Genomic DNA, 55,357 nt, shown 5'->3' with positions numbered 1-55,357 from the left:
GCCCTCGGCAGCGGCGTTCCGCTGGTTACCGCCGTCGAGGTGGTGGCCGGCCACAGTGGCCCGGTGGTGGCTGGGCAGCTGCGGCAGGTGGTCGCCGCCTTGCGCTGGGGAGTCGCCGAATCGCGTGCCTGGGACGGTTTGCCGAAGATCTGGCGGCCCGCGGGCCAGGCGGTGGCGTTGGCAGGGACAGCAGGCGTGCCACCGGCCGGTCTGCTGAAGCGAGCAGCTGCCGACATGCGTCGCTCCGAGCAGCGGCGCATCGAGGAAGCCACCGGCCGACTGTCCGTGCTGGTCGTCATACCGCTCGGGCTCTGCTTCCTTCCCGCATTCGCCCTCCTCACGGTGGTGCCGGTCATCGCGGCCCTCGCCGGAGACCTGCTGGCGGGCACCGCATGAGTGATTCGTCCGCGAGACCCGCGCCCGCGACCTGAGACCCGCGCCACTCCCGGCGCGCGGAAATGCTCTCGCGAAGAGCAATCCATCAACAGGAGGAGAGATCACATGTCACGAAGCACACTCCGGCTCGGAGCGCGGCTACAAGCGCGCTGGCTGCAGTTGGCCGGCACCGGCCGTCGCGAGGCCGGCATGACGACCGCCGAATACGCCGTCGGCACGCTGGCAGCGGTGGCGTTCGCCGTCGTGTTGATGGCGGTGGTGAAGTCCGGTGCGGTCAAGACAGCCCTGACCGGCATCATCCAGTCAGCGCTGAGCGTCGCGTCCTGATGCCGGACCGGTGGCCGCGATGTAGGCGGCATGGTGGGGCACGGGCCGCCCGCCGTTGCGAAGGCGGCATGGTCACCGCCGAACTCGCGGCCACCCTTCCGGCGCTCATCTTCGTGCTGCTCATCGCCGTCAACGCCGTGATGATCGGCATCAACCAGGTCCGATGCGTGGATGCTGCCCGCGCCGCGGCACGGGCAGCCGCGCGGGGCGACAGTCCGGCCGCCGTCCAACAGGCCGGCGCACGCGCGGGGCCGTCCGGCAGCATCGTGAAGGTGACCGGGGCCGGCGGCGAGATCACCGTCAGGGTGACCGCACCGGTTCCGGGCCCGTTCGGCTGGCTGGTGGGCGGCGAGCCGCTGCGGGCGACGGCGGCGACGCCCGTCGAGACCGCCGACCCGCAGCGATGAGCGTCGGCGAAGGCCCCGGCCGCGACCGGGGTTCGGCCACCGTGCTGGTCGTCATGGGGATCGGCGTCGTCCTGCTGTGTCTGTGCGGCGCGCTGGCGTTGCTGTCGGCGGTGCAGGCGAGCCACCGGGCACGGGCGGCGGCCGACCTGGCGGCCTTGGCCGGTGCCCGGGTGCTGGTCGGCGGTGCTGCAGGCACGCCGTGTGAGACCGCCCGCGTGGTGGCTGCCCGCAACGGTGGCTCGTTGGCGGAGTGCTCGATCGCCGGAGACGACATCACCGTGAGCGTTGCGGTTCGCGCGCGGTGGCCAGGGCTGGGTCCGGCACGTGCACGCGCACGGGCTGGTCCGGACCCCCAGCCGGAGCCACCGGCCGACCGGGCCTACTCCCAGATCCCGCCGCGCTTGCCGCGCCACCAGGTCGCCCAGTCGCTGTCGGCGTCGGTGCTGTAGAGGTCCGGGTGGTGGGTGATGCCCGCCGCGTAAATGGCCGAGTAACGAAGGTCCTTGTCCTTCATGTACTTCCGCAGGTCGTCCTGCTCGGTGATCACCCCGGCGTGCGTCATCGCGGTCAGCGTGTTGACCAGCAGACTCCGACGGTCGCTGTTCTTCAGGAGCAGTCGCAGTCGCTCGTCGTTGTCCGGAGTCGCCAGCCGGGAGACCAGGTAGGTCGCCAGTTGACGGGTCAGTGCATCCGGGCTGCTGGTCGACAGGTCCGCGGCCACGTCGCAGACAGCAGCCGCGAACGGGCTGCAGTGGATCAGTGTCGCGGCGTGATACCGGATCCCCGACTGCTCGCTGCTGAGCAGGATTCGCAGCAGCTCCGGCAGCACGCTCCCATGGGGATGGCCCGGCCAGGTGCTGTCCATCGCCGCCTTGGTGTAGCTCGCAACCTCCGCCGTGACGTCACGGTTCGAGCGACGGCCGGTCAGCCGGGACAACGGATGCACGTTGTCGATGCGCTGCAGGATCGGCGCACCGATCGTGCGCGGCAGTTCGGCGGCCAACGTCGCGATCGGTTCGTAGGATCCGAGCGACCAGTGCTCCAGCCGGCGCTCCAGTTCGGCGGCGATCGCGCGCGTCTGCCGGGCGTTCAGGACATTGGCACAGGCCGGCATCGACAGGGCGATCGAGTAATACATCAACCGGTGATCGGGCACGGACGGCAGTTCGGCGATCAGCGAGTCGATCACCTCCGCGCTGCGGATGTCGCCGAGGAAGCTCCACGCATCCGGCGCACCGGAGACGCCCGGCACCGCAGTCAGCTCGCGCGTCGCCTCCAGCAGGAAGGCGCCGTACCGCGGGTGCGCCGCCACCGTCGACAAGGCCTCGGCCCGGCTGAAATAGGCCGGATTGACCGAGCGCATGCACTCGTCGAGCAACATGCGGATCCACTGTGCCGCCAGCGCATCCGGCAGCAGTGACTGCTCGTCACCGGTGATGGCGTCGACGAGCATCAGCCAGTCGGCGCCGCTGAACTGATCGCCGTCGACATACCGCTGATAGAAGGCATTGACGACTCCGCGTCGCGCGTCGGTGGACGGGGGCACCGACCGCAGCAGGCTGAGTCGACGGCCGCCCGGTGACGACAGCGCGAGCCGGGCAGCGGAGCGCAGTGGCGCGCTGAGCGTGCCCGGTGACATACCGAGCATGCGTTCGTACTTGCCGATCGCGGTCACCGCGACATCGGTCTCGCCGTTCTCCGCACGCGACACCTCGGTCTCCGAGAGCGGCACACCCTGTTCCCGTGCCGCAGCGGCGAACGTCTTGCCCGTCATACCGCCGAACTGCGACGTCATCCGGTGCGACCACAACAGCCACCCCGTCACCGCGTTCATGTCCTCGAAGGTCTGCCATGGTCCCGAGACCTTGGGTCCCAGGCCCACATGCCCCCGCCTCCTCGTGACCTCCCACACCATGCGCGCATTGTGCATCGCCGGGCCCTCGGGCGCGGAGATCTTGCAAAATCCACAGGTTCGCGCAATACGGCGCCGTGCCGCGACGGATTGAGCGGCCGGCCACCCGCCTCAGCGCTGCCAGATGTATGGCGTCGTCGTGGTGACCCGACGGAAACCGTAACGCTCCAGGATGGGCCGGGAGAACTCGGTGGAGTCGGAGTTGATCAGGCTCTTCCCGACCCGCAGGGCCGCTTGGGCACGCTTGGCGGTGAGCGCCCGGTAGATGCCGCGACCACGCCACTGCGGCAGCGTCGCGCCACCCCAGATGCCCGCGAAATCCGTGCCGGGCACCGGTTCGATCCGTCCGGCGCTGACCACGTCCCCGTCGACCTCGGCGACCCAGAGTTCGACGCCGTCGGCATCGGCCTCGTGCAGTTTGCGCAGTGTGGAGTCCACCCGCTCGGTGATGGTCTCCGGGTCGTCCTCGAAGACGGACGCCTGCATCGTGACCATCGCCGTGACATCATCGCGCGAGGTGATGGAGCGCAAGGAAACGCCTGCCGGCACAGGCACATCAGCCGCGATCGAGGTGGCCTCGCCGATCATCACCGACTCGACCTCGTCGGCGACCAGACCATGCTTCTGCAACAACGCCGGCAGGGCGGGCACCCGGTCGTGGCCACGCGATTTCCACTCGAACTCGGTCACCTCCGGGTCGGCGGCGTAGTGCGCGACGGTGTCCGCGATGAGCCGTTCGAGCTCCGCGTCGGTCGGCGTACCCAGCGTGCGGTAGCTGACGAACCCCCGGCCGCTGTGGAACTTGCCCCACAGCAGCGGACCGTGTCGTGCCACCTCGGCCATCGACCGCATCTCGGCCTCGGTGCGCAGTTGGTCGTCGTATGCCGCGAGCAGGCCCGCATCGTCCATCACAGGCGAGACCCTGCCGGTGCGGACGCCGGTCGGCAACCGAATTACCGCGGGCCGTCGGCTGATCTCAGCGACGGTCCCGCAACACTCGGTCGAGCACGACGATCGCACCGGCCTTGTCGAGCGGGTTGTTGCCGTTGCCGCACTTGGGCGACTGCACACAGGCCGGGCAGCCGTCCTGGCAGGCACACGCCTCGATCGCCGCGCGAGTGGCCATCAGCCAGGTGGCTGCCTCGGCATACGCACGCTCGGCGAAACCGGCGCCGCCGGAATAACCGTCATAGACGACCACCGTCGGCAACCCGGTGTCCGGGTGCAGCGCGGTCGACACACCGCCGACGTCCCACCGGTCGGACTGGGCGACCAGCGGCAGCATCGCGATCGAGGCGTGCTCGGCGGCGTGCAACGCGCCCGGCAGCTCATCCGCGGTCAGCCCCACGGCGAGCAGGTCGTCCTCGTCGATGGTCCACCAGACACCGCGGGTCACCAGCTCGCGTTCGGGGAGGTCCAGCGGATGCTGACCGATCACCTCTCCCGTCGGCAGCACCCGCTGGAACGATGTGACCTGGGTGCGCACCCGGATCGTCCCGAAGTACAAACTCACGCTGCCCCAACGGCTTTCACGCTCGACCTGTTGTATGTCGAACGCGGACACGGACTGGGCGAAGGTCGACCAGCCCGGGTCGCCCACGACGACGTGCGCGGTGGTGGCCGCCAGGTCGAGCTCGGTCACCACATGTGGGGTGCCCTGGTGCAGGTAGACCGCGCCGGTGTGCACCGCGGCATGCGCGCGTGCCGCATCGACGGTGCCGAGCACTCGCGCAGTCCGGGTCTCGACGATCCGCACGTCGTCGTCCCCGCCGCCGCGCAGCGAGAAGTGGTCCGCGGGCCGGTCCTCCCTCGCCCAGAACCAGCCACGCGGCCGCCGGCGCAGGATGCCGCCGGTGACCAGCGACTGCAACACTCCGGGCAACGACGGACCGAAGAGCTCGGCGTCGGCCTCGGTGACCGGCAACTCGTGCGCCGCCGCCGCGACGTGCGGCGCCAGCACGAACGGGTTCGACGGGTCGAGCGTGGTCGCCTCGACGGAGCGGTCGAAGATCGCCTCCGGATGCTGCACCAGGAAGGCGTCCAACGGGTCGTCCTCGGCGACCAGCACGACCAGCGACGTCCGGCCGCTGCGGCCGGCCCGGCCGGCGCGCTGCCAGAGGGAGGCGAGCGTGCCGGGCCAACCGGCGAGCACCACCGCGTCCAGCCCGCTGACGTCGATGCCGAGCTCGAGTGCGGAGGTCGCCGCCAGACCGCGGAGCCGACCGGTGCGCAGGTCGTCCTCCAGCGCCCGGCGCTCCTCGGGCAGATAGCCGCCGCGGTATGCCGCGACGGTGCGTTGATCTCGATACGGGCTCGTTGCTCGCCCTACTCGATCGGCGGAGTTGCGCACCATCTCCGCGACCACTTCGACGCCCACCCGGGACCGCGCGAAGGTCAGCGTCTGCACACCGCGGTCGATGAGCGCTCCCATCAGGTCCGCGGACTCCGCCACGGCACTGCGCTGCGCCGTGTCCGGTCCGGCACCCGGCTTGCTCCCCGGTTGCCACAGGCCCACGACCATCGGCGCCCGCGGTGACCCGTCCTCGGTGATCTCGTGCACCGGGAGTCCGGTGAGTTCGCCGGCATGCAGGCCCGGCGTCGCCACGGTCGCGGAGGCCAGGACGAAGGTCGGCGCGGCGTGGTACCGCGCGGCGATTCGGCGCAGGCGGCGGAGCACACCGGCCACGTGTGAGCCGAAAACGCCTCGGTAGACATGACATTCGTCGACAACGACATACTGCAACGCACGGAAGAACGACGCCCAGCGCTCGTGGCCGGGCAGCAGGGTGTGGTGCAGCAGGTCGGGGTTGGTCAACAGCAGCGACGCGTGCTCGCGGATCCACCGGCGCTCGTCCAGGGGGGTGTCACCGTCGAGCGTCGCGGCCCGCACACCGGGTATGGCGAAGCTGCGGATGCGTGACTCCTGGTCGGCCGCAAGGGCTTTGGTCGGAGCGAGATAGATGGCTGTCGCGCCGCGACCGGTCGGTGCTCCGGAGCCGTCGGCCACCGCCGAGAGCATCGGCAGCAGGTAGCCCAGGCTCTTGCCCGAGGCGGTGCCGGTCGACAGCACCACGTGCTCGCCCGACCGGGCGAGGTCGGCCGCCCGGCGCTGGTGCGACCAGAGCCCGTCGATCCCGGTGCCGTGCACCGCCGCGGCCACCTGCGGGTTGACCCAATCGGGCCAGCCGGCGTCGACCGCGTCGCGGCCCGGCAGCCGGCGGGTGTGCAGCAAGCGGCCGGTGCCGACCCCGGCCAACGCGGCCAGAGCCGCCTCGGCGTCGAAATCGCCGTGCCGCGGCGGGGCAGCGGGCGGCGCCTCCAAGCCATGCGGCGGAGCGGTCGTGGCAGCGATATCGGTCATTCCACCGTCAACGGTAGGTCCGATCCCCGACATCCGCGCGACCGGCTGACGGATCCGATGAAAGACTGGCCGTCGGCAAGCGGCACTTCGACCCGGAAAGGCAACTTCGTGACCGACCTGGACATCAGCGGCAGCGACGAGGGCGACTTCACCGTCATTCGGCTGGCCGGTGACGTGGACGTCTCGGCCGCCGCGCGCCTGCGGGACGCTCTGGCGCGGCTCATCACCGATCCCGCCGAGAAGGTGCTGGTCGATCTGACCGACGTGCCGTTCCTGGACTCCACCGGCCTCGGGGTGCTGGTCGCCCGGCTGAAGCAGCAGCGCCTGGGCGGCGGCGAACTCGCGCTCGTCATACCGTCCGAGCGACTGTTGCGGAACTTCCGGATCACCGGCCTCGACCGGGTCTTCCACATCCATCCCACGGTCTCTGCCGCGGTGGCCGCGGACACGGCCGATTCGGAACGGACCGACTGACCCTCTTCGTCGAGCGGACACGATCGATGTCCAGTGGACAGGGAAAATGGGGCGTTTCGAAGCCGGCTTTCCTGTCCGTTGGGTGCGTTTGGTGTCCTGTCGGTGCAGTGGACGGGCAGAGCGGTGCGCGAGGATTGCCCGTATGCCGAACACCGCGCCACCGCTGGCCGACGACCCCGCCGCGCTGCGGCGCGCCCTGATCGCCGCTCGGTTCACCCTCGACGGAGTCGCCGACTGTCTGGGGCCGATGGCCGGCAGCGCTCTGCATCGAGAACAGCGGCTGCCCGCCGATCTGGCCACCCGCGACGACGGCTCACCGGTGGCCGTCCTCGTCCGGTTGTTCGCGCTGGGCCTGCCCGTCGGCGTGCGCCACCTCGACCGTGCACTGCCCGGCTGGGACACCGCGCGGCTGCGCGCGGCCGGTCTGGTCACCGTGGACGGCTCGCGGGTGCGCGCGGCATACGACCTGCGCCCCTACGGCGACGACGACCACCAGTGGTGGGTCGCGTCCGACCTGTCCGAGGTGATGACCGGTGAACCGCTGCCGGTCGATCATGTGCTGGGCATCGGCGGCGCCTCGACGACACTCGCCTCCTGGACGCCGCGGCGGCCTGCGGCCCGGGCGCTCGACCTCGGCACCGGTTGCGGTGTGCAGGCGCTGCACCTGTCCGCGCACGCCGACCGGATCGTGGCGACCGACACGTCCGAGCGCGCATTGCAGATCGCTGCCTGGAACGCGGCGCTCAACGGCTGCGAGTGGAACCTGCGCCGTGGAGACCTCTTCAAACCCGTTGCGGCAGAACGATTCGATCTGATCGTCAGCAATCCGCCCTTCGTCATCACGCCACGGGCCGACGGGGTGCCGACCTACGAATACCGCGACGGCGGACGGGTCGGTGACGGCATCGTGCGGTCCCTCATCCGCGAGCTGCCGCGGCAGCTCAATCCCGGCGGTGTCGCCCAACTGCTGGCCAACTGGGAGGTACCGGAGGGCAAGGACTGGAAGGACGTCGTCGCCGCATGGTTCGACCGCACCGGGCTGGACGCCTGGGTCGTGCAACGTGACACGCAGGACCCCGCCGAGTACGCCGAACTCTGGTCCGGTGACGGCGGACTGCGTTCGGGCGCGAGCGGTTTCGAGCAGATGTATGCCGCCTGGCTGCGTGACTTCGAGTCGCGCGGCGTCGGCGAGATCGGCTTCGGCGTGATCACGGTGCAGCTGCCGGAGACCCGGCGTCGGCCGTGGCTGGATCTCGTCGAGGTCACCGGGCCGGTGCAGTCGCCGATGGGTCCGGCGATCGACGCGGGTCTGCGGGCACGGACCTGGCTGGCGGAGGCGGGCGATCAGGGCGTGCTGGATGCCCATCTGACGGTGGCCGCCGACGTGACCGAGGAACGACACGGCCGCCCCGGCGCCGACGATCCGTCGGTGATCGTGATCCGGCAGGGCGGCGGCCTGCGTCGGGCCTTCCGGGTCGACACCGCGGTCGCGGCGTTCGTCTCGGTCTGCGACGGTGAGCTGTCGACCGGCCAGGCACTCGACGCGATCGCCTCGTTGCTGCAGGTGCCGGCCGCGGAAGTAGTGCGCGATGCGCTGCCCGCCATCCGGGAAATGGTCGCCGACGGTCTGCTGGTGGCCGGCTCGTAGGCTCGGGGTCATGCAACTGCGCATCTTCACCGAACCGCAGCAGGGCGCGTCGTACGAGGACCTGGTGGCTGTCGCGAGGCGTGCCGAGAGTCTGGGTTTCGACGCCTTCTTCCGGTCCGACCACTACCTGGCGATGGGGGACGGCACAGGGCTGCCCGGGCCGAGCGACGCGTGGATCACCCTGGCCGGCATCGCCCGCGAGACCGCCACCATTCGACTCGGGACGCTGGTGACGAGCGCGACCTTCCGGCATCCCGGTGTGTTGGCCATCGAGGTCGCGAACGTCGATGCGATGTCCGGCGGCAGGGTCGAACTCGGCCTGGGTGCAGGATGGTTCGAGCGTGAGCACGCGGCATACGGCATCCCGTTCCCGGGCACCGGAGAACGCTTCGACCGCTTGGAGGAGCAGCTCGAGATCATCACCGGCCTGTGGTCGGCGACCGGCGAGTTCTCGTATGACGGCGGCCACTACCAGCTCACGGACAGTCCGGCGCTGCCGAAACCGGTGCAGCACCACGGTTTCCGCGGCGGGATACCGGTGGTGATCGGCGGCCACGGCACGAAGCGCACCCCTGCGCTCGCGGCGCGCTACGCCGACGAGTTCAACATCGCCTTCTCGTCGGTCGAGGACAGCCGGGCGCAGTTGCGCCGCGTCCGAGCAGCGGTCGACGCGGCGGGGCGACCGGCCGAGTCCATGACCTACTCGGCGGCTCAGGTCGTCTGTGTCGGCGGCAGCGAGGCCGAGTTGCAACGGCGCGCTGCGGCGATCGGCCGGGAGGTCGCCGAGCTCAGGCAGAACGGCGTTGCCGGCACGCCCTCGGAGGCGATCGACCGGCTGGGCGCGCTCGCCGACGCGGGTGTCACGCGGGTCTACCTGCAGGTGCTCGACCTGAACGACCTGGAGCACCTCGATCTGATCGCCGCCGAGGTCATGCCCCACATGCACTGATCGAGTGTGGGGCTCGTTCCTCGCTCACTCGACCAGCGACAGCGGTCACGCGGCGGGGATGTCCAACTGCCACGAGCGCTTGGACAGACCGTGCCAGAACCCGTCGATGACGGTGTGGGAGCCGGAGCCGTCGGCGGAGGCGGCACCGAGGGCGACATACAGCGGCGCCCAGTGCTCGGTGCGCGGGTGCGCCAGCTGTGCAGCGGGTGCGGTGTGGCCGAAGTCCAGCAGCGCGTCCAGGTCGCCGGCCGCCATCGTCTCGGCGGCCCAGTGGTCGAACTCGGTCATGAACGACGTGGGCGCCGCGTCGGCGCTCGGCTGCATGCAGCTCAGGTTGTGCGTGGTGAAGCCCGACCCGACGATCAACGTGCCGTCGTCGCGCAGCGGTGCGAGTTTGCGACCCAGGGCGTACAGCTGCTGCGGGTCCAGTGTCGGCATCGACAACTGCAGCACCGGCACGTCGGCCGCCGGGAACAGCTCGGCCAGCGGCACGTAGGCACCATGGTCCAGGCCGCGGCCCTCGTCCCGCACCAGCGACTGGCCGGGCGTCGCGATCAGCTTGGCGACGTCGTCGGCCAGCCCGGGTGCCGTGGGCGCGTCGTACCTGGCGTCGTAGTACTTCTGCGGGAACCCCCAGAAGTCGTACACGAGGGGAGCGCCGGTCGTCGAGCTGACCGCGATGGGCGCGGACTCCCAGTGCGCGGAAACCACCAGGATCCGCTCCGGCCGGGGCAGGTCCTTGCCCCAGGCGCCGAGCTCGGCGGTCCAGCGGGCGTCGTCGGCCAGGGGCGGCGCGCCGTGGCTGAGGAAGAGAACGGGCTGGCGATCGGCGGTCATACGGTCCATGATGACAACAACAAATTAAACATTCAACTAATTCCCCGGGCAGGGTGGACGGACCTCGTCGACGTGCCGTCGCAGCCACCGCGGTAGGGGTCTCTCGCCCGGCGTGCTTAGACTCAGCCCCGTTCGCACGTCGAAGCAGTGACGAATCCACTGCACGTCGGACAGGAAGCGAGAAGAACGAGAGTGGCGCGCAAGCTTGTCATCGTCGAGTCGCCCGCGAAGGCGAAGAAGATCGGCGGTTATCTGGGGGACGAGTACGTCGTCGACGCGAGCGTGGGGCACATCCGTGACCTGCCCAACCCGTCGGAGCTGCCCGCGGAGATGAAGAAAGGCCCCTACGGCAAGTTCGCGGTCAACGTGGACGAGGGGTTCGACCCCTACTACGTCGTGGCGGCGGCCAAGAAGAAGAAGGTCGCCGAGCTCAAGCGGCTGCTCAAGGACAGCGACGAGCTCTACCTCGCCACCGATGAGGACCGTGAGGGCGAGGCCATCGCGTGGCACCTGCTGGAGGTGCTCAAGCCCAAGGTGCCGGTCAAGCGGATGGTGTTCCACGAGATCACCCGTGATGCGATCCAGCACGCCGCCAACACGACCCGTGACCTGGACGACAACCTGGTCGACGCGCAGGAGACCCGCCGCGTCCTGGACCGGCTCTACGGCTACGAGGTCAGTCCGGTCCTGTGGCGCAAGATCCGCCGGGGGCTGTCCGCCGGTCGCGTGCAGTCGGTCACCACGCGCATGGTCGTCGAGCGGGAGCGCGAGCGTATGGCGTTCCGCTCGGCCTCCTACTGGGACGTCGAGGGTGAGTTCGCGCCCTCCGGCAGCTCCGCGCAGGCGTTCACCGCCAAGCTGACCGCCCTGGACGGCGCCCGCGTCGCCACCGGCCGCGACTTCGATGACCGGGGAAATCTCAAGAGCGACAAGGTGTTCCACCTGGACGCCAAGCAGGCCAACTCGGTTGCCGAGTCGGTCGCCGCGGGTGTCGCTGCGGTCAGCTCGGTGCAGGAGAAGCCCTACACCCGCCGTCCGAGTGCGCCCTTCACGACCAGCACGCTGCAGCAGGAAGCCGGCCGCAAACTACGGATGAGCAGCAAGGCGGCCATGAGCGTCGCCCAGCGGCTCTACGAGAACGGCTACATCACCTACATGCGCACCGACTCGATCACGTTGTCGGAGTCGGCAATCCGCGCCGCGCGCTCGCAGGCCCGCGATCTGTACGGCGCCGACTACGTGCCCGACCAGCCCCGCCGCTACCAGGGCAAGGTCAAGAACGCCCAGGAGGCGCACGAGGCCATCCGCCCCGCGGGCGACACCTTCCGCACCCCGGCGCAGGTCGCCGGTGAGCTGCGCGGCGAGGAGTTCGCGCTCTACGAGCTGATCTGGAAGCGCACCGTCGCTTCGCAGATGGCCGACGCGCGCGGTAGCACCGCCACGGTGAAACTCACTGTGCCGATTGATGATTCCGGTGTCGCCAAGCAGTCGGAGTTCACGGCGTCCGGCACGGTGATCACCTTCCGCGGCTTCCTGGCGGCATACGAAGAAGGGCGCGACGTTGAGCGCAACGCGACCGGCGACGACACGGGCACCCGGTTGCCCAAGCTGGCCGAGGGTGTGGCGCTGGACGTGCTGCGAGCCGAAGCGGAGGGGCACCAGACCAGTCCGCCGCCGCGTTACACCGAGGCCACCCTGGTCAAGGCGATGGAGGAGATGGGCATCGGTCGCCCGTCGACATACGCCTCGATCGTCGGCACGATCCAGGACCGCGGTTACGTCGGCAAGCGCGGCACCGCGCTGATCCCCACCTGGACCGCCTTCGCGGTGATCCGGCTGCTCGAGGTGCACTTCCCGTCGCTGGTCGACTACGACTTCACCGCCTCGATGGAGGAGGGGCTGGACCGCATCGCCGCCGGCGACGTCGGCCGGGTGGACTGGCTGACCCGCTTCTACTTCGGCGACGGCAACGACCGCACACCGGGCCTGCCCACCAGTGGCCCGGACGGCAACGAGGGCCTGCAGGAGATGGTCGAGCACCTGCCCGAGATCGACGCGCGCGGCATCTCCACCATCGAGATCGGCGACGGCGTCGTGGTCCGGGTCGGCCGCTACGGTCCGTACGTCGAGGAGGTCGTGCCCGAGGGCGTTGACGCGAAAACCGGTGAGGTCATGACGGATTCGGCGGAGGCGCCGAAATCGCGTCGCGCGACGATCAACGACGACATCGCGCCGGACGAGATGACCCCGCAGAAGGCGCGCGAACTGCTGGCCGCCGCCGACGACGACGGGCGCGTGCTGGGACAGGACCCGGCCACCGGACACGACATCGTCGCCAAGGCGGGCCGGTACGGGCCCTATGTGACCGAGGTGCTGCCGGCGCCGCCGGAGCCGGCGGCGCCCGCCGATGGCGCCAAGCCCAAGCGTGCCAAGAAGGCGGCCGGTCCGAAGCCGCGGACTGCCAGTCTCTTCAAGGACATGGATCTGGCCACCATCGACCTGGACACGGCGCTGAAACTGCTCAGCCTGCCGCGCGTGGTCGGCACGGTGACCGAGGGCGAGGGTGCGGACGCCACGCAGGTCGAGATCACCGCGCAGAACGGCCGCTACGGTCCCTACCTGAAGAAGGGCACCGACTCGCGGTCGCTCGCCGACGAGCAGCAACTCTTCGACATCACCCTGGAAGAGGCGCTGGCCATCTACGCCGAACCCAAGCGGCGCGGCCGGGCGGCGCAGCCGCCGTTGAAGGAACTGGGCAACGACCCGGTGTCCGAGAAGCAGGTGGTGGTCAAGGACGGTCGCTTCGGTCCGTACGTCACGGACGGTGAGACCAACGCGACGCTGCGCCGCGGCGACGACCCGGCGTCGATCACACCCGAACGCGGCTTCGAGCTGCTCGCCGAGAAGCGGGCCAAGGGCCCGACGACGCGCAAGCGGACAGCCAAGAAGACCACCAAGAAGGCTGCGAAGAAGACCACCGCCAAGAAGACGACCGCCAAGAAAGCGACGACGAAGAAGGCGGCGGCGAGCAAGTCCGTGGACTGACTCCGACCGCCATACGGTCGTCCGATTCGTGTGTTCTGCGAGAACTTGTACGATGCCCCGGAACCAACAGGGGACCGTCACCGTCACAGGTTCGAATTTCACGTAGGACATCAACGGAGGAAAGTCATGTCCAGCAACATGTTTCGTCGCACCCTGGTCGGTGCTGTCGCCATCGCCGGTGCTATGGGACTGGCTGCCTGCAACGGCGACACCGCAAGTGTGACCACGCCGACCGGTTCGGCGCCGGTTGCCACCTCGACGGCGGCCGCGCCGACCCAGGCGTCACCGAACACGTCGGAGTCCGCGCCGTCGGAGTCGACCACGTCCAGCTCCGCCACCAGTGAGGAGTCCAGCCCGAGCGAGACCTCGTCGAGTTCTGCGGCGGCAGGCGGCGCCAAGGACACCACCACCAAGGTGACCCCGGACGGCACCAAGCTGAAGTTCGGCCAGGCCGCGGTCATCGACGACGAGTCGGACGGCAAGTACAAGCTGACGGTGAAGTCGATCGAGGCGGCGCCGAAGTCGGCATACGCCGCCGCCAACCTCAACGAGACCAACGGCAAGATGTACTACGTCAAGTTCGACGTGACGAACCTCGGCGGTGCGAAGTACGGCTTCCGGGCGACCGCCCCGAACCAGTTCTTCCTGAAGCCGGTCTTCGACTCCTCCGAGAAGGGCCGCGCCGGCGGCTCGCCGTTCCAGGACCTGCCCGGCGGCTGCAACAAGGCGTCCTACGACGAGATCGCGGTCGGCAAGAGCGCCTCGGCCTGCTACTACTACCAGGTCACTGGTGCCGCTCCCACGAAGGTCATGTGGGACACGTACAAGATCGAGATCGTCTGGTCCAAGTGACGCAGTGATCGTGCGAAGGCCCCGGCGGAGCATCTCCGCCGGGGCCTTCTCGCATGACCCGTCCGACCCTGGACTCAGGGTGTCGGCTGACCGAAGCCGAGCGGCTCACGCGTGAACCGGTAGGTGGCCCAGTTGCATTGCTTCACCGAGCCGTCGTCGCGGCGTCGTACGACGAGGCGCTCGCCGCGTTCGCGACCACTCACGGTGCGGTAGACGTCCTCGCCCTCCGCTTCGAAGACCGAGACCGGGGAGTCCGCGGGCGCGCCGGCCAGCCGGGCAGTGAGCTTGCCCTCCCTGATCGCGAAGGTGAACTCGGCGCCTTCGGAGAACCATTGGCCGACAAGGGGTTTGAGTGCGGCCGGTTCGACAGTGCCCGGGACCCACGGCTCGGGCAGCTCCGGGTCGTGGGTGAGCGCGTAGGCGCCCAGCTTGATCGCGGTGCCGGCCGGGTCCTTGGAGATCGAGTTGTTCATCAGCACCGCGCCGGTGGTGCCGGACTCCGGCTCGGAGAAGAAGCCGGTGATGCCACCCGGCATACCACCGGTGTGCCCGAACCAGATACGACCGTCGCGACGTTCGAGCTCCAGGCCGAGACCCCACGCAGTGTTCCAACCCGGGTCCGCCGCGATCTGGGGTTGCCGCATCTCCTCGACCGTGTCGGGGGAGAGAATGTCCTCGTCCGGGTCGAGCAGGAACCCGTGCCAGCGCACCATGTCGGCCAGCGTGCTGGCGAGGACGCCGGCCGAGTCGGTGGTGTTCTTGGCCAGCACCGGCTCCTCGACGGGTACGTCGGTGAATGGCGGCACGTAGTAGAGACCCGCCCGCGGCGCGATGAGGCTGGTCGTCGTGCGGCGCAGCTCCAACGGGTCGAGCAGGCGCCGCTGCAGCGACTGCTCCCAGCTGCCGCCGTCGAGTCGGGCGACGACCTCGCCGAGCAGCGCGTAACAGAGATTGGAGTAGTGCCAGCGGTGGTGCGGGCGCAGCACGCGCTCCGCCTCGTTCCAGCCGGAGATCAGGCCCTCGTGGTCGGGGAACTCCAGGGTGTCCCAGACGTCACCGACCGGTTCGCGCTGCATGCCGCTGACGTGGGCCAGCATCTGCCGGATGGTCACCTGCCCGTGGGTGGTGCCGGGCACCAGCTGGTCGACCGTGTCGTCCAGGCTGAGCCTGCCCTCGTCGCGCAACTGCATGATCAGCACCGCGGTGAACGTCTTGGTGTTGGAGGCGACGAGGAACTGCGTGTCGTCGCCGAGCGGCACGCTCGGGTCGGAGAGATCGGCCTGCCCGACGGCGGTCGACCACACCAGCCGACCGTGCCGGGCGACGCCGGCCACCAGAGCCGGCGTCCGACTCGCACGCTGGGCGTCGATGGCGGAGGCGGTCAGCGCGCGGGTGGTGGATTCGCGCAGGCGAGAGGAGCTTTGCGTCATACGACCAACCTAGGGGAGAGCCGCGCGGTCGGCGCTCGCGCACCTGTCGGGCGGTTCGCCTCCGTCACCCCACGAAGTTCTCCTCCGCTGCACACCCCCGATACTTCGCGGGGGCCCCGACTACGCTTCGGATCGTGTTCATAGCGTTCGAGGGCGGCGACGGAGCGGGCAAGACCACCCAGATCGAGTTGTTGCGCGAGCGGCTGGCCGCCGTCGGGTATGACGTGGTGGTGACCCGCGAACCCGGCGGCACCGAGCTGGGCGCCGACATCCGCCAGGTGCTGCTGCACGGCGGTGACGTCGCCCCGCGGGCGGAGGCGCTGCTGTTCGCGGCCGACCGGGCGCACCACATCGCGACGGTCGTGCGTCCCGCCCTGCGGCGCGGCGCCGTTGTGCTGCAGGATCGCTACATCGACTCCTCGGTCGCCTATCAGGGTGCCGGTCGAGAGCTCGATCCGCTTGAGATCAAACGGCTTTCGCTGTGGGCCACCCAGGACCTCGTGCCTGATCTGACCGTGCTGCTGGACGTGACCCCGCAGGACGGGCGCCGGCGGCGGGGACAGGTGCACGACCGTCTGGAGTCCGAGCAGGACGACTTCCACGCGCGGGTCCGCGAGCACTACTTGCAACTGGCCGCTGCGGAGCCGGGGCGTTACCTCGTGGTGGATGCCAGCCTGCCTCGTGAGGAGATCGCCGCGATCGTCGCCGAGCGGGTGGGCCGGCCATGACGGTGTGGCGGGACGTCATCGGTCAGGACCAGCCGGTCGCGACCCTGCAGGCGGCGGTCGCCGATCCCGCCCGGATGACGCACGCCTGGCTGTTGACCGGACCCCCCGGTTCCGGTCGGTCCACCGCCGCACGGGCGTTCGCCGCCGCGCTGGAGTGTCCGCGCGGTGGATGTGGCGAGTGCCACGAGTGCCGCACGGTGCTCGACCGCAGCCACGCCGACGTCACCGTGATGGCGACGGAGGGTCTGTCGATCCAGGTCAAGGACGCACGCGAGCTCGCCGGCCTCGCGCAGCGCCGGCCGAGCGTCGGGCGGTGGCGGGTCATCATCATCGAGGATGCCGACCGGCTCACCGAACGCGCCGCGGATGCGTTGCTCAAGGCGCTGGAGGAGCCGGTCGCACGCACGGTGTGGCTGTTGTGCGCGCCGTCGCTGGAGGACGTCATCATCACCATCCGTTCGCGCACCCGGCATGTCCGGCTGCGCACGCCGCCGGTGGAGGCCGTCGCGCGATTGCTGACCGATCGGGACGGGATCGACCCGCGCATCGCGGTGGACGCCGCCCGCGCGGCGCAATCGCACGTCGGCCTGGCGAAGCGACTCGCGACGGACGAGTCGGCGCGTGCCCGACGGCGCAAGACCCTGCTGCTCGCCGGGCGCATCCACGGTCTCGGTGACGCCATGTCCGCAGCCGCCGACCTCGCCGCGATCGCGGGTGAGGAGTCGACCGCCTCGTCCGCCGAGCGTGACGCCGCCGAGAAGGAGCGGCTGATGGCGCAGCTGGGCGCCGACCCGGCGGCGCGCACCCAGCCACCGCACGTGCGCTCCCAGCTGTCGGCGCTGGAGAAGGAGCAGAAGACCAGGGCCACCCGCTTCAGCCGGGATGTGATCGACCGGTCGTTGGTGGACCTGCTGTCGATCTACCGTGACGGGCTGGTGGTGCGCGCCGGATCCACCGTGCCGCTCATCAATGCCGATCTCGCCGACGAGGTGCAGCGCCTGGCCGACGGTCGCAGCAGCGAGCAACTGTTGCAGGCGATGGACACCATCGGCACCGCCCGGGAGCGCATCGAGGCCAATGTGCCGCCGTTGCTCGCGCTGGAGGCCATGATGATCGGTCTGCGCGCGCCGTCCTCGGGCCTCGGCTGAGCGTCCTCGCGCCGGTGACTCAGAGCAGTGTGCGGTAGCCGGCGAACGTCTTCTGCGATCCGTCCGGGGCGTGCGCGGCACCCAGCGGGGTGAAGCCGCAGTGCTCCAGAACCCGACGCGACGCCGGGTTCGTGATGGCGACCCGGGCATCCACCGTCCTGACGCCACGTTGCGCCGCCAGCTCGAGGGCCTCGCGCACACCCCAGGTTGCGACGCCACGGCCCTGTGCCGCCTCCGCGACCCGGTAACCGAGTTCCGTCTCGCCAGGTTGGTCGATGTCCGTCACGTTGATCCGGGCCACGATGCTGCCGCCGGCATCGACGACGACGCAGAGCAGCGACCGCCCGTCGTCGTTCTCCGCCACCCGGTCCGCCAGCCGGTCGTCGAACTGCTCGAAGAACTCATCGCCGCGGTCACCGATCCGTGCCGCGAAGAACGCGCGGTTGTCCCGTTCGAAGGCCTCCAGCGCGGCAGCGTGGTCCCTGCTGAGCAGCTCGAGCCGGAGCCGCGCCTTCGATCCGGTCATCACACCAGCGTTCGGCAGCCGGCGGCGGCGAGCAACCGAATTCCGCCGACTTCCTGGCGCTGGACGCTCGTGGGTGAGGCCGCGGAGCAGCACGTCCACACCGTGGTTGCGGCGGTATGACGTAACGTGCAGCGCATGGTGCGTCGACGGTCCATGGCCGGTCTGCTGAGTGTCGCGGTCGTGGGGCTGGCAGTGGCCGGCTGCAGCAGCGGGTCGGGCGCGAGCGCGTCGTCCGGGGCGTCGTCCGGGGCGTCATCGCCGTCGTCGGCGCCCGGTTCGGCCCAGAGCGCGGAGGGCGCCGGCCGGTCCGGCACCGCATCGGGTTCGGCCGCCGGTGTGCCGGCCGGCCTGTCGAAGTTCTACGACCAGCAGCTGAGCTGGTCCGACTGCGGCCCGGCCAAGTGTGCCGAGCTGACCGTGCCGGTGGACTACGCCCGGCCCGACGGCCCGACCATCAAGCTGGCGGTCGACAAGGTGGAGGCGTCCGGTGACCGGAAAGGCTCGCTGGTGGTCAATCCCGGGGGACCGGGTGGCTCCGGAGTCGACTACGCCGCTGCCGCGTCCTCGGGGTACGTCGTCAGCAAGGACGTCCGGTCGGCATACGACATCGTCGGTTTCGACCCGCGCGGGGTGCAGCGGTCGGCGCCGATCACCTGTTACGGCGATGTGCAGCTGGACCGCTATCTCGGTGAGGACCCCACCCCGGACACCACCGCCGAGCAGCAGCAGGTGGCCAAGGACAGCCGTGCGTTCGGAGAGGCGTGCGTGGCGAAGAACGGCAACCTGATCAAGCACGTCTCGACCGTCGAGGTCGCCAAGGACATGGATGTGCTGCGAGCCGCCCTCGGCGAGGACAAGCTCGACTACCTGGGCAAGTCCTACGGCACCTTCATCGGGTCGACCTACGCGGGGCTGTTCCCCCAGCGCGTCGGCCGCTTCGTGCTGGACGGTGTCGTGCCGCCGGACATCAGCAGCACCGAGATGAGCCTGGGGCAGGCGAAGGGTTTCGAGCAGGCCACCCGGTCCTACGTGCGCGACTGCGTCGCGCAGCGCAACTGCCCGCTCGGCGGCAGCCTCGACGAAGGCATGGCGCGGATCCGCAGCTTCCTGAAGCAGGTCGACGCCAAGCCGTTGCCGGTCACCGGTGAGGGTGACGTGACGGAGTTGACCGAGGGGTGGGCCTCGCTCGGCATCGCCGAGGCGATGTACGACAAGACGTCCTGGCCGACGTTGACCGACGCCTTCCAGGCGGCCTTCAACGGTAGCGGCGACAAGTTGATGGCATTGGCCGACCAGTACGCCGAGCGCACCAGCAACGGCACCTACGACGGCAACATCATGCAGGTGATCAATGCGGTCAACTGCCTCGACCGGGGTGGATCCGCGGACTTGGCGACCTACCGCAAGGACGCCAAGGCGTTCGCCGCGGTCGCGCCGACCTGGGGGCCGATGCTCGCCTGGGGCGGTCTGGCCTGCGGGGAGTGGCCGGTCGAGGCGACGGGCAAGCCGGAGCGGATCACCGCGAAGGGCTCGGGCCCGATCCTGGTGGTCGGCACCACCCGTGACCCGGCGACGCCCTACGAATGGGCACAACGGCTCGCCAAGGAACTCGCCAACGGCCACCTGCTGACGTATGACGGCGACGGGCACACGGCATACAAGATGGGCTCGTCGTGTGTGGACGGCGTCGTCGACGACTACCTCCTCGACGGTACCGTGCCGGCGCCCGGAAAGGCTTGCTGACATGGGTTACTCGGTGCAGGACGTGCCGGTTCGTGGCGGCGCGTTGCGCGTCGGCTGCTGGCAGGGCGACGGGCCGGTCGAACGCGTCATCCTGGCGGTGCACGGCATCACCGCCTCCCACCGCTCCTGGGGTCTGGTCGCCGACTCGGTGGCTCCCGGGACACTGATCCTCGCGCCGGACCTGCGCGGCCGCGGACGGTCCGGTGCGCTGCCCGGGCCGTCGGGTATGTCGCAGCACGCGACCGACTGCCGCACCGTGCTGCAGGAGCTGGCCGACGGGCGGTGCGACGTCGCGGTCGGTCACTCGATGGGCGGCTTCGTCGCCGCGACACTCGCCGGGCAACACCCGGACGCCGTCGGCAGCCTGTTGCTCGTCGACGGCGGTGTGCCGTTCGAGCTGCCCGACGGGGCGGACCTGGCCGCGACGATGCAGGCCGTGCTCGGACCGGCGGTCGAGCGACTCTCCCTCGAGTTCACCAGTCGCGCGGAATACCAGCGGTTCTGGCAGGAGCACCCGGCGTTCGCCGACACATGGAACGACGCCGTCGCGGACTACGTCGACTACGACCTGGGCGACGAGGGCCCGCCATACCGCAGCACGGTGGCCGGCGACCTGATCACCGAGGACTACCCGCAGATGTTCGCCGGCGGCCCCACCGAGCTGACCTGGCCGGCGGTGACCGCGCCGACGGTCTTCCTGCGCGCACCGCGCGGCCTGCTCGACCAGGAGGGCGGTCTCTATCCGCCGGCGCTGCTGGACGACTGGGCCACCGGCCGGCCGAACTTCACCTGGCGTGCGGTCCCGGGCGTCAACCACTACACCATCACGCTGGGCGAGATGGGGGCCCATGCGGTCGTGGACGCGGTCGCGGAACTGCTCGCGGACGAGGAGGCGATGTAGCTCCGCCCGCACACCGTGCTCGGTGCCACCGCCGATTCGGTGTCCGGGCCATCTCCTGCGTATACTCGTCGCGGCCTTCGGCACAGCCCGTCGGCCACGCCGCCTTAGCTCAGTCGGCCAGAGCGATTCACTCGTAATGAATAGGTCGTCGGTTCGATTCCGACAGGCGGCTCCGGCGATGCCCTCGACGTATGTCGGGGGCATTCTCGTTGCCGGGCCGGTTGCTGCTACGCCGCCGGAGAGTGCGATGGCAGCGGTCAGAGCCGGCGGATCGGCAGGGCCGTCTCCACGGCGCTGTCGCCGTCACGCACCAGGTGATAAGCGCCCGCGCCGTCCTTCTCCGACACCGCCTCCACGAAGTCGGTCCCGCGGTAGAGCACCCCGGCGCCGTCGTCCGTGCAGTAGGACTCCGGCAGCGTCCCGTCCGCCACCAGCCGCTGCATCAACGGCCGGCGGCGCTCCTCCGCGTCGTAGTGCACGCCGTTGCCGTAGGGCAGCAGGCCGAGACCGTCGGTGACCGGCTGCAGCTCGGGACCGAAGGAGTCCGTCGTACCGCCGGTGTGCCAGCAGATCGAGCCGGCGCTGACACCGGTCAGCACGACGCCCGCCTGCCACGCGGCATGCATCGCCTCGTCGAGACGGTGCACGCGCCATACGGCCAGCAGGTTGGCGACCGACCCGCCCATGATCCAGACGACGTCCTGGCCCAGCAGGTGCTCGGCCGGGTCGGCGACGTTCGGCATCCCGAAGAGCTGCAGGTGGGAGTGGTCGTAGCCGGCCGCCCTTGCCGCCTCGGCGAGCGCGTGCAGCACGTGCGGGTTGTCGCCGGTCGCTGTCGCGACGGTGCACAGCCGCGGCGCGCGACCGGTGACACCGGCGAGTTCGACTGCGAACTGGGTCAATTCGCTGAATTCGAAGTAGGTGCGTTCACCGGGGCGCAGGCCTCCGGAGGTGGCGAGGATGGTGGGTTCGGCAGGCATGCCCGGACGGTAGCGCAGCGACATACGCCCACGCACTCGCATTGATGCCCCGGTCCCGGGCAGCTGCCCGGGACCGGGGCATCAGATGCGCGCGACTACTTGACGACCGTGACCACCACCGGGTCGGAGACCGCCACGGCACCGTCCGCGTCGGTGTAGCGGGCGGTGATGCGGTGCTCACCGATCGCCGCGTTCTTCGGCAGCCGGTAGTCGGCCTTGCCGGCGCCGTTCGTGGTGCCGGTCGCCATCAGTGCTCCTTTGTCGAAGAACTCCACGGCCACCTTCTTCGCCTTGCCGTGCTCCGGCGTCACCCAGGCGGTCAGTTTGGTGCCGTTGCCCTTGCCGTAGCGCTGCGTGGTGTCCTGGGCGTCGAGGCTGACGGTGGCCGAGCTCACCGGAGGCGCTTCGACGGTCACGTTCACCTGTGCGGACGTGCCGGTCGTGTCTCCGGTGACGGTGAGCGCGGCAGTGCCGGCGGGCACGCCGTCCGGCAGGGTGACGCTCACGCTCGCCGTTCCGGTCTCGTCGTCCTTGGCCGTGCCGACCGTGCTGTCCACCGGGAACGTGCCGAGCTTCGTGTCGCCCAGGCTGACCGTCACCGAACTGTCGTGCACGGTGCCGGTCGACATCGCCAGCGACGACAGGCCGAAGGAGACCGTGTCGCCTGCCCGGTATGCCGCGGGCGCGCCCGCAGGGAAGTGCACGCCGACCGACCGCTGCGAATTGTCAACCGCGAGAGCCGAGTCCGACGCCTTCGCGGCCATGTAGTCGACCATGCCCTGCAGGTCGGTCTGCCCGGTGTCCTTCTTGTGGGCGCCGTTGGCGAGCTCGAAGAAGTTGTCACCGCCGGTCGCCAGGAACGAGTTGACCGTCACCGAGTACGACGCAGCGGCGTCGATCGGAGTGCCGTTCAGCCGCATCTGCCGGATGTGGTCACCGGCTGCGGCCGCCGGGTCGTAGGTGTAGGTGAAGCCCTTGGAGATGCCCAGTCGCAGGAACGGGCGCGACGCGCCGGCCGGCTGCCACTGCTGCTCGAGAACCTTTTTGATCTGCGCTCCGGTGAGCGTCATGTTCACCAGCGTGTTGGCGAACGGCTGGACCGTCGCGGCCTGCTTGTAGGTCAGCACCGTCGGGTAACCGGCGTCGTTGGTGCCGACCATGTCGGCTCGCAGGCCACCGGGGTTCATGAACGCGATTTGCGCCGAACCGGTCGTCGCCGACTCGGTGGCCCACCGCTGCGCCTCGGCGACCAGGTTGCCCAGCGTCGACTCGCCGCCGCGGTTCTCCACCCCGGTGGAGTCCTTGGCACGGTTGAACGGCCCGGCGATGGTGCCGAGCGGCTGTTTGCCCAGCACGTCGGCGTTCGCCACGGCCTGGGAGACGATCTGGCCGACGGTGCCGTCGGCCGCGTAGTTGGGCACCCAGACGGTCTTGGTCGGGTCCTTCGGGTCGGGCACCTGCTTGGTCAGCGCGAGGGTGTCGGACTGCACGCCGGTGACTTGGCCGGCCGCCGACACGGTGAAGTTGAGCTGGTCCAGGTTGTAGCCGTACTGACCGGCCGACACGACCGGGCGCTGGGTGACTGCCCGGCCCGCCCAGCCCGGCACGTTGACCATGCAGTTGTAGGTCAGGTGGGTGTGACCGGAGATCACCGCGTCCACGTTGTCGTCCAGCCCGGTCACCACCTTGCCGAAGTCGTTGCTCGGATCGGTGACCGAGGCGCAGTCGGTGGTGGGTGCGCCCTCGTGCACCAGCATCACGACCAGCTGCGCGCCCTCGTTCTGCTTCAGGTTGTCCGCGGCCGTGTTGACGGCTCCGGCGATGTCGGTGATGTTCAGATCGGCGATGCCGCCGGGGGAGACCAGCTCGGGCAGGTGCTCGGTCACCGCGCCGACGAAGCCGACCTTGACGCCGTTCATCTCCTTGACCCAGCTGGGTGCGAGCGCGTCGGAGCCGTCCTTGAGCTTGACGTTGGCGCCCAGGTACTTCCATTGCGCCCCGCCATACGGGTTGGTGTCCTTGTCGTACGGCGCCATCACCCGGTTGACCAGGTCGTCGTAGCCCTGGTCGAACTCGTGGTTGCCCACCGCGGAGACCTGCAGACCGGCGGCGTTCAGGGCGTCGATCGTCGGCTTGTCGTGGGCGATGAACGACTCGAACGTCGAGGCGCCGATGAGGTCGCCGGCGGCAGCGAACACGGTGTTGGGCTGCTTGGCGCGCAACTCGTGCACCGCACCGGCGAGCACGGCGGCACCGGCTTCCTGACCGTTGGCCTGGATGCGACCGTGGAAGTCGTTGATGCCCAGGATCTGCACCTGGGTGTCACCGGCGGCCGCGTTCGCATGGCTCGGTGCCGCCAGCGTCATACCGGTGGCCATCACCAGGGAGCCGACCACCGCCGTCCCCAGTCGAAATGCTCTCTTTGTCACGCCGCACTCTCCTGCCGATCCGTTGGTCCTGGGCAGCGTCGCGCATAGCACGGATCTCTGCCAGAACTCGGAAGAGTAGTTCAAGGAACGCTGTGCAGACCCGGGAATGCGGCAAGCGGTGTGCTGACACAATGACGCCGTGGGAAACGTGCTGGTCGTCGGTGGCGCCAACGTCGACATCGTCGCCCAGTCGACGGCTGCCTTCACCCCGGGCACCAGCAATCCGGGACGTGCCTACTCCAGCGCGGGCGGCGTCGGCCGCAACATCGCGGCCAACCTCGGCCGGCTGGGCGTCCCCACCACACTCGTCGCCGCCTTCGGCAACGACACCTTCGGGCAGCGCCTGCGGGCGGAGACCGCCGCGGCCCGGGTCGATCTGACGCGCTCGGTCGACCTGGAGATGCCCAGCGGCAGTTACCTGGCGATGCTCGACGTCGACGGTGAGCTCGTCGGGGCGGTCTCCGACATGGCGGCTGCCGAGTCGTTGCGTGCCGAGCACGTGCCCGCGGACGTCATCACCGCCGCGTCATACGTCGTGCTCGATGCGAACCTGTGCGTGGACGTCCTCGAGCACGTATGCCGCACCGCGGCCGCTGCCGGTGTTCCGGTCGTCATGGACCCGGTGTCGGTGCCCAAGGCCGACCGGGTCGCCAAGGCGCTGCGGGCGGGTCCGGTGCACACCCTCACCCCCACCCGCACCGAACTGATCGCGCTCACCGGCGAGGACGATCTCGAGGCAGGTGTCGCGGCGTTGCACGCGCTGGGCGTCGGCCGGGTGTGGGTGCGCGAAGGCGCGAACGGGTCAACGCTTTTCACCCCGACGTCGATCACTCAGGTCGCAGCGGTCGCCGCCGAGGTGCAGAACGTCACCGGAGCCGGCGACTCGATGGCCGCGGCATACGTGCACGCGCTGATCGCCGGCCACGACGAGGTGACCGCGGCCCGGCACGGGGCCGCCGCGGCATACCTGACCATCACCAGTGAGCACACCGTCCGGCCGGATCTGTCGTCCGCTCTCATCGACGGCATCCTCCCCGACGTGTTGACCCGAGATCTGACATCCGCACATCCGAAGGAGCAACGATGACTTGCGCGACCGGCGCTGTCCCGCACCCGCGCCTGCAGTTGACCGACGAGGTCCGCGACGCCATCACCGAAGGACGCCCGGTCCTCGCGCTGGAGAGCACGATCATCAGCCACGGGATGCCCTACCCGGACAACGTGACCATGGCCCGCGAGGTCGAGGCGCTGATCCGTGCGGAGGGTGTCGTGCCCGCGACCATCGCGGTGCTCGGTGGCGTGCCGCGCATCGGCCTCACCGACGGCGACCTCGAAATGCTCGGCGAGGCAGGAGAATCGGTCACCAAGGCCAGTGTGCGCGACCTGGCCTACATGGTGGCCAAGGGCGTTCACGGGGCGACCACGGTGGCGGCGACGATGCGGCTGGCGTCCCTGGCCGGCATCCGGGTCTTCGCCACCGGCGGACTCGGTGGGGTGCACCGCGGCGCCGAGCGGTCGATGGACCTGTCCGCCGACCTGACCGAACTGTCGCGCACCCCCGTCGCTGTCATCTCGGCCGGCGTGAAGTCGATCCTGGACATCGGTCTGACGCTGGAGGCGATGGAGACCTTGTCCATCCCGGTCATCGGCTATCAGACCGACGAATTCCCTTCGTTCTACTCACGATCCAGCGGGTATGCCGTCCCGATGCGTGCGGACAGTCCGCAGGAACTCGCGGCGATCATGGCGACACAGTGGGAGCTCGGCATCACGGCCGGCTTCGACATCGCCAATCCGATCCCGGCCGCGGACGAGATCCCCGCCGAGCAGATCTCCGGCATCATCACGCAGGCACTCGCCGACATGGCCGCGCGCGGCATCACCGGGAAGGACACCACACCGTTCCTGCTGGGCCGCGTCGTCGAGCTGACCGGTGGCGCCTCGCTGACCGCCAACATCGCGCTGGTCAAGAACAACGCGTTGCTCGGCGCCCGGCTGGCGACCGCCTACGCCGACGCGCTACAGGCACGCTGATCGAGTGGCGAGGCAGGGCAGGCACGCTGATCGAGTGGCGAGGCAGGTCAGGCACGCTGATCGAGTAGTGAGGCAGGTCAGGCACGCTGATCGAGTGGCGAGGCAGGTCAGGCACGCTGATCGAGTAGTGAGGTACGAGCGTATCGAGATCGACCGCGCCGGCGCTGGAGGAGACCGACAGCTGCGCTGCGGTGACGGCAGGGGCGTGCCCTGACCACTCAGGCACGGCGTGCACAATGGTCGGGTGATTGCCACTCTGTCCACGAAGCTCGACCAGAACAACGGGCACCCCATCGGGATGGGCGTCACCTTCTTCGGCATCTGCCTGTTCATGATCGCCCTGTTCGCGTTGATCACCTGGGTCGGCAAGCAGCGCGACAAGCGCCGCGGCGGTCCGCCGCAGGCGCCCCAGTTGCCGCTGCTGGTCAAGAAGGACGAGGAGCGTGAGCGGCGTCGTCAAGCCGGTCACTGAGGCCATCGCGGCGCTCGAAGCAGCGCGCACCATACCTGTCGCACCCGGGGCGCCCTGCATTCCCGGGGCGGTCGGTCTGCTCGCCGTCGGCGCCGACGTCCTGACGATCCACGCCACCGGCTTCGCCGTGTTGTATGACGACAGCGGCGCTGCGCTGCCGGAGGCGGCACGGACGCCGATGGCCGTCGACAGCGTCTTCGACGTCGCGTCCCTGACCAAGCTCTTCACCGCGACCGTTGCGATGCAACAGGTGGAGGCCGGTGCCCTCGACCTCGACGCGAGCGTGGCCGGCTACCTGCCCGAGTTCGGGGTCGGTGGCAAGGCCGGCATCACAGTGCGTCAACTGCTGACCCACACCAGCGGCCTGGAGTGGTGGCTGCCGCTCTGGCGCGATGGGCCGACACGTGAGGAGCGCATTCTCGCGGCGCTGACCCACCCGCCGGCGACGCCGCCCGGAGCTCGGTTCGTCTACAGCGACGTGAACCTGATCACTGCAGGTGTCCTCCTCGAACGGCTCGGCGGGGCGCCGCTGGACGTGCTCGTGCGCGATGGCATCACCGCGCCGCTCGGCATGCGGGACACCGGATTCCGCACACAGCTGGAGCACGTGTCGTGGGACCGGTTCGTGGCGACCGAGATCGAGCAGGACGCCGGCCGCGGACTGGTGCGTGGTGCGGTCCACGACGAGAACGCCTGGTCGCTCGGTGGTGTCGCCGGGCACGCCGGCATCTTCTCCACCGCCGCCGACCTGCTGCGGTTCGCGCAGGTCTTCACCGGGGACGACCCGCGGATCCTCAGCGGCGACAGCGTGCTTGCGATGACGACGGATCTCAACACCGGCATGGACGACGACGCTCACGGCATCGGCTTCGAGATCGATCAGCCGCGCTACATGGGCGAGCTCAGCGGGCCCCGGACCATCGGGCACACCGGCTTCACGGGCACCTCGCTGGTGGCCGACCTGTCGACCGGGGCGAGCGCCATACTCCTGACCAACGCGGTGCACCCCCGCCGTCCGCCGACCTCGATCAACACCTTGCGGGCGAGGTGGGCGACCGGTGCTGCGCGCTCACTGGCGTGAGTGGACCTGTCCCCGGCGGATGTCGGTCCCGATGATCAGTGCGGTCCGTGCGCTACACCGGGGTTCTGTGAGCCGGGCAGGCTGGTGGCGAGGTAGTCGAGCGCGTCAGCCGGAGCGGGCGCGGGGCTGAAGTCGAGTCCGTCCCAGGACACGTGATCGCCGAAGTCCCAGACGGCGCTGCCGATGTAGCGCGGATCGTGCACCGCTCCACTGGCGTTGATCGCGGCGACGGCCGCCCTGGAGTAGCTGACCATCGGATAACCGGTCGCGCCGGTGGCGTCGGGCAGGCACTCGCCGACGGCGTCCGGACCCGCGCTGCATGCCGTGAACTCGTGCGCGGACGCCGAGGCCGGGATGCCGAACCCGTAGCGGATGTGCAACCGGTTCGCCCACCGTGTGGTGTTTCCGGCTTCCTGGCGGGCCGCCGAGGTGTAGTCGGCCAGGCCGTTCAGCGTGCCGGCCGGTGCCTTGCTCAGGTCGTACAGCGAGTCCATCAGGTAGCCGTTGCCGTATGTCGTGAGGATGTCGCGCACGTTGGCCGCCGATTCGCTGCCCGGCCGGATCGCCTCGGCGAAGGTGAACACCGAGTAGAACCGGCCGCGCGGATGGGCGGCGTCGACGCAGCCATACGGGTCGTGCGCCGGGTCGCCGGCGTGCTGACCGGCGAAGTTCTTCGCCAGTTGCAGGTAGAAGTAGTACTGGCCGTTCTTCGTGGTCACGTCGAACGGCTCGAGGTCGAACTGTATGCCGGCCACGTGCGGGTCGGCGCACACCTGGGCCGCGACCTTGTCCGCGAACCCGGCGGCGAGGCTCGGGCTCAGCTCGTTGAAGCCCTGCAGGTAGCCGCGGGCGTCGGTGCGGCCGTCGATGATCGGCGAGATGGTGAACGCATCGGGGTCGGCGGCGGCGAACGCGTCGTAGTAGGCCGCGGTCCTGGCGGGGCCACCCCCGCCCGCGGTGTAGGTGGAGTAGAGGTCGCCGGCGGTGCAGCGGCGCCCGTCGTTGTCGGGGCAGTACATCTCCATGTCGGCGCCGTAGCTGTAGACCTGATGGAGTGCATGGCCGGCTCCGGCTCGCGCGTTGTACGACCTGATCGCGTCGATCCAGGTGCCCGGCTGTGCCGTGTCGTAGACCCACGCCGAGTTGGCCTTCGGTGGGAAGGGTTTGCTGTGCTCGGCACTGGCCGCCGCGGGGGTGCTCAGGCTCATCCCCGCGGCGAGCGCTGCCACGGCACTCAAGGCGAGCGCTCGGCTCGGGCGGATCGGCCGATGTGGACTCGCCATGTGGACTCTCCCGTTGTCGATCGTCGGAGCCAGGCTTAGCAGAGCCGATGGCGCGCCACAAGGCCTCGCGTGGTCAGGCCGTTGAGCGCACCCGCCGCAGCACGGCCTCGGCGACGTCGTCGGCGTTGACTTCGGGGAGCCAGTGGCCGGCGCCCTCGAGTTCGACGAATTCGTAAGGCGCCGAGACGTATTCGGCCGATTTCTCGGCTGCCTCACGACCCAGGGCGAAGTCCCGGGAGCCCCACACGTAGCTCATCGGGACGGTGATTTTGCCGGTGCGGGTGGACGGGTCAGGTTCCTTGCCCGACGGCAACGCCGCCCGGATCTGTCCGGCCAGCATCGAGCGGTACCAGCCCAGCGGTCCGGTCAGCGACCGTGGCGTGGAGAAGCGGTCGGCATACTTCTGGGCGTCCTCGGGCGACATGCCGGTCTTGACGTACATCTGGGGGAGTTGGCGCAGCACGCTGCGCTCGGCGATCCAGGGCAGTTGGAAGAACGCCATGTAGCTGCTCTTGCGCCACTGCGTGCTGTGTCGCATCGCCCACATCAGCGCCTCCGGGTGCGGTGTGGACAGTGTGGTCGCCGACATGAGCCGGTCGGAGTGTGCTTCGGCGAGCCGCCAGACGACCGCCCCACCCCAGTCGTGGCCGACGACGTGGGCGGTGTCGGCGCCGGCGGCGTCGAGCAGGGCGATGACGTCCTTGGCCAGCTCCGAGAGCGGGTATGCCGTGCGGGCGCGGGGCGCGGCGCCGGGGGAGTAGCCGCGCTGGTCGGGCGCGAGCACCCGATACCCGGCCGCCACCAGCCGGGGCGTGAGCTTGTCCCACGCGTGGCGGTCCTGCGGGAACCCGTGCAGCAGCACGATGACCGGTGCGTCCTGGGAACCGGAGTCGGAGACGTCGAAGACCAGGTCGCCGCGGGTGTAGGTGTCCATGAATCGACGGTAGTCCAGGCGCCGATCGCCGCCCTATGCCGCTCGTGGCGCACTTCACGTCCGGCCGCTGAGACGTCGGTTGATGACACCGCGGTGTTGCATCTATGTTGGATACAACATGAGTGCAAGTGACAAGGCGTATGAGTTCGTCAAGACCGGCATCCTTGCCGGCGACCTGGCCCCGAGCACCTTCCTGACCGAAGGGCAGCTTGCCGAGGAGATCGGGATCTCCCGCACCCCGGTCCGTGAGGCACTCCTGCGACTGCAGGCGGAGGGCATGGTCGAGCTGTTCCCGAAGAAGGGTGCGCTGGTCGTTCCGGCGACGCCCCAGGAGGCACGTGAGACGTTCGAGGCGCGTTCGCTCATCGAGGAGTGGGCCGCCGGTCGGGTGTGGCCGCGACGGGCCGAGACGATCCCCACGCTGCAGGAGAAGCTCGAGGAGATGGTGGCGGCCATGAGGGCCGACGACATCGGCACGTTCAGCGCCGCCGACCGCGCGTTCCACGAGGTGGTCGTCGAGGCCGCCGGGAACTCCGTGATCGCCAGGCAGTACCGGCATCTGCGTGACCGGCAGATCGTCATCGTCGCCGGCAGCATGCGCGCCGACCGGTCGCGTATGGCGAACTCGGTCAAGCAGCACCGCGAGCTGCTCCAGCTGCTGGAGACCGGCTCCCGGGCGTCGTTCGTCCGCGCGTGCCGTGACCACGTGGCCGAAGCCACCAGCCTGGTGACAGCGCGATGACACCGCCCACCACAGAAGAACACCAGCTGCCCGGCGTGGTCGAATCGCCTTCCGCCGATTGGCCGCTCGGCGGTCGGCGCGCCATGGCCGTCTTCCTGTCCGCCCTGTCGGTCTACATCCTGGCGATCTTCCACCGCACTTCCCTGGGCGTCGCCGGGGTCATCGCCGCCGAACGCTTCCACATCAGCTCCGCCCAGCTGGCGACGTTCGTCATGGTCCAGCTGTTCGTGTATGCCGCCATGCAGGTGCCGGTGGGCGCCCTGCTGGACCGCTTCGGTTCGAAGGTGCTGCTGTTCGCCGGCGTGACCACCATGACGATCGCCCAGTTCGGCTTCGCCTTCGCCGACACGTTCGCATGGGGTGTGCTGGCACGGGTTTTCGTCGGGATGGGCGATGCGATGGTCTTCGTGTCGCTGCTCCGTGTGGTGGCGCTGTGGTTCCCGCCGGCGCGTGCGCCGATGATGAGCCAGTTGTGCGGCGTGTTCGGTCAGTTCGGGGCCATCGCGGCGGCCGGACCGCTGTCCGTGGCACTGCACAACCTCGGCTGGACGAAGTCCTACCTGCTGGCGTCATCGGTCGGCATCGTCATGGGCGCCATCCTGCTGGTGGTCGTGCGCGACTCGCCATACCGCACCAAGGAGCGCACCGAGATCAAGTTGCGCGCGGTCGCCCGGGCCGTCTCCAGCGCCTGGCGTGAGCCGGGCACCCAACTCGGGCTGTGGTGCCACTTCACCTCGCAGTTCAGTGCGACGGTCTTCAGCCTCATGTGGGGCTTCCCGTTCCTGACCAAGGCGGAGGGGCTGTCGGCCGGAACGGCCAGCCTGCTGCTGGAGATCATGGTGGTCGCGACGGTGACCGCGAGCCCGCTCTTCGGGGCGTTCACCGCGCGCTATCCCTACAACCGGTCGACGCTGGTGCTCGGCACGGTCGCCGCGATCATCGCGATGTGGACCGTGGTGCTGTTGTGGCCGGGGCGTGCGCCATTGCCGGTGCTCATCCTGCTGGTGGTCGTCACCGCGATCGGTGGACCGGGCTCGATGATCGGCTTCGACCTGGCACGCACCTTCAACCCCACCCACCGGATCGGCTCGGCCTCCGGCATCGTGAACGTCGGCGGGTTCTCCGCGACCCTGCTGTCGGTGTTCGTCATCGGCGTCATCCTCGACCGGATGGCCCCCGGCGGTGCCGAGCACTACGACCTGGCCGCGTTCCGGGCGGCGATGTCGGTGCAATACCTCGTGTGGGCGTTCGGCATCGTGCAGATCCTGCGGCTGCGCCGCAGGACCCGCCGGCTGGTGCACTCCTCCGACGACTACGAGCACCTGAAGGTGGGCGTCAGCGTCCGCACCGGCCGCTGAAACCGCCCGCTGCGCGGAGCGCGCGGCTACGCTCCCGTGCATGACCGTGACGGTGGGGGCGCCGGGGACATCCCGGATGCAGCGGGCGCTGCGCACGGACCGATGGGGAATCGCGCGCGCGGTCCTCCTGATCGGTATTGCGGCGATGGCGCTCGCCACCTGGATCAGCGGGGGGCAGCACGTCTCGTTCCGCGACCTGCGCGGCGACATCGCCTCCGGGCGGACACATCGGGTGGAGGTGTATGGCGGCCTGCCGCCCGACGCACACGGCGAGGCCACCATGGCCTTCCGCTGGAACGCCGGCGGTCACTCCCGCCTCGCCGGGGTGACGGCGGTGAACGGCGACGGCGGCGGGATGTCCGCCGGCTCGGAAACAGTGGTGCGCGGTGACGTCAGCGAACAACTGATCGCGCTGTCGCCTCGACGCGACCTGCAAGTGGCCCGGGCCACGACGGACCTCACCGTCGGGACCCAGATCGCCGGCTGGCAGACCCCGGACTGGATCGCGCCGGCCGCCATACTCCTGTGGCTGGCCGCACTGGTGGTGCTGGTCAACGGACCGCAGCCGCGCTTCGGCACCCGCTGGGCGTGGTTCTGGATGATCGCCACGCCGGTCAGCGTCGTCGGGCTGCCGGCCTTCCTGCTCGTCAGCGGACCGTGGCGGCCGGACAGCGCCGCCGGCGCGCCCGGGCAACGATGGCGACTCACCGGTGGCAAGGCGTTCCTGCTCAGCTTCGTCATCTGCTCGGTGCTCGGCCTCGCCTGGTCGACGCCGTAACCGTCTTCGGCGCGGCGGGGGCCATCGGCCGCCGCCGCGCCGACCGGCTCAGTGCTGGTTCGGGGCGACCCAGCGAGCGGTGTCGACGTTCTGGTCCTTCGCGCGCTGCAGCGCGTCGGCGATGATCTGCTCGGCGTCCGCACGCCCGGCCCAGTGGGAGCCCTCCTCCACGCTCTTGCCCGGCTCGAGCACCTTGTAGGTCTCGAAGAAGTGCTTGATCTCGTCGAGCAGGAAGCTGTTGACGTCGCTGACGTCCTGGATGTGGTCCCAGCGCGGGTCGCCCGCGATGACCGACAGGATCTTGTCGTCGCCGCCGGCCTCGTCCACCATCTTGAAGACACCGACCGGACGGGCCTCGACGACCGCACCCGGCACGACGGACTCGGTGATCAGCAGCATCGCGTCCAGCGGGTCGCCGTCCTCGCCGAGGGTGTGCTCGATGTAGCCGTAGTCCGTCGGGTACTGCATCGAGGTGAACAACCGGCGGTCCAGGCGCAGGCGGCCCGTCTCGTGGTCGATCTCGTACTTGTTGCGGCTGCCCTGCGGCACCTCGATGGTGACGTCGAACTCCATTGCCTGTTGTCCCTTCGCCGGGGGTCTTCGATGTGTGTCAGCTGTGGCCGGCACGTGCGACGACCCGCGGTCGCCGTGTGCTTGACTGACGACTAGTTTGGCGCACCGACGGGCGTGCCGTGGTTCGAGGGGTACGAATGGGCAAACGGGTTGCGGCCGCCGCAGCCGCCGTCGTCGTGCTGGCGGTCGGCTACGAGGCGCTCGACGTGTATGACGTCCTGCCCGGCCCGCTCACTCGCGCGGCCGCGGCTCGGCCGGCGGTCCCTGCACCGGGCAAGACCAGCGTCGGACCGTCGGTTCCGGCGCCGACTCCGGCCACCGTGTCGCCGATCGCCGCTGCCGACGGTCCGCAGCAGGACCCGGCCAAGGTCAAGGCGCAGGTCGCCGCCGCGCTGGGCAAGCCGGACCTGGCCAAGAAGCTCGGCGTGGTCGTCGCCGACGGCAAGACCGGCCAGGTCCTGCTGCAGCAGCACGAAAACGCAGCAATGACACCGGCATCCACCACCAAGTTGTTGTCCGCATGGGCGATCGCCAACACGCTGGACCTGAACAAGCCGCTCACCACCAAGGTCGTCAACGGCTCCACCCACCATCGGATCGTCCTCGTCGCCGGTGGAGACACGGCACTCAACCCCGGCACAGGGGACCCCGAGCACGTCAACGGTCACGCCGGTCTCGCCGACCTGGCCGCGCAGGTCGCCGCCTCGCTGAGGAAGGCAGGCACCACCTCGGTGACAGTCGGTGTCGACACGTCATACGCACCGGGGCCGTTGACCGCAAAGCACTGGGACCCGGACGTCGTCGCCGCCGGCTACACCGCCCGCATCGCCCAGCTGGGCCTGTCGACCGAGCGTGCCACCGACCCCGCGCGGCCGACGCCCGCGGACCCGGTCGCCTCCACCCAGCAGGCGTTCGTCAAGGCGCTCGCCGAACAGGGCATCACCGCCAAGGCCGGGGGAACGGTGACCGCGGCCGGCGATGCGAAGGTACTGGGCGCGGTCCAGTCGTCGCCGCTGCTGGACGTGCTGGGCAACGCCCTGCAAGCCAGCGACAACGCGATGATCGAATCGCTGGCGCGCCAGGCCGCCTTCCACGACGGGGTGGGCGGATCGACCGCCGACGTCACAGGCTGGGTCGAGAAGACGCTGAAGGACGCCGGATTCGACCTGCGCGGAGTCGAACTCGCCGACGTGTGCGGTCTGTCCGACGGCACCACGATCCCGCCCCGTGTGCTCGCCGACGTGTTGCTATCCGGCACCACCGGCAAGAACAAGCCCTTCGCCGAAGTGCTGACCCGGCTCAGCGTCGGCGGCTACAACGGCACACTGGACAACCGGTTCCTGCAACCGTCCAACGACTCGGCCGCGGGCGACGTACGCGCCAAGACCGGCTCGCTCACCCACGTCGCGTCGCTGGCCGGCACCGTGATCACCGCCGACGACCGGGTGCTCGTCTTCGCGATCATCAGTAACGCCGCGAAGTCGTGGGGTCCCTACGGCACCCGCGCCGCCATCGACGACTTCGTCGCCGCACTGCAGAAGTGCGGCTGCTCGAAGTAGCAACGGTCGCTGGAACGGCCGCGATGCAGGCGGGATCGTGTGCCGAAGTGGCAACGGTCGCCGGCAGCGGATGCTGCGCGGCGCGCCCGAGGCGCCGCGGCCTGACATACCCTCGATCCATGTCTGAGGCGTATGTCGACTGGGACCTGGCCAAGCGCACCGGGCGACGCTGGGTGTCCGACGGACCGCAGACCACACCCGACGAGGCGGCCGCGGTGGTGGCCGAACTCCGCGACGCCGCACACCGCGCACTCCAACCGGTGGCCGACACCGCCCGGCTGGATTGCCTCGCCAGCGCGGAGTCACCGGTCTTCGTGGTCGACCGCGCGGCCTGGATCGACGTCAACATCGACTCGATGGCTGCGCTGCTCAGCCCCGTGGTGGAGGCGCTGACCGCCAAACGCAAGGCCGGCCCGCGCGCTCGCGCGGTCGGCGCCAAGGTCACCGGCACCGAGACCGGCGCGCTGATGGGCTTCGTCGCCAGCAAGGTGCTCGGCCAGTTCGACCTGGCACCGGAGGGCCGGCCCAGCCTGCTGCTGGTGGCGCCGAACATCGTTGCGGCCGAACGCGAACTCCACGTCCGCCCCGCCGACTTCCGGCTCTGGGTGTGCCTGCACGAGGAGACGCATCGCGTGCAGTTCACCGCGGTGCCGTGGCTGCGGGAGCACCTCATCGACCGCATCCGCACCCTCGCCGTCGACTTGGTGCCCACCCCCGAATTGCTCCAGCAGCGGTTGCAGGCAGCGGCCAAGGCGCTGCCGGGGCTGTTGCGGGAAGGCAGCGGTGGCCTCACCGACCTGGTCGGCACCCCGGAACAACGTGCGGAACTCGCCGACGTCACGGCGATCATGTCGCTGCTCGAGGGCCACGCCGATGTCGTGATGGACGACGTCGGTCCGCAGATCGTGCCGACCGTCTCGGACATCCGCCGCACGTTCGACGCCCGCCGCAAGGGCTCCGTCGGCCCGGACCGCATCATCCGCCGCCTGCTGGGACTGGAGGCCAAGATGCGCCAGTACCGCGACGGCGCCGCCTTCTGCCGCGCGGTTCAGGCGCAGGTCGGGGTCGACGGTTTCAATGCCGTCTGGGCCGGCCCGGAGAACCTTCCCACCGCCGACGAGATCTACGCTCCGGCGGCCTGGGTCGCCCGCGTCCACGGCTGAATGAACACCCTGCGAAGCTCCAGGGCATCGGTATGACGGGACCCCACCCCGCGGTGGCGGCGTGCCGGCGGCAGGTCCGAGCGGCGCTGTCCGAGGCCGGTATGGGCGCGGGCCGCACTGTGCTCATTGCGGTTTCGGGTGGCGCCGACTCGCTGGCGCTCGCGGCAGCGGTGACGTTCGAAGCACCGAAGCTGCGGATCACCACCGTCGCGATCGTCGTCGACCACCAACTGCAGGCCGGGTCCGGTGAGGTGGCGCTGCGCGCCACGGAGCAGTGTCGCGATCTGGGCGTGGATCATGCGCAGGTGCGCACCGTCGAGGTGGCTGCCACCGGGGACGGCCCGGAGGCTGCAGCCCGCTGGGAGCGCTACGCCGCGCTCGCGGACGCCGCTGCGTCATACGGCGCGAGTGCGGTGCTGCTCGGCCACACCCGCGACGACCAGGCCGAGACCGTGCTGCTGGCGCTGGCCCGCGGGTCGGGACCGCGGGCGGTGACGGGTATGGCGCCGGTGGCCCTCGGTCTCGAGACGCAGTCTCGTTCCTCGGCTGCTGCTCGACCAGCGGGGGACGGCACTCGACCAGTGGGGGATCTGGTCTGGCTGCGGCCGCTGCTGGACGTGACCCGCGCGCAGACGCACGCGGCCTGCGCGGCGCTGCGTCTCGAGCCGTGGCACGACCCGCACAACGGCGATCCGCGCTATCTGCGGGTGCGGGTGCGCCGGGCGCTGACCGACCTGGAGGACGACATCGGCCCGGGCGTCGTCGCCGGTCTGGCGCGCACCGCTGGCCTGATCCGGGAGGACCTGACCTTCCTGGACGACTGGGCCGCGCAACGGGCCGACGAGTTGGGCGCGACCTCGTGGCCGGTCGACGCATTGAGCGCGTTGCCCACCCCGCTGCGCACGCGGGTATGGCGCGAGCTGCTGCGCCGGGCGGGCGCCCCGTCGGCCTCGGTCGGCAAGGTGCACATCGACGCCGTGGACGCGCTGGTGACCCGCTGGCACGGCCAGCAACCGATCCACGTCCCGGGCGGTCTGCAGGTGCGCCGGGACGCCGGGCTGATCGAGGTCGAGGCGCGTCGGGTTCAATAGGGCCCATGGATGCCAGCCACATGGGCAAAGACCTCGAGCACGTCCTCTACACCGAGGAACAGATCCACGCGCGGCTCGAGGAACTCGCGGCCGACATCTGGCGTGACTACCACGACAAGGACGTGCTGCTCGTCGGCGTCCTCAAGGGCGCCATCCTGGTGATGGCCGACCTGATGCGCGCCCTGCCGGGATCGGCCCCGATGGACTGGATGGCGGTGTCGTCATACGGCTCGGGCACCAAGTCCAGCGGCGTCGTGCGCATCCTGAAGGACCTCGACACCGACATCTCCGGCCGGCACGTGCTGATCGTCGAGGACATCATCGACTCCGGGCTGACCCTCAACTGGATCCGCGCCAACCTCACCTCCCGCGAGCCCGCCTCGCTGGAGATCTGCACGCTGCTGCGCAAGCCGGAGGCGGCCAAGGTGGAGATCGACTGCAAATACGTCGGCTTCGACATACCCAACGAGTTCGTGGTCGGCTACGGCCTGGACTACGACGAGCGCTACCGCAACCTGCGCGACATCGGCACGCTCGCCCCGCACGTCTACTCCTAGTGCCGACCCGCGAGCAGGTCGCATCTACATCTGTGGCGGCTGCTACGGAACATCACCCGTCGCCCGCGCGTTGATCCAGCCGGGACACCTGCAATAGCCAGGCTATCTGCGGTGTACCGTCTACTGGTCTGTCATGGGCTCGGCCCAACTCAAGCAGGAGGATCGGGGCACGCCCCGCAGGTACATGAACTTCAAGCGCGTTCTTCGCAGCCCTGGTCTCTGGGTCATCCTGGTCGTGCTGATCGGTGTGCTCTGGCTCGCCGTCGGCAACGTCGGGGGCTATCAGAGCATCGACACCTCCCAGGCCGAGAAACTCATCTCCAGCAAACAAGTCGACTCGGCGACGCTCACGCCCGACTCGGTCAAGCTGACCCTCAAGGACCCGACCACGGTCGGGAACAAGAAGGACCTGACCAAGGTCGAGGCCAACTACGTCGACCCGCGCGGCGACCAACTGGTCTCGCTGCTGTCGAAGTACCCGCCCGCCAAGGGCTACACCGACGACCCGCAGAAGCAGAGCGTCTGGCTGTCGATCCTGATCAGCATGGCGCCGTTCATCCTGTTCATCCTGATCTTCTGGTTCCTGATGAGCCAGATGCAGGGCGGCGGGTCGCGCGTCATGCAATTCGGCAAGTCGCGGGCGAAGCTGGCCACCAAGGACATGCCGAAGGTGACCTTCGCCGACGTCGCAGGTGCCGACGAAGCGGTCGAGGAGCTCCACGAGATCAAGGAGTTCCTCCAGTCGCCCAAGAAGTTCCTCGACGTGGGCGCCAAGATCCCCAAGGGCGTTCTGCTCTACGGGCCCCCCGGCACCGGTAAGACCCTGCTCGCCCGTGCGGTCGCCGGCGAAGCGGGTGTGCCGTTCTACTCCATCTCCGGCTCGGACTTCGTGGAGATGTTCGTCGGCGTCGGTGCCAGCCGTGTCCGGGACCTCTTCGAGCAGGCCAAGTCCAACGCCCCGGCCATCATCTTCGTCGACGAGATCGACGCGGTGGGCCGGCACCGTGGCGCCGGTCTCGGCGGCGGCCACGACGAGCGCGAGCAGACCCTCAACCAGCTGCTGGTCGAGATGGACGGCTTCGACGTCAAGACCAACGTCATCCTGATCGCCGCGACCAACCGGCCCGACATCCTGGACCCGGCGCTGCTGCGCCCGGGCCGTTTCGACCGGCAGATCGCGGTCGAGGCCCCCGACATGGGCGGGCGCCACCACATCCTGCAGGTGCACGCCAAGGGCAAGCCGATGGCCAAGGACATCGACCTGCTTCAGGTCGCCCGTCGTACGCCCGGTTTCTCCGGCGCCGACCTGGCCAACGTCCTCAACGAGGCCGCCCTGCTGACGGCGCGCTCCAACGCGCAGGTCATCGACAACCGCGCCCTCGACGAGGCGATCGACCGGGTCATGGCCGGCCCGCAGAAGAAGACCCGCGTGATGAGCGCCAAGGAGCGCAAGATCACGGCATACCACGAGGGCGGGCACGCCCTGGTCGCCGCGGCGCTCAACCACACCGACCCGGTCAGCAAGATCACCATCCTGCCGCGTGGCCGCGCCCTCGGTTACACGATGGTGCTCCCGGTCGACGACAAGTACTCCACGACCCGCAACGAACTGCTGGACCAGCTGGCCTATGCGCTCGGTGGCCGCGTCGCCGAGGAGATCGTCTTCCACGACCCGAGCACCGGCGCCGCCAACGACATCGAGAAGGCGACCGGCCTGGCGCGCAAGATGGTCACCCAGTTCGGCATGAGCGAGCGGGTCGGCGCGATCAAGCTCGGCTCCGGCAACTCCGAGGTGTTCCTCGGCCGTGACATGGGCCACGAGCGCGACTACTCCGAGGAGCTCGCCGGCGTCGTCGACGAGGAGGTGCGCCGGCTGATCGAGGCCGCCCACGACGAGGCCTGGTACGCCCTCAACGACAACCGCGACATCCTGGACAACCTGGTGCTCGAGCTGCTCGAGAAGGAGACGCTCAACGTGCACCAGCTGGAGGAGGTCTTCAAGGACGTGCACAAGCGCCCCCGGCGCAAGGTGTGGTTGTCCAGCGACCGCCGCAACGTCAGCGACCGGCCCCCGGTGCTGACGCCGGCCGAGCGTGAGGCGCTGTCCCGCGGTGTCGACCTGGACAAGGAGGACCGGCAGCAGGCCGGTCAGGTGCATCCGCCAGAGGCGGTCGTCGAGGTGCCGGATGGCGGGTATGTCGACCCCACCGAAGATTGATCTGGAGCGAGCAGCAGCCGCGGTGCGCGAGCTGCTGCTCGCCGTCGGCGAGGACCCCGACCGGGAGGGCCTGAAGGACACCCCCGGCCGGGTCGCGCGGGCCTACGCGGAGACGTTCGCCGGGCTCTGGCAGACGCCGCAGGAGGCACTGAGCCGCACCTTCGACGTCGACCACTCCGAGCTGGTCATCGTCCGCGACATCGAGGTCTACTCGACGTGCGAGCACCATCTGGTGCCGTTCCACGGCGTCGCGCACGTGGGCTACATCCCGGCGGCGGACGGGCGGGTCACCGGCCTGTCCAAGATCGCCCGGCTGGTGGACGTCTTCGCCAAGCGGCCGCAGGTGCAGGAGCGGCTGACCTCCCAGATCGCCGACGCGCTCGTCGAACACCTCCATGCTCAGGGCGTACTGGTCGTCGTGGAGTGCGAGCATCTGTGTATGTCGATGCGCGGCGTACGCAAACCAGGAGCCATGACCATCACCTCCGCGGTCCGCGGGCAGCTGACCGATGCCGCCACGCGCGCCGAGGCGATGAGCCTGATCAACGCCCAGAGCCGACGCTGATGACTGCGGCAGCGAATTCCGTGTTGCCGCACCGTCCCGCCGACCGGCCACTGGTCATGGGGGTCGTCAACGTCACCCCCGACTCCTTCTCCGACGGCGGCCGCTACTTCGACGCCGCAGCGGCGATCACGCACGGGCGCGAGCTCGTCGCGCAGGGCGCGGACATCATCGACATCGGTGGTGAGTCGACCCGTCCGGGCGCGCAGCGGCCGACGGTGCAGGAGGAGTTGGCGCGCGTCATACCCGTCGTGGAAGGGCTGGCCGACGCCGGGGCGTGGATCTCCGTCGACACGATGCGTGCCGAGGTCGCCGAGTCCGCCGTCGCTGCGGGTGCGCGGATCATCAACGACGTGAGCGGTGGATTGGCCGACCCGCAGATGGCCGTCGTCGCCGCGCGGACCGGTGCCGGATTCGTCGTGATGCACTGGCGCGGGCACAGCCACGACATGCAGTCGCGCGCGATCTATGACGACGTCACCGCGGATGTATGCCGCGAGCTCGCCGACCAGGTCGGCGCGGCACTGGACGCCGGCGTGTCGCGGGAGCAGATCGTGATCGATCCCGGGTTGGGGTTCGCCAAGACTGCCGAGCAGAACTGGGTTCTGCTGCAACACCTTTCGGCATTCCAGCAGATGCAGCTGCCGGTGCTCGTCGGTGCGTCGCGCAAGTCGTTCCTCGCTCGGATGGGCAGCCCCGACGGTGGGCCGGTGCCCGCCGAGCAGCGCGACTTCGCGACTGCCGCGGTGTCCGTGGTGCTGGCGCAGGCGCAGGTCTGGGCCATCCGCGTGCACGACGTGCGTTCGACGTTCGCCGCGTGCGACGTCGTCACACATCTCCGCGAGGCCCGCGGATGACGGACCGGATCACCCTCACCCGGCTGGCCGTCACGACGCCGCACGGTGTGCTCGCGCACGAGAAGCGTGAGCCGCAGCGGTTCTTCGTCGACATCGTGATCGAGTGCGACCTCTCCGCGGCCGGCGCCACCGACGACCTGGCCCGCACGATCAGCTATGCGGACGTCGCCCAGGACGCCGAGCGAATCCTGCTGCAGCCACCCGTCGACCTCATCGAGCACCTCGCCGAACAGATCGCCGAGTCCGTGCTCGCTCGGCCGGCCGCTGAGGCCGTCGAGGTGACCGTGCACAAACCGGATGCCCCTGCGGGAGTGGACTTCTCGCTGATCGGGCTCTCCGGTCCGGCGGTGTCGATCCGTCGTGAACAGCATCGGCCCGTGGTCATCGCGCTGGGCGCCAACCTCGGTGACCGGGTCGCGACACTGACGTCCGCGGTGCGGGCACTCGGTCGCGTGGAGGGGCTGGAGCTGATCGAGGTCAGCGGCCTTTTCGAGACCGACCCGGTCGGCGGACCGCAACAGCCGGACTACCTCAACGCGGTCGCGGTCGGGACGACGCGACTGGCGCCGTGGACGCTGCTCGACCGCTTGCACGAGATCGAGGCAGGCCGAGGACGCACCCGTGAGATCCGGTGGGGCGCCCGCACCTTGGACCTCGACCTGATCCAGGTCGGCGATCCGGCCGCGGACACCGACCTCCGTGTCGAGACCGATGCGCTCACCCTGCCGCACCCCCGTGCCCACGAGCGCGCGTTCGTGCTCGCGCCGTGGCTCGCGGCGGATCCGCAGGCCCGGCTGCGTGTCGGATCCAAGATCGTGCCGGTCGCCGGCCTCCTGCGTGCGGCGGACACTATCGGCATACGCGTCGGCCCGCAGTGGCGGCCATTGTGAACGAGTCCGGGCTCACCTGGCGGCACGCGGCCGGTGTCGGCGTCGTCGTGCTGCTGATCAGTTACGGAGCGCTGCGATGGACGACGGCGCACGGGCACGGGCTGCCGCACATGTCGTGGTTCCTGCTGGTCACGCTGGTGCTGTTGTCGTTCGCGGTGCTGTCGGCCGGCTGGGAGGTGCGCGCCTACCTGCACGGCACCTCCACCCGGCCCCCGTCCCCGCAGAAGGCCCGGCGCGCACTCGTGGCGGCGCAGGCCTGGGTGCTGGCCGGGGCCATGTTCGCCGGTTGGTTCGGGGCGTTCGCGCTGACCGAGCTGGGACGGCTGGACGCCGGCAGCGCTCTCGGCGGGATGATCCAGGCGATCGTGCTCTTCGTCGGATCGGTCCTCGCCGTCGTCGTCGGTCTGGTGGTGCAGGGTTGGTGCCGGATCCCCCAGGACAAGGACGACGACGACAACTCACCAGGCGGTTCGCTGCGTGCGTGAGGCGCACGGTGCGCTTGACTGTATGCCGTGAGCGAACCGATCCTGCCCATGCCCGCGGTCCCGCCGGGTTTCGTCACCAGCGTCCCGGACTTGCCGGACGTCCCGGACATCATCGCCTTGCTGGCCGCGCATCAGCGCGCCGCGCACGGCAGCAGCTCGGTCGACCCGGACATGGTGGCCTCGAACGTCGCCGGCGTCGGATCGTGGACGCGGCGACAGGCGCTGGTGCGTGACGCCGGCGGAGTCGCCGTCGCCTGGGTGGTCGTGCACGACCGTGCCGCCGGGCGCACCGTCGTGGAGGTCACCGCACGTCCTGCCGTTCCGGACGAGCTCGCCGCCGGGCTCCTCGACTGGGCGCGCGAGGAAGCCCGCACCATGATGAGGGTGCGTGGCCTGAGCAGCACCCAGCTGGACTCCGGTGCGTATGCCGGGGACGACCGCCAGCAGCGCTGGCTCGCCGCGGCCGGTTTCCGTCTGGCCCGGACCTGGCTGCAGATGAGCCGGCCGGTGACCGCCGAGGACGCCGCGCTGCCGGGTCCTCGGGAAGGCGTCGCCGTGCGTCGCATCGCGCTGCACGACGACGGCACCCCGGTCGCGGCGGACCTGCAGGCGGTGCACCTGGTCCTGGAGCAGTCCTTCGCCGACCACTTCAACTCCTACCGGGAGAGCTTCCCGGAGTTCGTCCAGCGGCTGCGGGAAGACCCCGGACACCGCTGGGACCACTGGTGGCTGGCCGAGGTCGAGACCGACGGACGGCTGCTGCCCGGCGGAGCCGTGGTCGGGACGATCATCCCGGCGGACGCCTCCGGCGCCCTGGGCAGCTACATCGACTACATCGGGGTCCACCGCCGGTCGCGCGGTCGCGGTGTCGCCAAGGCGTTGCTGCACACCGTGATCCGTGACGCGCTCGAATCCGGTTGCAACCGCGTCGGTCTCGAGGTCGATGCGGACTCACCGACAGGGGCCGACGGGCTCTACACCTCGCTGGGCTGGTTGACGTCATACAAGACGGAGAGCTGGCACCGTGATCTCCTCCTCGACTCCTCGCACCTCGGGTAGGCGCGGTACCACCGCTCGTACGCCCGTCCACACCCCTTTCACCGAGCGGACACAAACACACTCAGCGGACACGTCATTCCCGCCTTCAACCCGTCAATGACGTGTCCGCTCGATGCGTATGGTGTCCGCTCGGTGGAGAGGAGCCCGGTCAGCTTGCGTCGTGGATCAGGCCGAAGCGCGCACCGGACGGGTCCTGTATGACGGCGACGCGTCGACCACCGCCGACCTCGCGCGGCTCGTCGACGACCGAGCCGCCGGCATCGGTGACCAGCGTCATCGACGCCTCCAGGTCGTCGACATGCAGATTGGGCTGCACCGCCGTGTTGCCGGGCACCAGACCGATCTGCTGGCCGTCGACGTCGAAGCCGACGTAGTAGTCGGAGTCGGCGCTCGGTTGCACACCCAGCAATTCGATGTAGAGCGCGCGTGATGCGGCGAGGTCCTGGGTGGGGAGCAGGACGGTTCGGAAGTTGCCCATCGTGAGTTCCTCTCTTCGGCAGTGGTGGCGCACATCGGTGCGTCACTGTGATGACGAGCAGCTGCGCGCAAGTGTGACCGCGGCGGGTGCAGGTGTGATGGACTGGCGGACATGGGTGCCGGGGTGGACGATCAGACGGCCGCGTTCGAGGCGGAGCGTCCTCGGCTGGCGCGGATCGCCGAGCGTCTGCTCGGTGATCACGCGGAGGCCGAGGACGTCGTGCAGAACGCCTGGATCCGCTTGGCGCACAACGAAGTTGTGATCGACAACCTGCCGGGCTGGCTGACCACGGTCACGACGCGTCTGTGCCTGGACCGGTTGCGCAGCAAGTTGCCCGAACCCGAGGAGGACCTCGATCTCGACGAGACGGCGCCGGACCCGGTGGACGACGTCGTGCTCGCCGACTCGGTGGGTAGCGCGCTGCAGGTCGTCCTCGACCGCCTGAGCCCCTCCGAGCGTGTCGCCTTCGTGCTGCACGACAGCTTCGCGGTGGACTTCCCGACCGTCGCCACCATCCTCGGGACGTCACCCGTCGCCGCCCGCAAGTTGGCTTCTCGCGCGCGCGGCAAGGTCGCGGGTGAGGCGTCCCACGAGTCGCCGGCCGAGCGCATCGACCGCGCCGCGGTGGTCGACGCCTTCCTGTATGCCGCCAAGGGAGGTGACCTGGACACGCTGCTCGGGCTGCTGGCCCCGGATGTCGTGATCGAAGGCGCCGACTCCGCCGCGGTCGCGCTCGGCACACCACGGTTGGCCGGCCGTGCGCAAGCCGTGCAGTTGCTCAACGGCGGGGCGAAGACCGCGTTCCCGGTGTTCATCGGGGACCGTGCGGGACTTGCCTGGCTGCACCGTGGCGAGTACAAGGTCGCGTTCGACTTCACGATCGACGAGGGGCTGGTGCACCGCATCGATCTGCGGGCAGATCCGGAGCTGCTGGCGACGGTCCGCAAGCGTTGAGGCCGTAGCGGGGTGGTAGACGTGACGCCGGCCATCGACGTCGGGGCGCCGGTGACCGCCGCGGCGACCTGCACGCCGGCCACGCCGTACGATCAAGAGGCCTCGACCGAGGTGTCCTCGTCACCCCTTCTGGAGCCAACAGATGAGCAGTTCGCGCAGTGTCGCCGCTGACTTCCTCGCACAGACCACCAGCCGCCTGGAGCGCATCACCGCACTCGCCGAGAGCGGCGGACTGGACCCGGCGATCGCCCTGCTGGCCGACTCGATCGCGGACAACGGTGTCGTGCACGTCTTCGGCACCGGGCACTCCGAGGCGTTCGCGATGGAGCTCGCCGGCCGGGCCGGCGGACTCATCCCGACGAACAAGATCGCGCTGCGCGATCTGGTGCTGCGCGGGGACGAGGACCGATCGATGCTCGGCAGCAGTCTGCTCGAGCGCGACCCGCAGATCGCGCAGAAGCTGTGGGCGCTCGTGCCGGCGTCGCCGCAGGACGTCGTCGTCATCGCCTCGAACTCCGGCGTCAACGGCTCGATCGTCGGATTCGCCTTGGCCGCAAAGGAACACGGCCACCCAGTCATCGCCGTGACCAGCCTGGAGCACACCGCCGCAGTGGAGCCGAAGCACCCGAGCGGGAAGCGTCTCAGCGAGATCGCCGATGTGGTGATCGACAACCTGGCGCCATACGGAGACACGACGATGGAGGTCGACGGCAACGGCGCCGGTGCGGTCTCCTCGCTCACGGCGGCGTTCATCGCCCAGCTGCTGACCCTGGGCACCATCGAGAAGCTCGCGCAGAACGCCGAGCCCCCGGTCTACATCTCCGCCAACGTGCCCGGCGGCCACGAGCGCAACCAGAAGCTCGAGGACGTGTATGGCGACCGCCTCATCCGCGGGGCCTGAGCCACGCGTCGGTCGAGCGTCGTCCTGAGTAGCCCGCGAGGGACGAGCGGGCGTATCGAAGGGTAGTGGAGGAGCGCAGCGGGGGAACGTATCGAGACCAGCGGCCCGCTCACTTGTCGATGTCGCCCACCACGAAGAACATCGAGCCGAGGATTGCGACCATGTCCGACAGCAGATTGCCGGGCAGCAGTTCACCGAGCACCTGGATGTTGTTGAACGAGGCCGACCGCAGCTTCAGCCGCCACGGAGTCTTGTCCCCGCGTGAGACCAGGTAGTAGCCGTTGAAGCCGAGGGGGTTCTCGGTCGCCAGGTAATCGGTGCCCTCGGGCACCTTGAGCACCTTGGGCAACTTCACGTTCACCGGTCCGGCGGGCATGCTGGCGAGCTTGTCGACGCAGACCTGCGCGATGTCCAGCGACACGTGCACCTGCTCGAGCAGCACCTCCAGCCGGGCGAGGCAATCGCCTTCGGTCCGGGTGACCACCCGTCCGGGGCCGCCGGGCGCGAAGAGTTCGGCGTAGTTGAGGTAGGGCTGGTCGCGCCGCAGGTCGACGTCGACGCCGGAGGCGCGGGCGATCGGCCCGGAGATGCCGTATGCCGCAACGGTCTTCGCATCCAGCACGCCGACACCGCGAGTGCGTGCGTGCAGGATCTCGTTGCCGATCAACAGGCTCTCCAGGTCCGGGAGCCGGCCGCGCACCAGCTCGATGGTCCGGCTCACCCGGCCGAGCCAACCGGCCGGCAGGTCGTCACGTAGGCCGCCCACCCGGCCGAACATGTAGTGCATCCGTCCGCCGGAGATCTCCTCCATGACGTTCTGCAGGTCCTCCCGTTCGCGGAAGGAGTAGAAGATCGGGGTGATCGCGCCGAGCTCGAGTGGATAGGACCCGAGGAACATCAGGTGGTTGAGCACCCGATTGAGTTCGCTCAACAGGGTGCGGGTCCAGGTGGCGCGTTCGGGGACGTCCATGCCGAGCATCCGCTCGGCGATGAGCGCGACGCCGATCTCGTTGCAGAAGGCGGACAACCAGTCGTGCCGGTTGGCCAGCACCATGATCTGCCGGTAGTCGCGCACCTCGAAGAGCTTCTCGGCGCCGCGGTGCATGTAACCGACGATCGGTTCGGCGGATCTGATGCGCTCGCCGTCGAGGGTGATGCGCAGCCGCAGCACCCCGTGCGTGGCCGGGTGCTGCGGTCCGATGTTGAGCACCATGTCGGCGGTCGCGAGACCACCGGCACCTACTCCGACGGTGAGCTCGCGTTCTGGCATGCGGTCAGTCTGCCAAAGGCATCGGTCAGCGGCGTCGCAGCTCGCCGAGTCGCACCAGCACGACACCTCCGACGATCAGCACACCGCCCAGCAACTGGATCAGCAGCGGCAACTGGCCGAGCAACAGCCAGGCGAAGAGCACGGAGAAGAGCACCTCGGCGAGCGCGACGAAGGACGCCACCGTCCGGCCCAATCCGCGCGCCGCGACCACGCCGGTGAGGTAGGCGAATGCCGTGGAGATGACGGCTAGCGCGATCAGCGGGATCCAGAAGGGCAGCTGTCTGCCGGTGACCGTCGCCTCCTGGGTGCTCGCGTGCATCGGGAGTATGCCGACGACACCCAGCGCGCCGAGGGAGACGGCGCCGGCCGCCATACCGGCTCCGGCGAGGGCGAGCGGGGGCAACTCGTCGTCGGCTCGCCCGGCGATGATGAAATAGCCGGCGGATCCGAGCGCAGCACCGAGGCCCCACAACACTCCGGTGAGCGACAGGTGCGCGTCGCCGAAGATGTCCAGCACCAGCATCAGCCCACCGATGCAGATCACGGTGCCCACGAGTGTGGCGACAGCGGGGCGCTGCCTGGTCCAGGCCCAGAAGCCGAGCACCAGCAGCACGGGGGAGAGGTATTCGAGCATCAGCGCGACACCGACCGACAGATGCTGCACGGCGTAGAAGTAGGCGAGCTGGCAACCGGCGACACCGGTGAGGCCGTAGAGCACGATCGGCAGCGCCTTGCGTCGCAGCAGCCCGCGACGGCCGCGCAGCGAGAGGACCGTGGGCGGTGCCAGCACCAGGGCGGCCAGGCCGATGCGTGCCGTCACCGCGGCACCCGGCGTCCAGCCGGCCTGCAGCAGTGCCGTGGCGAAGCTTCCCGACGTGCCGAACGCAGCGGCGGAGGCGAGCGCGACGCCGATGGTGCCGACGCCGGGACCGGCGGGTCGCGCGGTCGGCCCGAACCCGGCGGGAACGCCTTGGGTCGTCACGACGTCGGTGGTCACGTGAACCTCCCTGGAGCTGATCGATGGGTATGTCGGTGGTGGTGCAGCGTGCGCTGTCGCGCAGCGGATCTGCGAGTCATGAGCAACCTGATGGTTTGCCCATGACAGACACTGATCGTAGGGTGTGGTGCAGACAGGAGTCAAAATGCTTTTTGCCCATGACACGCGCGTGGCGCTGACCAGCGCCGCAACGTTGGCGAACACCGCGGTCGAGGAACCCGACCCGTTGCTGGAGCCACAGTCCTACCTGGATTTCGTGCACACCTGGGAGTGGAGTGGCCCGGTCGTCGGAGACGACGCCGAACGCGCCGCGATCCGTGCGATCCGGCCGGAGATCCGAGCGCTGTGGACCGACGACGAGACGGTCGTCGTCGAGGGGGTCAACGCCCTGTTGCGCCGGGAGTCGGCGCTGCCGCAACTGGTCCTGCACGACGACTGGGACTGGCACCTGCATGCGACGCCGGCCGATGCGCCGCTCGCTTCCCGCTGGGTGGTCGAGTTCGCGATGGCGATGGTCGACCTGGTTCGGGCGGGCGAACTCGGACGGCTGCGTCGGTGTGCGGCACCGGACTGCGAGGGTTTGCTCGTCGACCTGTCGCGCAACCGTTCCAAGCGGTACTGCGAGGCGGGCTGCGGTAATCGGCTGGCCGTCGCGGCATACCGGGCCAGACTGACCGAGGGCGCCGACGACACCGCGAAAGGTAGCCTGCAGCCGTGAGCGATCAAGGGAACGGCCAGTGGCCGGAGCAGCCGGACCGCCAGGGTGGACAGCATCAACCGCCGGCCGAGGGGACCGGGGGGCACGGCGGGGGTCACGGCGGGGGTCACGGCGGGGGTCACGGCGGGGGTCATCGCCTTCCGGGCGGCGCCACGGGCGGTCAGTGGACCGGTGGACAACAGCAGCCGTGGGTCACTGGTGGCCCACAGCAACCCTGGGCCACCGGTGGTCACGGGCCGCAACCGCCGTCGTGGTCGACGGGGGAGACCGGGCCCACTGTGGGTCCGACCATGAACAATCCGCAGAGTTCCTACTACGACCGCTTCTCCGCTGCGTCGGGTGAGGGCGTCAAGGTCCCTCAGCAGGGCGGTGGGGGTGGCGGCCGCGGCAAGGTGCTGTTCGGCCTGGCCGCCGCGCTCGTGCTGATCGTGGCTGCGGTGGCGATCTTCGCGTTCACCCGCGGAGACGACTCCCCGAAGCAGGCGGCCGGTTCGGGTTCCACCAGTGCGCTCCCGCCGGTGAAGGCGACGACCTGGGTGAACCCCACGTTGGGTGTGGGTGCGCGGCCGCTCAAGGCCGGCTGGCAGGCGCAACAGGCCACCGACGGCCGAGGTGCCTTCGACGTGCCGAAGAGCGACGACTGGACGCTCGATTCGACCGACACGTTGCGCGGGTACGGCGATCCGAAGACCGGCAAAACGCTCGTCATCGCCAAGGCGCCGGCCGCCTTCGCCGAGGGCTACTGCGCGCAGAAGAAGACGGCCGACATCGCCTGGCTCGGCCTGGTCAACATCGGCAAGCGCGACCCGTCGGATGCCGGGCCGGACGTGGCGCAGAAGTTCGCCGACGCCATCGCGATCAAGGAGGACGGCTCCCACGCCCAGGAGGGCAAGCTCTCCGACCCGAAGCAGATCAAGGTCAACCAGGGCACCATCCCGGCACTGGAATACACCATCACCACCCCGGTGGGCGCACCCGACGAGTGCGACAAGGGCAAGCACTACGAGGTGCGGACGGTGACCTTCTCCTCGGGCGGCAAGTCCTACCAGTTGGTCGCGGTGCGGATCACCGACGGCCCGAAGCAGTTGTCCACCGAGACCCTCGAGGAGATCATCAGCACCTTCCGACCGAGCAATTGAGGCCTCAACCGATCCGGTCGATCGCCCACCAGAAGTCGCCCAGGCCGCCTGTCGCGGTGAGCTGCGTGTAGCCGCTGCGCTCGGCGAGCGCTCGCAGGTATGCCGGAGGGTCCGTGCTCGCCCATGCGATGTCCGGCTGCTGTGGCCGCAGCCCGAGTTGCTCGAAAATGTCGCGCTGACGCAGCAGTTCGCCGGCTCCGAGGGTGTCCATCGCCACGTGCGCGGTGATGTCGGTGCTGCCGTCGGGCAGCGGTAGGCATTGCATCCCCTGGCGGAAGCCGGTGAGCGTGCCCGACCGCGGGCGCGTGGCCCGCGTGTGGCCGTAGTCGACGACGACGAGCATGCCGCTGTGGAGCCGGTCGCGCAGCTGCCGGTAGGCCTCGTCGCGGGTGATGCCGACTTCAGCACGATCACCGTGCCTCGGGCTCGCAGGCCCATGCCGTTCCAACCACAGCAATTCCGTCTCGGGCGCCGGCCCGGCCAGGCGCTCCGCGCCGCACGGGTCCACGTCGACCTCGCGCCATACCCTGCCGTCGTACTCGACGACCGAGCACGGCACGACGTCGAGCCATTCGTGGGCGAGGACGAGGGTGTCCTGCAGTCCGCACAGGGCCGCCGGCAGGGTGCTTCCGCCGGGGGCGGTCAGCCAACCGACATCTGCGGGCAGCCCGTCCGGTCGATCGACCACGTCGACACCGGTGAACTCCCACCCGGTCTGCAGCGCCGACAACTCCCGGAGCAGCTCGCCACGACCCGCTCCGACATCGACGATCCGGCGGCACCGTGACCGCTCGGCGAGGATGCCGACGGCCCGCGCCAGCAGCCGTCCGCCGCCCGGGATGCCCTGTGCCGAGGTCGCGAAATGTCCTGCCGGGCCGACGGGCTGACGGTAGAAGCCGTCCGGGCCGTACAGCGCCTCGTGCCACGCCGAGCGCCAGGACTGCCACACCATTCCTGCACCCTAGGTGCACCGCCGGCACCGGCGTCCCCCGGTTCGTCCCGCTTCGGCCTGCGTCGACTAGCGTCGTCCGGGTGAATCAACTGGAACGTCCGACCCTGCGCGTCGGCGTCGTCGGCGCCGGCCGGGTCGGGTCGGTGCTCGGGGCGGCGTTGCGTGCCGCAGGGCACGAGATCGTCGCGGTCAGCGCCGTCAGTGACGCGTCGCGGGAGCGTGCGGCGACGCTGCTTGCCGGGGTGCCCGTGCGTGAGGTGCCGGACGTGGTGTCGGCGGCCGACGTCGTGCTGCTGGCCGTTCCGGACGACGCCATCGGGCCACTGGTCTCCGGGCTCGCCGCGCAGGGCGCCTGGGCCGGCGGACGGCTCGCGGTCCACACCAGCGGGCTGCGTGGCCTGGACGTGCTGCAGCCGGTCGTCGAAGCAGGCGGAGACGCTGTCGTGCTGCATCCGGTCATGACGTTCACCGGCGCACCCGGCGACGTCGACCGGATCGTCGGCACTCCGATCGCGGTGACCGCCTCGATGGGCGCGGATCTGGTCGCCGACGCCCTCGCGCTGGACCTCGGTGGAGAGCCGTTCCGGCTGGCCGACCAGGACCGGGCGACCTATCACGCCGCGCTGTCGCACGCCGCGAACCACCTGACCACCATCGTCGCGCAGTCCGGGCAGCTGTTGCGGGGCATCGGCGTGGACGATCCGGCCAGGTTGCTTCGACCGTTGCTCGAAGCCGCACTGGAGAACACCCTCCAGCGTGGCGACCGTGCGCTCACCGGGCCGGTCGCACGCGGTGACGTGGGCACCGTGACCGCCCATCTGCAAGCGCTCCGGGACCAGCCCGACGACATTCGGCGTGCCTACCGGGCGCTCGCGACGGCGACTGCCGCGCGCACCGCCGCGCGGCGCGCGATGCCCGCCGAGTCCGTGCAACCCATGCTCGATCTGCTCACCACGGAAGAGGACTGAATGAACACCTCGGTGCACAACCCGGTGGCGTCCGGGCCGGTCGTCGCACACACGCGGGAGGATCTGCTGCCGGCCCGCAAGGCGCTGCGTGGCACGGTCGCGACCGTCATGACGATGGGTGCCCTGCACGAAGGGCATGCCGAATTGATACGCACCGCAAAGCAATCGGCCGACCACGTCATCGTCACGATCTTCCTGAACCCTTTGCAGTTCGCGGCCGGCGAGGACTTGTCCCGTTATCCGCAGACTCTGGAGGAGGACTTGCGCATCTGTGCCCGTGAGGGTGTCGGGCTGGTCTTCGCCCCGACGCCCGACGTCGTCTACCCGCAGGGCGAGCCGGGTGTGCGGGTGTCCGCCGGCACGCTCGGCGAGGTGCTCGAAGGTGCGTCCCGCCCGGGACATTTCGACGGTGTGCTCACCGTCGTCGCGAAGCTGTTGCACCTCGTCCAGCCGGACTTCGCCTTCTACGGGCAGAAGGACGCCCAGCAACTGCTGTTGATCCGGCGCATGGTGCGCGATCTGGATTTCCCGGTCGAGGTGATCGCCGTACCCACCGTGCGCGAGGACGACGGCTTGGCGCTCAGCAGCCGCAACACCTATCTGAGTGCGGCCGATCGTGACGTGGCGCTCAGTCTTTCGCGTGCCCTGCAAGCCGGCGCACAGCAAGTCGCCGCCGGTCCGGCGGCCGTGCGGCGAGCTGCCCGGGACGTCCTGGTCCGGGAACCGCTCGCACTCGTGGACTACCTCGTGCTCGTGCACCCGGAGTCACTGGAGCAGGTGCCCGAGTGGTACCGCGGACCGGCCCTGCTCGCGGTCGCCGCGAAGGTCGGCACGACCCGGTTGATCGACAACATGCCGCTCGAGATCGGTCCCGGCGCGGACGTCGAGTAGCAGAAAACCGACGTGTCGTTTTTCGGCTAGTCATTGTCGGTGACGCGGAGCAGACTGGACCGCATGATCACCGACCAGCAGACCTGTATGACGGCCGTGCGGTCCCGCGACGCCCGGTTCGACGGCTGGTTCGTGACAGGGGTGCGCACGACCGGCATCTACTGCCGCCCGAGTTGCCCGGCAACGCCGCCGAAGGCACGCAACATCACGTTCTACCCCAGCGCAGCTGCGGCCCAGGCCAATGGATTCCGCGCCTGCAAACGCTGCCGACCCGACGCCAGTCCCGGATCCCCGGAGTGGAACGCACGGGCCGACCTCGTCGCGCGGGCGATGCGGCTGATCGCCGACGGGGTCGTCGACCGGGAGGGCATCGACGGCCTCTCCCGGCGGCTCGGTTACAGCACGCGACAGATCGAGCGGCAGGTCCGGGCCGAGCTCGGTGCGTCGCCCCTGGCGCTCGCCCGGGCACAGCGCGCGCAGACGGCGCGGGTGTTGATCGAGACCACGACGCTGCCGCTGACCCAGGTCGCACATGCGGCCGGGTTCGGCAGCATCCGGTCGTTCAACGACACCGTGCGAGCGGTCTTCGCCATGGCGCCTCGTCAACTTCGCTCGCACACGAGAGTCGCCGTGGAGCAGGTCCCGACACGTAGCGCCTGGCACCACCTGCCGTTGCGGCTGCCCTACCGTCGGCCGCTCCGCGTCGACAACCTCTTCGGGCACCTGGTCGCGACCGCGGTGCCGGGTGTGGAGGAGTGGCGTCAGGACACCTACCGGCGGACGTTGCGGTTGCCTCACGGCCCGGCTGTCGTGGCGCTGCGACCGGAGGACGGGTATGTCGCCGCTCGTGTCTGGTTGCACGATCTGGCCGACCTGCCGGTCGCGATCAGCCGCTGCCGCTGGTTGCTCGACCTGGACGCGGATCCGCAGGCGATCGACGCCCACCTGTCGGCAGATCCGGTGCTCGGGCCGCTGGTGGCCGCCGCACCGGGACGGCGCGTGCCGCGCACGGTCGACGGCGCCGAACTGGCGCTGCGGCTGGTGATCGGCCAGCAGATCTCGACCCGGGCCGCTCGCACCCACGCGGCCCGTCTGGTGGCGGCCCACGGCGAGCGGATCGACGACCCGGACGGCGGGCTGACGGCGGTCTTCCCGGATGCTGCTGCAGTCGCCGGCGCGTCCGACGGCACCCTGGCGATGCCGCAGAGCCGGCGGGGCACCCTGCGCGGGCTGGCCACTGCGTTGGCCGACGGGGACATCGACGTGTCGGCCAGCGCCGACTGGACGAGCGCGCGACAGGATCTGCTGGCATTACCGGGCATCGGGCCGTGGACCGTCGAGGGTGTCGCGATGCGGGCGTTCGGGGATCCCGATGCCTTCCCGGCGACGGACCTGGGTGTCCGGCAGGCGATGGCACGACTCGGGCTGCCGGACCAGGGACGCGCGGCCCTGGACGCCTCGTCGCCCTGGCGCCCCTGGCGTGCCTACGCCGTACAACACTTGTGGGCCAGCGGCCCGCACGAGATCAACCAGCTTCCCGAGCAGGCAAGGAGCCACGGATGAGCAAGCACAGATTCACGGTCGTGGAGCCGACTCCGATCGGTCCGGTCTCCGTCGTCGCCGACGGTGACGAGATCGTCGGCGTCTACATGGAGGTGCACAAGCACGGGCCGTCCGAATACGGCGAGCGGGCCGATGAGGACCCGTTGCTGGTCCAGGCGGTCCGGCAGCTGAGCGAGTACTTCGCCGGGCGACGCACCGAATTCGACCTGCCGCTGCGGCCGCAGGGCACCGACTTCCAGCAACGGGTATGGCGCGCACTGTGCGACATACCGTTCGGGCAGACGTGGAGCTACGGCGAGCTGGCGCAGCACATCGGCAGCCCCACGGCGAGCCGCGCGGTCGGTCTCGCGAACGGCCGCAACCCGATCTCCATCGTCATCCCGTGCCACCGGGTGATCGGGGCGAACGGCAGCATGACGGGCTACGGCGGCGGCATCGAGCGCAAGCGGTGGTTGCTCGCGCATGAATCCGGTCGTGACGCGCAGGCGCTGTTCTAGGCGCCCCCGGCGGGTATGCCGCGAGGAGGGGCGGCGTACCGGACTCTGCCCTGGGGAGATTTTGGTACGGGTGGCTGGGTGTGTGGCGTACCGGACTCTGCCCTGGGGAGACTTTGGTACGGGTGGCTGGGTGTGTGGCGTACCGGACTCTGCCCTGGGGAGATTTTGGTACGGGTGGCTGGGTGTGTGGCGTACCGGACTCTGCCCTGGGGAGATTTTGGTACGGGTGGCTGGGTGTGT

53 protein-coding genes and 1 tRNA gene (1 of these 54 cut by a window edge) are annotated in these 55,357 nt (G+C 69.8%); 39 read left to right on the top strand and 15 right to left on the bottom strand.

Annotated elements, in window-relative coordinates:
* The 4 genes from ACYVBN_RS08270 to ACYVBN_RS08255 all read left to right on the top strand — a co-directional run.
* Positions 1-396, top strand: the 3' portion of a protein-coding gene (locus ACYVBN_RS08270) for a type II secretion system F family protein (protein ID WP_460600090.1). It extends 174 nt beyond the left edge of the window; 396 of the gene's 570 nt are visible here — the last part of the coding sequence; its start codon lies beyond the left edge, outside the window; its stop codon occupies positions 394-396.
* 105 nt (positions 397-501) lie between these two features.
* Positions 502-723, top strand: a complete 222-nt coding sequence (locus ACYVBN_RS08265) for a DUF4244 domain-containing protein (RefSeq protein WP_440283250.1) — start codon at positions 502-504, stop codon at positions 721-723.
* 68 nt (positions 724-791) lie between these two features.
* The gene (locus ACYVBN_RS08260) at positions 792-1,130 is read left to right on the top strand and encodes a TadE family type IV pilus minor pilin (protein WP_440283251.1); all 339 of its coding nucleotides are present in this window, start codon (positions 792-794) and stop codon (positions 1,128-1,130) included.
* A complete protein-coding gene (locus ACYVBN_RS08255) occupies positions 1,127-1,579 on the top strand; it encodes an Rv3654c family TadE-like protein (RefSeq protein ID WP_460600089.1) in 453 nt (150 codons plus the stop codon). Before ACYVBN_RS08260 ends, ACYVBN_RS08255 begins: the two co-directional genes overlap by 4 nt.
* Here the strand turns inward: ACYVBN_RS08255 and ACYVBN_RS08250 are convergent.
* The 3 genes from ACYVBN_RS08250 to ACYVBN_RS08240 all read right to left on the bottom strand — a co-directional run bounded on the left by ACYVBN_RS08250 (position 1,510) and on the right by ACYVBN_RS08240 (position 6,403).
* Positions 1,510-2,964 carry a hypothetical protein gene (locus ACYVBN_RS08250; RefSeq protein WP_460600088.1) on the bottom strand — a complete coding sequence of 485 codons (1,455 nt, stop codon included), beginning with the start codon at positions 2,962-2,964 and terminating at the stop codon, positions 1,510-1,512. The genes ACYVBN_RS08255 and ACYVBN_RS08250 overlap by 70 nt on opposite strands.
* A 189-nt stretch (positions 2,965-3,153) precedes the next feature.
* Complete coding sequence (locus ACYVBN_RS08245) at positions 3,154-3,951, bottom strand: GNAT family N-acetyltransferase (RefSeq protein ID WP_440283289.1); 798 nt, start codon at positions 3,949-3,951, stop codon at positions 3,154-3,156.
* A gap of 67 nt (positions 3,952-4,018) precedes the next feature.
* Positions 4,019-6,403, bottom strand: coding sequence for a DEAD/DEAH box helicase (locus ACYVBN_RS08240; protein WP_460600087.1), 2,385 nt, complete (start codon positions 6,401-6,403; stop codon positions 4,019-4,021).
* Between the two features lie 108 nt (positions 6,404-6,511).
* On the opposite strand from ACYVBN_RS08240, the gene ACYVBN_RS08235 reads away from it, so the two are divergent.
* The 3 genes from ACYVBN_RS08235 to ACYVBN_RS08225 all read left to right on the top strand — a co-directional run bounded on the left by ACYVBN_RS08235 (position 6,512) and on the right by ACYVBN_RS08225 (position 9,474).
* Positions 6,512-6,877, top strand: coding sequence for an STAS domain-containing protein (locus tag ACYVBN_RS08235; RefSeq protein WP_460600086.1), 366 nt, complete (start codon positions 6,512-6,514; stop codon positions 6,875-6,877).
* A 142-nt stretch (positions 6,878-7,019) separates the two neighbouring features.
* Positions 7,020-8,525, top strand: coding sequence for a class I SAM-dependent methyltransferase (locus ACYVBN_RS08230; RefSeq protein ID WP_460600085.1), 1,506 nt, complete (start codon positions 7,020-7,022; stop codon positions 8,523-8,525).
* A gap of 10 nt (positions 8,526-8,535) precedes the next feature.
* Entirely contained in the window at positions 8,536-9,474 is a 939-nt protein-coding gene (locus ACYVBN_RS08225) for an LLM class F420-dependent oxidoreductase (RefSeq protein ID WP_460600084.1), read from the top strand.
* A gap of 45 nt (positions 9,475-9,519) precedes the next feature.
* Here the strand turns inward: ACYVBN_RS08225 and ACYVBN_RS08220 are convergent, their stop codons facing one another.
* Complete coding sequence (locus ACYVBN_RS08220; protein ID WP_460600083.1) at positions 9,520-10,311, bottom strand: dioxygenase family protein; 792 nt, start codon at positions 10,309-10,311, stop codon at positions 9,520-9,522.
* Between the two features lie 192 nt (positions 10,312-10,503).
* Between ACYVBN_RS08220 and topA the strand changes: the two genes are divergently transcribed.
* Positions 10,504-13,356 carry a type I DNA topoisomerase gene (gene topA, locus ACYVBN_RS08215; RefSeq protein WP_460600082.1) on the top strand — a complete coding sequence of 951 codons (2,853 nt, stop codon included), beginning with the start codon at positions 10,504-10,506 and terminating at the stop codon, positions 13,354-13,356.
* Positions 13,357-13,482: 126 nt separating this feature from the next.
* Positions 13,483-14,208: a hypothetical protein gene (locus ACYVBN_RS08210; protein ID WP_460600081.1), complete on the top strand. Its 726-nt coding sequence runs from the start codon at positions 13,483-13,485 to the stop codon at positions 14,206-14,208.
* Positions 14,209-14,282: 74 nt separating this feature from the next.
* Here the strand turns inward: ACYVBN_RS08210 and ACYVBN_RS08205 are convergent, their stop codons facing one another.
* Positions 14,283-15,638 carry a serine hydrolase domain-containing protein gene (locus ACYVBN_RS08205; protein WP_460600080.1) on the bottom strand — a complete coding sequence of 452 codons (1,356 nt, stop codon included), beginning with the start codon at positions 15,636-15,638 and terminating at the stop codon, positions 14,283-14,285.
* Between the two features lie 134 nt (positions 15,639-15,772).
* On the opposite strand from ACYVBN_RS08205, the gene tmk reads away from it, so the two are divergent.
* Complete coding sequence (gene tmk, locus ACYVBN_RS08200) at positions 15,773-16,366, top strand: dTMP kinase (RefSeq protein WP_460600079.1); 594 nt, start codon at positions 15,773-15,775, stop codon at positions 16,364-16,366.
* Positions 16,363-17,514 (top strand): DNA polymerase III subunit delta', encoded by a 1,152-nt coding sequence (locus ACYVBN_RS08195; protein ID WP_460600078.1) that lies wholly within the window; start codon positions 16,363-16,365, stop codon positions 17,512-17,514. The genes tmk and ACYVBN_RS08195 overlap by 4 nt, the downstream gene beginning before the upstream one ends.
* Before the next feature lie 19 nt (positions 17,515-17,533).
* Here the strand turns inward: ACYVBN_RS08195 and ACYVBN_RS08190 are convergent, their stop codons facing one another.
* A complete protein-coding gene (locus ACYVBN_RS08190) occupies positions 17,534-18,040 on the bottom strand; it encodes a GNAT family N-acetyltransferase (RefSeq protein WP_460600077.1) in 507 nt (168 codons plus the stop codon).
* Positions 18,041-18,175: 135 nt separating this feature from the next.
* Here ACYVBN_RS08190 and ACYVBN_RS08185 point away from each other — a divergent pair, with 135 nt between their 5' ends.
* The 3 genes from ACYVBN_RS08185 (at position 18,176) to ACYVBN_RS08175 (ending at position 20,856) form a co-directional block, all read left to right on the top strand.
* Positions 18,176-19,783: an alpha/beta hydrolase gene (locus ACYVBN_RS08185; RefSeq protein WP_460600076.1), complete on the top strand. Its 1,608-nt coding sequence runs from the start codon at positions 18,176-18,178 to the stop codon at positions 19,781-19,783.
* A gap of 1 nt (position 19,784) precedes the next feature.
* A complete protein-coding gene (locus tag ACYVBN_RS08180; protein ID WP_460600075.1) occupies positions 19,785-20,684 on the top strand; it encodes an alpha/beta fold hydrolase in 900 nt (299 codons plus the stop codon).
* A gap of 98 nt (positions 20,685-20,782) precedes the next feature.
* Positions 20,783-20,856 (top strand) — tRNA-Thr (locus ACYVBN_RS08175).
* Between the two features lie 85 nt (positions 20,857-20,941).
* On the opposite strand, the gene ACYVBN_RS08170 is transcribed toward ACYVBN_RS08175, so the two are convergent.
* Both ACYVBN_RS08170 and ACYVBN_RS08165 read right to left on the bottom strand, forming a co-directional pair.
* Positions 20,942-21,664 carry a Type 1 glutamine amidotransferase-like domain-containing protein gene (locus ACYVBN_RS08170; protein WP_460600074.1) on the bottom strand — a complete coding sequence of 241 codons (723 nt, stop codon included), beginning with the start codon at positions 21,662-21,664 and terminating at the stop codon, positions 20,942-20,944.
* Positions 21,665-21,759: 95 nt separating this feature from the next.
* Positions 21,760-24,093, bottom strand: coding sequence for a bifunctional metallophosphatase/5'-nucleotidase (locus ACYVBN_RS08165; protein WP_460600073.1), 2,334 nt, complete (start codon positions 24,091-24,093; stop codon positions 21,760-21,762).
* Between the two features lie 139 nt (positions 24,094-24,232).
* On the opposite strand from ACYVBN_RS08165, the gene ACYVBN_RS08160 reads away from it, so the two are divergent.
* The 4 genes from ACYVBN_RS08160 (at position 24,233) to ACYVBN_RS08145 (ending at position 27,680) form a co-directional block, all read left to right on the top strand.
* The gene (locus ACYVBN_RS08160; RefSeq protein ID WP_460600072.1) at positions 24,233-25,180 is read left to right on the top strand and encodes a carbohydrate kinase family protein; all 948 of its coding nucleotides are present in this window, start codon (positions 24,233-24,235) and stop codon (positions 25,178-25,180) included.
* On the top strand, positions 25,177-26,127 hold the full coding sequence (locus ACYVBN_RS08155; protein ID WP_460600071.1) for a pseudouridine-5'-phosphate glycosidase: 951 nt from the start codon (positions 25,177-25,179) through the stop codon (positions 26,125-26,127). The genes ACYVBN_RS08160 and ACYVBN_RS08155 overlap by 4 nt, the downstream gene beginning before the upstream one ends.
* A gap of 244 nt (positions 26,128-26,371) precedes the next feature.
* The gene (locus ACYVBN_RS08150; RefSeq protein ID WP_460600070.1) at positions 26,372-26,599 is read left to right on the top strand and encodes a hypothetical protein; all 228 of its coding nucleotides are present in this window, start codon (positions 26,372-26,374) and stop codon (positions 26,597-26,599) included.
* Complete coding sequence (locus ACYVBN_RS08145) at positions 26,571-27,680, top strand: serine hydrolase domain-containing protein (protein ID WP_440283277.1); 1,110 nt, start codon at positions 26,571-26,573, stop codon at positions 27,678-27,680. Before ACYVBN_RS08150 ends, ACYVBN_RS08145 begins: the two co-directional genes overlap by 29 nt.
* A 35-nt stretch (positions 27,681-27,715) precedes the next feature.
* Here the strand turns inward: ACYVBN_RS08145 and ACYVBN_RS08140 are convergent, their stop codons facing one another.
* Together ACYVBN_RS08140 and ACYVBN_RS08135 are read right to left on the bottom strand one after the other, a co-directional pair.
* On the bottom strand, positions 27,716-28,963 hold the full coding sequence (locus tag ACYVBN_RS08140; RefSeq protein ID WP_460600069.1) for a hypothetical protein: 1,248 nt from the start codon (positions 28,961-28,963) through the stop codon (positions 27,716-27,718).
* A 73-nt stretch (positions 28,964-29,036) separates the two neighbouring features.
* A complete protein-coding gene (locus ACYVBN_RS08135; RefSeq protein WP_460600068.1) occupies positions 29,037-29,897 on the bottom strand; it encodes an alpha/beta fold hydrolase in 861 nt (286 codons plus the stop codon).
* Between the two features lie 118 nt (positions 29,898-30,015).
* Here ACYVBN_RS08135 and ACYVBN_RS08130 point away from each other — a divergent pair, with 118 nt between their 5' ends.
* Genes ACYVBN_RS08130 through ACYVBN_RS08120 form a run of 3 tightly spaced genes read left to right on the top strand, consistent with a single transcriptional unit; the run spans position 30,016 to position 32,775 of the window.
* The gene (locus ACYVBN_RS08130; RefSeq protein ID WP_440283280.1) at positions 30,016-30,639 is read left to right on the top strand and encodes a GntR family transcriptional regulator; all 624 of its coding nucleotides are present in this window, start codon (positions 30,016-30,018) and stop codon (positions 30,637-30,639) included.
* Positions 30,636-31,997, top strand: coding sequence for an MFS transporter (locus ACYVBN_RS08125; RefSeq protein ID WP_460600067.1), 1,362 nt, complete (start codon positions 30,636-30,638; stop codon positions 31,995-31,997). Before ACYVBN_RS08130 ends, ACYVBN_RS08125 begins: the two co-directional genes overlap by 4 nt.
* A gap of 40 nt (positions 31,998-32,037) precedes the next feature.
* Positions 32,038-32,775 carry a hypothetical protein gene (locus ACYVBN_RS08120; RefSeq protein WP_460600066.1) on the top strand — a complete coding sequence of 246 codons (738 nt, stop codon included), beginning with the start codon at positions 32,038-32,040 and terminating at the stop codon, positions 32,773-32,775.
* A gap of 48 nt (positions 32,776-32,823) precedes the next feature.
* On the opposite strand, the gene ACYVBN_RS08115 is transcribed toward ACYVBN_RS08120, so the two are convergent.
* Positions 32,824-33,348, bottom strand: a complete 525-nt coding sequence (locus ACYVBN_RS08115; protein WP_460600065.1) for an inorganic diphosphatase — start codon at positions 33,346-33,348, stop codon at positions 32,824-32,826.
* A 137-nt stretch (positions 33,349-33,485) separates the two neighbouring features.
* Here ACYVBN_RS08115 and dacB point away from each other — a divergent pair, with 137 nt between their 5' ends.
* The 10 genes from dacB (at position 33,486) to ACYVBN_RS08065 (ending at position 43,789) form a co-directional block, all read left to right on the top strand.
* Positions 33,486-34,907, top strand: a complete 1,422-nt coding sequence (dacB, locus tag ACYVBN_RS08110; RefSeq protein ID WP_460600064.1) for a D-alanyl-D-alanine carboxypeptidase/D-alanyl-D-alanine-endopeptidase — start codon at positions 33,486-33,488, stop codon at positions 34,905-34,907.
* A 119-nt stretch (positions 34,908-35,026) separates the two neighbouring features.
* Entirely contained in the window at positions 35,027-36,070 is a 1,044-nt protein-coding gene (locus tag ACYVBN_RS08105) for a zinc-dependent metalloprotease (protein WP_460600063.1), read from the top strand.
* 32 nt (positions 36,071-36,102) lie between these two features.
* Positions 36,103-37,161, top strand: a complete 1,059-nt coding sequence (gene tilS / locus ACYVBN_RS08100; RefSeq protein WP_460600062.1) for a tRNA lysidine(34) synthetase — start codon at positions 36,103-36,105, stop codon at positions 37,159-37,161.
* A gap of 5 nt (positions 37,162-37,166) precedes the next feature.
* A complete protein-coding gene (hpt, locus tag ACYVBN_RS08095) occupies positions 37,167-37,718 on the top strand; it encodes a hypoxanthine phosphoribosyltransferase (protein WP_440283287.1) in 552 nt (183 codons plus the stop codon).
* A 184-nt stretch (positions 37,719-37,902) separates the two neighbouring features.
* Complete coding sequence (gene ftsH, locus ACYVBN_RS08090; protein WP_460600834.1) at positions 37,903-39,936, top strand: ATP-dependent zinc metalloprotease FtsH; 2,034 nt, start codon at positions 37,903-37,905, stop codon at positions 39,934-39,936.
* Positions 39,905-40,501 (top strand): GTP cyclohydrolase I FolE, encoded by a 597-nt coding sequence (gene folE, locus ACYVBN_RS08085; RefSeq protein WP_460600061.1) that lies wholly within the window; start codon positions 39,905-39,907, stop codon positions 40,499-40,501. The genes ftsH and folE overlap by 32 nt, the downstream gene beginning before the upstream one ends.
* Positions 40,501-41,355, top strand: a complete 855-nt coding sequence (gene folP / locus ACYVBN_RS08080) for a dihydropteroate synthase (protein ID WP_460600060.1) — start codon at positions 40,501-40,503, stop codon at positions 41,353-41,355. Before folE ends, folP begins: the two co-directional genes overlap by 1 nt.
* Positions 41,352-42,245, top strand: a complete 894-nt coding sequence (folK, locus tag ACYVBN_RS08075; protein WP_460600059.1) for a 2-amino-4-hydroxy-6-hydroxymethyldihydropteridine diphosphokinase — start codon at positions 41,352-41,354, stop codon at positions 42,243-42,245. Before folP ends, folK begins: the two co-directional genes overlap by 4 nt.
* Entirely contained in the window at positions 42,230-42,730 is a 501-nt protein-coding gene (locus ACYVBN_RS08070) for a DUF3180 domain-containing protein (protein ID WP_460600058.1), read from the top strand. The genes folK and ACYVBN_RS08070 overlap by 16 nt, the downstream gene beginning before the upstream one ends.
* A gap of 27 nt (positions 42,731-42,757) precedes the next feature.
* Positions 42,758-43,789 carry a GNAT family N-acetyltransferase gene (locus ACYVBN_RS08065; RefSeq protein ID WP_440282820.1) on the top strand — a complete coding sequence of 344 codons (1,032 nt, stop codon included), beginning with the start codon at positions 42,758-42,760 and terminating at the stop codon, positions 43,787-43,789.
* A gap of 148 nt (positions 43,790-43,937) precedes the next feature.
* Here ACYVBN_RS08065 and ACYVBN_RS08060 read toward each other — a convergent pair whose 3' ends face one another.
* Complete coding sequence (locus tag ACYVBN_RS08060) at positions 43,938-44,267, bottom strand: VOC family protein (RefSeq protein ID WP_460600057.1); 330 nt, start codon at positions 44,265-44,267, stop codon at positions 43,938-43,940.
* Positions 44,268-44,378: 111 nt separating this feature from the next.
* On the opposite strand from ACYVBN_RS08060, the gene ACYVBN_RS08055 reads away from it, so the two are divergent.
* Entirely contained in the window at positions 44,379-45,221 is an 843-nt protein-coding gene (locus ACYVBN_RS08055; protein WP_440282822.1) for a sigma-70 family RNA polymerase sigma factor, read from the top strand.
* Between the two features lie 142 nt (positions 45,222-45,363).
* Entirely contained in the window at positions 45,364-46,122 is a 759-nt protein-coding gene (locus ACYVBN_RS08050) for a sugar isomerase domain-containing protein (RefSeq protein WP_440282823.1), read from the top strand.
* 109 nt (positions 46,123-46,231) lie between these two features.
* Here the strand turns inward: ACYVBN_RS08050 and ACYVBN_RS08045 are convergent, their stop codons facing one another.
* Complete coding sequence (locus ACYVBN_RS08045) at positions 46,232-47,392, bottom strand: NADH-quinone oxidoreductase subunit D (protein ID WP_460600056.1); 1,161 nt, start codon at positions 47,390-47,392, stop codon at positions 46,232-46,234.
* Between the two features lie 25 nt (positions 47,393-47,417).
* Positions 47,418-48,389 (bottom strand): DMT family transporter, encoded by a 972-nt coding sequence (locus ACYVBN_RS08040; protein ID WP_460600055.1) that lies wholly within the window; start codon positions 48,387-48,389, stop codon positions 47,418-47,420.
* Positions 48,390-48,534: 145 nt separating this feature from the next.
* Between ACYVBN_RS08040 and ACYVBN_RS08035 the strand changes: the two genes are divergently transcribed.
* Positions 48,535-49,107 (top strand): CGNR zinc finger domain-containing protein, encoded by a 573-nt coding sequence (locus ACYVBN_RS08035; protein ID WP_460600054.1) that lies wholly within the window; start codon positions 48,535-48,537, stop codon positions 49,105-49,107.
* A gap of 290 nt (positions 49,108-49,397) precedes the next feature.
* A complete protein-coding gene (locus ACYVBN_RS08030; RefSeq protein ID WP_460600053.1) occupies positions 49,398-50,246 on the top strand; it encodes a hypothetical protein in 849 nt (282 codons plus the stop codon).
* A gap of 4 nt (positions 50,247-50,250) precedes the next feature.
* Here the strand turns inward: ACYVBN_RS08030 and ACYVBN_RS08025 are convergent, their stop codons facing one another.
* Positions 50,251-51,198 carry an SAM-dependent methyltransferase gene (locus ACYVBN_RS08025; RefSeq protein WP_440282827.1) on the bottom strand — a complete coding sequence of 316 codons (948 nt, stop codon included), beginning with the start codon at positions 51,196-51,198 and terminating at the stop codon, positions 50,251-50,253.
* Positions 51,199-51,278: 80 nt separating this feature from the next.
* Between ACYVBN_RS08025 and ACYVBN_RS08020 the strand changes: the two genes are divergently transcribed.
* The 4 genes from ACYVBN_RS08020 to ACYVBN_RS08005 all read left to right on the top strand — a co-directional run bounded on the left by ACYVBN_RS08020 (position 51,279) and on the right by ACYVBN_RS08005 (position 55,117).
* On the top strand, positions 51,279-52,166 hold the full coding sequence (locus tag ACYVBN_RS08020; protein WP_460600052.1) for a Rossmann-like and DUF2520 domain-containing protein: 888 nt from the start codon (positions 51,279-51,281) through the stop codon (positions 52,164-52,166).
* Positions 52,167-53,057, top strand: a complete 891-nt coding sequence (panC, locus tag ACYVBN_RS08015; RefSeq protein ID WP_460600051.1) for a 4-phosphopantoate--beta-alanine ligase — start codon at positions 52,167-52,169, stop codon at positions 53,055-53,057.
* Between the two features lie 63 nt (positions 53,058-53,120).
* A complete protein-coding gene (locus ACYVBN_RS08010; protein ID WP_460600050.1) occupies positions 53,121-54,620 on the top strand; it encodes an AlkA N-terminal domain-containing protein in 1,500 nt (499 codons plus the stop codon).
* The gene (locus ACYVBN_RS08005; protein ID WP_460600049.1) at positions 54,617-55,117 is read left to right on the top strand and encodes a methylated-DNA--[protein]-cysteine S-methyltransferase; all 501 of its coding nucleotides are present in this window, start codon (positions 54,617-54,619) and stop codon (positions 55,115-55,117) included. The genes ACYVBN_RS08010 and ACYVBN_RS08005 overlap by 4 nt, the downstream gene beginning before the upstream one ends.
* Positions 55,118-55,357: the final 240 nt, after the last annotated feature.

This window comes from Flexivirga lutea, from assembly GCF_054778955.1.
This window is presented reverse-complemented; position numbering and strand designations above follow the sequence as displayed.

Excerpts from the sequence above, each read along its gene's own strand:
- ACYVBN_RS08205 (WP_460600080.1), bottom strand. The coding sequence starts at position 15,638 with ATGACGCAAAGCTCCTCTCGCCTGCGCGAATCCACCACCCGCGCGCTG.
- ACYVBN_RS08240 (WP_460600087.1), bottom strand. The coding sequence starts at position 6,403 with ATGACCGATATCGCTGCCACGACCGCTCCGCCGCATGGCTTGGAGGCG.
- ACYVBN_RS08005 (WP_460600049.1), top strand. The coding sequence starts at position 54,617 with ATGAGCAAGCACAGATTCACGGTCGTGGAGCCGACTCCGATCGGTCCG.
- panC (WP_460600051.1), top strand. The coding sequence starts at position 52,167 with ATGAACACCTCGGTGCACAACCCGGTGGCGTCCGGGCCGGTCGTCGCA.
- ACYVBN_RS08045 (WP_460600056.1), bottom strand. The coding sequence starts at position 47,392 with ATGCCAGAACGCGAGCTCACCGTCGGAGTAGGTGCCGGTGGTCTCGCG.
- ACYVBN_RS08140 (WP_460600069.1), bottom strand. The coding sequence starts at position 28,963 with ATGGCGAGTCCACATCGGCCGATCCGCCCGAGCCGAGCGCTCGCCTTG.
- ACYVBN_RS08225 (WP_460600084.1), top strand. The coding sequence starts at position 8,536 with ATGCAACTGCGCATCTTCACCGAACCGCAGCAGGGCGCGTCGTACGAG.
- ACYVBN_RS08260 (WP_440283251.1), top strand. The coding sequence starts at position 792 with ATGGTCACCGCCGAACTCGCGGCCACCCTTCCGGCGCTCATCTTCGTG.
- ACYVBN_RS08035 (WP_460600054.1), top strand. The coding sequence starts at position 48,535 with ATGCTTTTTGCCCATGACACGCGCGTGGCGCTGACCAGCGCCGCAACG.
- ACYVBN_RS08210 (WP_460600081.1), top strand. The coding sequence starts at position 13,483 with ATGTCCAGCAACATGTTTCGTCGCACCCTGGTCGGTGCTGTCGCCATC.
- ACYVBN_RS08265 (WP_440283250.1), top strand. The coding sequence starts at position 502 with ATGTCACGAAGCACACTCCGGCTCGGAGCGCGGCTACAAGCGCGCTGG.
- folP (WP_460600060.1), top strand. The coding sequence starts at position 40,501 with ATGACTGCGGCAGCGAATTCCGTGTTGCCGCACCGTCCCGCCGACCGG.
- ACYVBN_RS08055 (WP_440282822.1), top strand. The coding sequence starts at position 44,379 with ATGGGTGCCGGGGTGGACGATCAGACGGCCGCGTTCGAGGCGGAGCGT.
- hpt (WP_440283287.1), top strand. The coding sequence starts at position 37,167 with ATGGATGCCAGCCACATGGGCAAAGACCTCGAGCACGTCCTCTACACC.
- ACYVBN_RS08245 (WP_440283289.1), bottom strand. The coding sequence starts at position 3,951 with ATGGACGATGCGGGCCTGCTCGCGGCATACGACGACCAACTGCGCACC.
- ftsH (WP_460600834.1), top strand. The coding sequence starts at position 37,903 with ATGAACTTCAAGCGCGTTCTTCGCAGCCCTGGTCTCTGGGTCATCCTG.
- ACYVBN_RS08030 (WP_460600053.1), top strand. The coding sequence starts at position 49,398 with ATGAACAATCCGCAGAGTTCCTACTACGACCGCTTCTCCGCTGCGTCG.
- ACYVBN_RS08255 (WP_460600089.1), top strand. The coding sequence starts at position 1,127 with ATGAGCGTCGGCGAAGGCCCCGGCCGCGACCGGGGTTCGGCCACCGTG.
- ACYVBN_RS08250 (WP_460600088.1), bottom strand. The coding sequence starts at position 2,964 with ATGAACGCGGTGACGGGGTGGCTGTTGTGGTCGCACCGGATGACGTCG.
- ACYVBN_RS08155 (WP_460600071.1), top strand. The coding sequence starts at position 25,177 with ATGACTTGCGCGACCGGCGCTGTCCCGCACCCGCGCCTGCAGTTGACC.
- ACYVBN_RS08025 (WP_440282827.1), bottom strand. The coding sequence starts at position 51,198 with ATGGTGTGGCAGTCCTGGCGCTCGGCGTGGCACGAGGCGCTGTACGGC.
- folK (WP_460600059.1), top strand. The coding sequence starts at position 41,352 with ATGACGGACCGGATCACCCTCACCCGGCTGGCCGTCACGACGCCGCAC.
- tilS (WP_460600062.1), top strand. The coding sequence starts at position 36,103 with ATGACGGGACCCCACCCCGCGGTGGCGGCGTGCCGGCGGCAGGTCCGA.
- ACYVBN_RS08220 (WP_460600083.1), bottom strand. The coding sequence starts at position 10,311 with ATGACCGCCGATCGCCAGCCCGTTCTCTTCCTCAGCCACGGCGCGCCG.
- ACYVBN_RS08180 (WP_460600075.1), top strand. The coding sequence starts at position 19,785 with ATGGGTTACTCGGTGCAGGACGTGCCGGTTCGTGGCGGCGCGTTGCGC.
- ACYVBN_RS08185 (WP_460600076.1), top strand. The coding sequence starts at position 18,176 with ATGGTGCGTCGACGGTCCATGGCCGGTCTGCTGAGTGTCGCGGTCGTG.
- ACYVBN_RS08120 (WP_460600066.1), top strand. The coding sequence starts at position 32,038 with ATGACCGTGACGGTGGGGGCGCCGGGGACATCCCGGATGCAGCGGGCG.
- ACYVBN_RS08010 (WP_460600050.1), top strand. The coding sequence starts at position 53,121 with ATGATCACCGACCAGCAGACCTGTATGACGGCCGTGCGGTCCCGCGAC.
- ACYVBN_RS08190 (WP_460600077.1), bottom strand. The coding sequence starts at position 18,040 with ATGACCGGATCGAAGGCGCGGCTCCGGCTCGAGCTGCTCAGCAGGGAC.
- ACYVBN_RS08170 (WP_460600074.1), bottom strand. The coding sequence starts at position 21,664 with ATGCCTGCCGAACCCACCATCCTCGCCACCTCCGGAGGCCTGCGCCCC.
- ACYVBN_RS08115 (WP_460600065.1), bottom strand. The coding sequence starts at position 33,348 with ATGGAGTTCGACGTCACCATCGAGGTGCCGCAGGGCAGCCGCAACAAG.
- ACYVBN_RS08060 (WP_460600057.1), bottom strand. The coding sequence starts at position 44,267 with ATGGGCAACTTCCGAACCGTCCTGCTCCCCACCCAGGACCTCGCCGCA.
- ACYVBN_RS08050 (WP_440282823.1), top strand. The coding sequence starts at position 45,364 with ATGAGCAGTTCGCGCAGTGTCGCCGCTGACTTCCTCGCACAGACCACC.
- ACYVBN_RS08195 (WP_460600078.1), top strand. The coding sequence starts at position 16,363 with ATGACGGTGTGGCGGGACGTCATCGGTCAGGACCAGCCGGTCGCGACC.
- ACYVBN_RS08135 (WP_460600068.1), bottom strand. The coding sequence starts at position 29,897 with ATGGACACCTACACCCGCGGCGACCTGGTCTTCGACGTCTCCGACTCC.
- folE (WP_460600061.1), top strand. The coding sequence starts at position 39,905 with ATGGCGGGTATGTCGACCCCACCGAAGATTGATCTGGAGCGAGCAGCA.
- ACYVBN_RS08130 (WP_440283280.1), top strand. The coding sequence starts at position 30,016 with ATGAGTGCAAGTGACAAGGCGTATGAGTTCGTCAAGACCGGCATCCTT.
- ACYVBN_RS08230 (WP_460600085.1), top strand. The coding sequence starts at position 7,020 with ATGCCGAACACCGCGCCACCGCTGGCCGACGACCCCGCCGCGCTGCGG.
- dacB (WP_460600064.1), top strand. The coding sequence starts at position 33,486 with ATGGGCAAACGGGTTGCGGCCGCCGCAGCCGCCGTCGTCGTGCTGGCG.
- ACYVBN_RS08105 (WP_460600063.1), top strand. The coding sequence starts at position 35,027 with ATGTCTGAGGCGTATGTCGACTGGGACCTGGCCAAGCGCACCGGGCGA.
- ACYVBN_RS08125 (WP_460600067.1), top strand. The coding sequence starts at position 30,636 with ATGACACCGCCCACCACAGAAGAACACCAGCTGCCCGGCGTGGTCGAA.